The sequence below is a fragment of the Rhodococcus sp. MurmanLake-1 genome (assembly GCF_056945715.1).
Window position 1 is genome coordinate 230687 of the sequence record NZ_JBWZNF010000008.1, and the last position, 57671, is coordinate 288357.

Sequence of the window (57671 nt, forward strand, 5' to 3'; positions counted from 1 at the left end):
TGGCGTCGCCTGCCTTACTGGCCACTGTGAGCCGCACGGAATCCTGCGAAGACGACTCGGAGTTGTCGAGACAGCCACTGTACGAGGCTAATCCGGTATAGAGCTTCGGGTGATGTGTGATGAGGTTGGCCGCGCCGAGCGCACCCATGGACACCCCGCCGACCACATTCATCCCATTTCCGGAAAACGCAGAATCGATCAACGCCGGAAGCTCTTCAGCGAGAAACGATTCCCACTTGTTCACACCGAGGTTCGGATCGTCGTTCTTCCAGTTGGTGTAGAAACTGCCGGTACCGCCAACAGGGAGAACGACGTTGACGTTCTTGTCGGCGAAAAACGCTTCGATGTCGGTCTTTTGAGTCCAGGTGCTTTCGGAGTATCCGGATTCCGAACCGGCACTGACGCCGTCGAGTAGGTAGAAGGACGGACGCGAACCGGCACTCGACGCTGGATGCAGAACCTGCACTTGCACCTCGCGCCGCATAGCCGGCGAATCGACGAACACGGCGCTACGAGTGGGCGACAATTGCTCGATGCGATTGATGTGAGCCCCGGTCTGACCTGTCAGATCTCCTGGTGGATTTTCGGGCGCCGGTTCGGCATATGCCACTCCGCCCACAACAAGCGCGAGCACGACCAACACAATCCCGACAAACCCAAATCTCCGCATCCGTCAAGCGCCCCCTGAGCATCGCACGACTATCGCTAACCCTCGATTGGACAGGACGAACGTCCCGAGGTCAACCCACTGGTTGGGATTTATTACTCGCGGGTATCCGATGGAGTTGGACAGTTTTCCACCGATGCACACACAGGTGTGGATAACTTCATTCACATCCACTTCCCAGTTGTGCATAACCTGTGGACTAAAGAATGAATTACACCGAAGTCATTCCTTCTACCTGCATCTTTTCGTTTCCCCACAGTGTGCATAACTTTGACGAACATGCCGGGCACGACAGCGGTTTCCGGGCGTGTCCATGCAGTTCACTCCACCGCGCCACTCTTTGTTCACAGGGACGACACCACCGACCGAGAACGCTCCCCACCCCGGCTTCATACTTGGTGCATGCTGACCGCTCTCCTCGCCGCCACAGCTGTGCTCGCCCTACTGACCCTGGTCCCGGGGCCCGACATGGCCGTCGTGACACAGGCTGCTCTCGGCGCCGGCAGATCCGCCGGATTCCGGGTAGCGGCCGGCATCGTCTCGGGCCTTCTGGTGTGGGGCCTGCTGACCGTCCTCGGACTGTCGGCGATCCTGGCCGCGTCGGCGGAGGCGTACACCGTCGTCAAGCTCGCCGGTGCTGCATATCTGATCTATCTCGGTGTGCGAACACTGTGGGAGAGCCGGACGTCGCGGATGCAACACAATGCCGACGCTCCACGGTCGCAGAAGGCCGGAACGTGGAAGACGGGCTTCACCACCAACCTGCTCAACCCCAAGATCGCCGTCTTCTACACCGGACTGCTGCCGCAGCTGGTTCCGGCCGGGTGGCCGACGGGACCATCGCTTGCGCTGCTGGTGCTCATCCACGCAGCGATCACCATCGTGTGGCTCAGTGGCTACGTGGTCCTTCTCTCGCGAGCGCGTAGCACCTTCGAGAAGCCCCGAGTGCGACAGGCACTCGAGCGCATAACCGGAACAGTTCTTCTAGGATTCGGAGCGAAGATCGCGCTCGAAGCGCGCTGACACGGCAATCGGAAAAGAGTAGACAGTGGGCGCGTGGGGATCGGGACCGTTCGATAACGACGGTGCAGGGGATTTGATCGCGTCCATCGGACACGGTGACTTCACCTTCGAATCGGTGGAGTGGGCATTCGAGGACGACTACCTCGAGGTGGACGGCGGCCAAATCGCCGTCGCCTTGCTCGAATTGGTGTTGATCGTGCGCGCCGATCGCAAACGCGACCCCGCCGCCCAGGACCTCGATCTCGATTCCTTCACCTCGGCCCTGACCAGCGAACGGCTCACCTGGCTGATCGAGATGGTGGAGCGCACCATCTCCTCGACCGATTCGGAACTGTTCGAACTGTGGGACGAGCAGGGACCGGAAGAGCTTGCCTCGTGGCGCGTTCCCGTCGTGGACGGTCTCGAGGATCTGCGTGTTCTGTCGGTTCAGTAGCCCGCCGACGGATCGATTACCGCAGCAAGGTCCTCACCCGCAGCGAATCGAGCGACGTTGGCGGCCACGTGATCTGCCAGCACACGCGTGAGCGTCGTAGCCGGGTTGGCGACGTGCGGAGTGATGATCGCGTTGGGCAGCTTCCACAACCGGTGCCCGTCCGGCAGCGGCTCGGGGTCGGTGACGTCCAGTGCCGCCCCGCCGATCGAACCAGCTTCGAGAGCATCGACCAGCGCGTCCGTGTCGACCAGGTTGCCGCGTGCAATGTTCACGATCCAGCTCGACTCCGACATCTGGTCCAATTCAGCCTTGCCGACCAGATGCCGCGTCGCGGACGTCGACGGTGCTGCGATCACGAAGTGATCCGCCTGGGACCAGATTTCACCGGTTCGATCGGCCGAGAGCGTTTCGGAGGCACCTTCGACGGGGGTTCCCGAGCGGGTGACGGCGATGACTCTGACCTTGGACGCGGCGAGGTACGGGATCAACGCACGGCCGATTCCGCCGCAACCGATGATCGCCACTGTCGAGCCCTGCAAGGTGCCCACCCGTGGATCGAACTCTTCTTTTCGCCACGACTGCGTCGCCAATTGTTCGGGGAGAGAACGCACTCCGGCGAGGAGGAGCATCATCGTATGTTCGGCAACATTGCCCGCGTAGGCCCCGGCAGCGGACGTCCAGACCCGCTTGTCGTCGATCACGTCGGCGTCGAACCAGGGCTCGATCCCGGCGAAGGGCAACTGCACCCAACGAACCGAGTCAGGTAGCGACGACGGGAACGTGTCCGGACCATGTACCCAGACCACGCCCTCTGCCTCGGCGAGTGGAACGAGAACCCCACCGACTCCGCGAATTCCGTCGGCAATGTGCGGATCCTCGACGGGGCCGAGATGGATGCGAGGGGCGCTGGAGTCTGTCATGTAGGTGCGTTCCTTCGAGAGTGGCGGGGCGATCGGATCAACTCATCGGTGTGCCCCAGCGTACGGGCGCCTCGCCAATTCGGCCCGTCTAGCCGTTCGCCTTTGCGATCGAATCCTTGCCTTCGGCCGCTCCGCCCTCGATGGTGTCGTGCTGGATGGGAACGAACTTCTTCTTCGGCAGCAGGAACAGCCACGTCGCGAAGACGAACGGGCCCGTTCCGGCCGGCAGGCTGATCGGAGCGAACGCAGACACCAGCGTGCCGTGGATGACAACAGTCACCAGTACTCCGAAGACGGTGTAGACGAACACACGCCACGACGGGTTGTAGAACACCGATCCGAGAGCAATTGCCGTCAGCACCGAACTGAGCCCGTAGAGACCATTGCCGATGTCGACGGTGTTTGCGCCCAGCGCCAGTACCGAACCCATCGCTATCGCGGAACCGATGAGCGCGAACAACGCCGCCCAACGCGACGCGACCAGCAGCGCGATCACGAAGATAATGCCGGTGACGGTGTTGTTGATCAGAAAGATCTGGGAGACGTTGCGGAACAGCGTGTCCCACAGGAAGCTGAAAGTGATGTCGGCATGAACTGACGCGTCCCCGATGTGCTGGGGAAACTGGCCCGCGCTGAGGTCTGACGTTTCGATCCGCAGGAACTGGAACGCCGCGAGGAGGAAAAACCAGTTGACGAGGTTGAACGGAAAGGTCAGCGCCGGTACGCCCCAGGTCTTGAAGACATTGGCGACAGCCAGGAACGCGATGGTCGACGCGGCAGCTCCCACCACGAGGTAGATCCACAGCATCACGCCACCGGCAAGGAACGTCGGAAATGCAGCTCCCACAAGAATTCCGTTGTATCCGTACAGGCCGATACGCATCGAATCGTCGTCGGAGTGCAGCATCATGCCGGTGACGGTGGATACCACCAGACCCACCACGGCACCGATCGCGACGGTGATCGTGTCCGCGGCTATCGCTCCCCAGAAGATACCGACCAGAAACAGCAGGCCCGTCAGCGCATTGCCCTGGAACATCACCTGCCCGGAGCCTTTGAGATTGGTGTCGATGAATCTGAGCACGACGTTCTTGTCCGCGACGTCGTCCCACGGTTTGGTGATGGTGGTCATCGCGCGTTCCTCGATCCCTATCAGGCGATCCGCGTCATCCCCAGAGCGGGACGGGCGGAATGGTGGTGTCCAGAACTGCCTTTCGCACCAGAGACCAGAAATCACGAACCTTCGCCTTGACGGGTTCGCTCTCCGGACCGAGGACTTTGAAGATGAGACCGGCGTCGTTCGGTAGCCGACTCGCTCCGGAAACGACCTTGCCGTCACGGCCCGGAACTACCTCTTCGAGAATCGCGTCGGCATGCTCCTTCGGTGTCAGCAAGATGACATTGCCGAACACGTCGTGGTCGCCCATGATTCCGCCGTATCGCACAGGGAAGCGTGCCGGTTCGATCACCAACTTCTCGGTGAAGAGGTTCTTCCCGTCCGGACGCTCCGCCTTGATCATTGTGGAGTACAGGTCGTAGACGAACATCTCTCCGCCGTCGTGGTACTTGCGACCCGACATCACGATCTCCGAGAACAACAGCGTTGCAGTCGGATCCACCGTGATGTCGGTGCGCGCGTAGTACCTCGCGTTGCGGTGTGGGATCGTCACCCCCGGCATCAGTTCGAGATACGAATTCTCCGCGAGCACCACTTTCTGGAGTTGCGACGCGTGATTGGCATCCATCCGGTGAACCTTGGTGGCCGACTGAGTGGTCACGTGCGCGAGAGAACCCGGCTCCATCTCGATGGTCAGGAACAGTCGATCACCTTGCAACACACTGCCGGACGTCGAGATCATGTAGACGCACGGCATGGTCGGCAACGCTTCGTCCCAGTACAGCGCCTGCTGAACGAGCAACGGTGTCTTGCGGTACATGTCCCGCAGAATCGTCTTGTCGCCACGGTCGACAAATCGCATCTCGAGAACGCCGGTCTTCCCGACCTTGCCGGCCGGAGCCTGCTTCGGCTGGTCCTGGTACTGGTCGAGTTCCGGGATGGTCGGGATCGGACCCGGGAGCGCCCGCGATGCTCCCGGGGCGGGCGGTGCGCTCACGGTGCGCTCGCTCCCACTTCCTCTTCGTCGAAGAGGACTCCGTGCACGATGAGGTCCACCACTTCCTTGATGCCTTCCCCGGTCATGCAATTGGTGAAGACGAACGGCTTGTCGCCGCGCATCCCCTTGGAGTCGCGATCCATGACTCCGAGATCGGCGTTGACGTACGGTGCGAGATCGGTCTTGTTGATGACCAGGATGTCGGACTGCGAGATTCCCGGACCGTTCTTGCGCGGAATCTTGTCGCCTGCGGCCACATCGATGACATAGATGAAGAAGTCGACGAGAGCCGGACTGAACGTCAGTGTGAGGTTGTCGCCGCCACTTTCGATGAACACCACGTCGGTGTCGGGGAACGTCTTCTCCATGTCCTCGACCGCCGCGAGATTCATACTCGGGTCTTCGCGGACGGCGGTGTGGGGGCAGGCTCCCGTCTCCACGCCGACGATACGTTCCTCCACGAGAACACCTTTGAGAGCCTTGCGCACATGCTTGGCATCTTCGGTGGTGACCACGTCGTTGGTGATGATCAGAACGCTGGTGCCCCGCTTGATGAACTCCGGCGTGATCGCCTCGATGAGTGCGGTCTTACCCGAACCCACGGGTCCGCCGATTCCGATGCGCGTTGTCTTCTTCATCGTTCTCCTTCTAGTTCATGAACATTCGGACGTGCGCCTTGACGTGCACCGCAGCCAGAATGTCGATCATCGGGGCGAAATTGGACATGTCGTCGAGTCCGTAATCACGCACTGCGGCGTACTCACGGCCGGCGCTCTGATTGACCTCGAACAGAATCTCCTGTGTCGCAAGGTGATCTACTCGGACGATGCGAAGGGCAGCGCCGAGCAACGTCATCGCGACACCGTACTGATTGACCGTGAAAGCGTCCTCCTCCGGAGAACCCATCTCCGCGAAAGCAATTCCGAGGCCGACGGGGTAGGTACCCGGCGTCTCCCCCGATGCGATCGCGGCCAACCACTTATTGAACAAGGTCTCACCGGCCAAGCGCCCGCCGAGTTCGGCCAACTTCTTACCCATCCGGGTACTCATCGTGCGTGCTTCTTCGTTGAGCTTGCGTTCGATCACTGCATGATCAGCGGCGAGGATCGCCGAGAAGTCACCGGCGGTCGCGCCCCGGTGCGCCGCGAGTACGGCGATACCGTCGCACGTCGCACCCTGATGGGTGGCCGAGAGCACAAACTCCCGCAGCGACGGACCGCCCGTGACAATTCCCTGCGCCACGGCCGATTCCAAACCGTTGGAGAACGAGAAGGAACCGACCGGGAACATGGAATCGGAAAACTGCATCATCCGCATCGCACGGTTGATGCTGAGCCCGGATCCCTCAGACGAGAGGGTCATGGGTATGCCCCTCGCCCTCACGCGCGGCCGCACCGAACAAACGGCGCGCCTCGTGTGGAGCGATGTAGGGAATGACCTCGGCGCCCGGGATGAAGGTGTACTCGATGCCCTCGAAAGCATGTGTCCGCATCACCGAGCCCATGACCGCCTTGTCGACCGTCAACGGAACGTAGACCTTCATTCCCTTCACCACCGCAGGCCAGTGCTGGTTACCCACGGCATGTCCCAACTCCAGGCACGTCTGAATCATCTTCTCGGGCGTGACGTCGACCAGCGCGCTCAGGTCGATCTCCAACACGTCCTTGAGGTTGATCCTGGCCACGACCACGGTGTTCGCCGGCTCGTCCCACAGCAGAATGTCGCCGTCCTGCAACTGAATACCACGATCGAGCGAGACGGCCAATTCACGGCCACCGATCGTGGTGCGTCGTAACCGACTCTTCTGCGCTTCCCACTGATCGAGCGACAAGACGTCGACTACCGCATTGTCGAGTCGACCGGCCCACTCCTCGTCGGTCTCCTTCCCGAGAAGCGCGTCGACTCGCGTCGGCTTTCCGCTCGGCGCGGTCATCTCGCCGTGCGTGTGTGGCGTCGCATCGGCGCCGTGCGTGTGTGTGATTGTTCCCGACACAGGAGACCCCTAACTGAAGAAGTAAAGTTGGTTCAAGCGAATGGATTCGGCAGGTTCGACGTATGCGTGGACGCCGTCCGCAGTCACCGCGAAGGTCTCCGGGTCCACCTTGATTTCCGGAGTGGCCGAGTTGCGAACCAGATCACGCTTGGTGACTGTTCTGGTCCCCTCGACAGCAACAACCTGACGTTCGAGACCGAGCCGGTCCTTGATGCCGTCGTCGAGTGCCGCTCGCGAGACGAACGAGACCGAACTCTGCGGCAACGCCTTGCCGAATCCACCGAACATCGGCCGGTAGATCACCGGTTGTGGTGTCGGGAGCGACGCATTCGGATCTCCCATGGCATGCCAACTGATCAGACCGTTCTTGATGATCGTCTTCGGCTTCGCACCGAAAAATGCGGGCTCCCAGAGAACAAGATCCGCCATCTTCCCGACACCGATCGACCCGACCACATGCGAAAGACCGAACGTCAACGCGGGATTGATCGTGACCTTCGCGACGTAGCGCAACACGCGGAAGTTGTCGTGCGTCGGTGAATCCTCTGGCAGCTTTCCGCGGGACCGCTTCATACAGTCCGCTGTTTGGATCGCGCGTAGCCAGTTTTCTCCAACGCGGCCCATCGCCTGTGAGTCACTCGAGAACATCGAGATGACGCCCATGTCCTGCAGTACGTTCTCCGCACCGATCGTCTCGGCGCGAACGCGGGACTCGGCAAACGAAACATCGGAGGGCACTTTGGGATTGAGGTTGTGACAGACCATGATCATGTCGAAGAGCTCGGCCTGAGTATTGATGCCGTACGGCAACGTCGGATTGGTCGACGCCGGAAGTACGTTGTCCTCTCCCGTCACCCGCAGAATGTCGGGTGCGTGACCGCCGCCCGCGCCCTCGCTGTGATAGGTGTGAATGGTACGGCCTTCGAAGGCCGCGATGGTGTCCTCGACGTATCCGGCCTCGTTGAGTGTGTCCGTGTGAATGGCGACCTGAACGTCCATTTCGTCTGCCACCCGCAGAGACTCACGAATTGTGGCCGGGGTTGCGCCCCAGTCCTCGTGGACCTTCAGTCCGGCCGCACCGGCCTTGATCTGTTCGACCAACGACTGATGCCCGGACGAGTTGCCCTTGCCCAGCATGCATACGTTGACCGGCAAACCCTCATTGGCCTTGAGCATCATCTCCATGTTCCAGATACCGGAAGTGATGGTGGTGCCGTTGGTTCCGTCGGTCGGGCCGATACCACCACCGATCAGCGTCGTCACTCCCCCACTGAGTGCGTGGTACGCCTGTTGTGGTGACACGAGGTGCACGTGCGGATCGATGCCGGCGGCAGTGAGAATCATCTGCTCACCGGAGATCGCGTCGGTCGCCGGACCGGTGGTCAGCCCCGGAGTGACGCCTTCCATCGTGCTGGAGTTTCCCGCCTTGCCCCAGCCGACGATCTTGCCGTCCTTGATTCCCACGTCCGCTTTGACGACCCCGATGGTCGCATCGACGATGACCACGTTGGTGATCACGAGGTCGAGCGCACCGTCGATGCTGCACGACTCCGGATCCTGGCCCATGCCGTCGCGCAGCGTCTTGCCGCCGCCGTAGATCGACTCGTCGCCGATGGTTCGAAGATCTTCCTCGACCTCGATGTACAGGTCGGTGTTGCCGAGCCTGATCTGGTCACCCGTGGTGACCCCGAAAAGGCCCGAATACTCTTGTCTCGAAATGCTTGTCATGGGTGTCGCTCTCCTTCGTCCGCCGTGAACGAGAATCAGTCGGTTTGAGGTTCGGACAGGAAGCCGAGTTCTTCGGCACGCTGGACGGCTCCGGGAAGCCGAGGGCGGTAGGCGGCGTGGGTCGGCGCCCAACCGTCGACAAGTCCGTTGAAGCCTTGAACCCGTTGCTTGCCGCCGAACGGCACCAACGTCACTTCCTTTTCGTCGCCCGGCTCGAATCTGACCGCCGTGCCCGCTGGAATGTCGAGGCGCCAGCCGAAGGACTGTTCACGATCGAAGGACAACGCGCGATTGACTTCCATGAAGTGATAGTGCGAACCCACCTGGATGGGACGGTCACCGGTGTTTCGGACTCGCAACTTCAAACGGGGACGGCCCTCGTTCAGTTCGATCGGCTCGTCCCGCAACACGTATCCGCCGACCGGCACTTTCTTCTCGCCGCCGGAATCCTTCTTCGTCGATTTGCTTGCCATCTTGGAGTGCTCCTGACATCTCGGTCGGGCTACTGGATCGGAGAGTGCACGGTGACGAGCCGGCTACCGTCGAGGAACACCGCCTCGACCTGCACACGCGGAATCATCTCCGCGACACCTTCCATCACGTCGTCGACCGTCAAGGCGTGCGATGCGTCGGCCATGACCTCCTCGAGAGTCTTGCCCTCCCGAGCTCCCTCCAGAGCGGCTGCAGTGATGACTGCGACGGACTCCGGATGATTGAGTTTGAGCCCCTTTGCCTTTCGCCTCAGTGCGACATCCGCCAACATGAGAATTGTCAGCTTGTCGAGTTCTCGCGGTGTCAGATGCATTCCGAACGCTCCTTGTCGATCATGCGGTAACTCCCTGTCGTCGAATACATGTCAGCTCCCCTGTTCCGTCGCTTCGGTGAGTGGTTCGGCCGCTTGCTGGACAAAACCGCTCCGCCTGCCGCCCGAGTACTCGTTGATCGCGTCCAGAACCGCCTGGGCATGTTCCGAGGCGACCAACACCTCGACACGCAACCGCTCGGTGAACACGACGTCGTTGCGTTGTCCGCGGAACTTGAGCGAGGCCGAGTCACTCGCGGAGACATGCGCTTCCGATACGACTATCGACTCCGCTCCGGCAGCCAGCAGCGCCTCCCGAAGCTTCTCGGACTCGATGGTCTGCAATACCGCGGTGATGAGTTCGTGCTTCGGGGCGGCGAGGTTCGGAACAAGTTTTGTCCCCTCGACCAGGACCCCCGAGTCGAACCCGCTGGTCTGCGGCGCACCACCGGCGTCGACGAACGCGGCGTTGTAGCGGTATGCGTCCATGCCTTGCTGACGACGGTCGATGTCCACCTGGTCTTTCGGGGCCAGCTTGAGACCGATGGTCTTCTCGATGCCCGTGGCGATCAGCCAGGTCACCACGAACGAGAAAGCGATGACGACGATCAACGCCAGCGCCTGCTCGCCGAGTAGTCCGGCGCCGCCGCCGAAGAAGAGTCCGTCGCGGCCGATCGAATTGATGGCTTTTTCGCCGAACAAACCGAGAAGGAGTGAACCGAGGATGCCGCCGATGAAGTGGACCGCGATGACGTCGAGCGCGTCGTCGAACTTGAAGATCGACTTGAGCGCGAGCGCGAAGTGGCAGACCAGTCCGGCAAGCGCGCCGATCGCCAACGCGGAGAAGGTGCTGACGAAGCCGGCGCAGGGGGTGACGGTCGCGAGACCGGCTACCGCGCCGGTGATCCCACCGATCGCCGTGGCCTTGCCCTCGGTATACCTTTCGATGACGAGCCAGACGACCATGCCGCCCGCTGCGGCTATGTGAGTGTTCATCAAGGCTTGTGCCGCAACACCATCGGCGGCCAATCCGTCGCCTGCGTTGAATCCGAACCAGCCGAACCACAGGATGCCTGCGCCGATCAACGCCAGGGGCACCGAGTGCGGGACTGCCTCGGCGTTGGGCCATCCCGGGCGTTTACCGACCACCAGCAAGATTGCCAGGGCGGCGGCACCGGCGGATGCGTGGACGACAATTCCGCCGGCCCAGTCCTGAGCTCCTCGGAGCGCCAGCCAGCCTTCGGGATTGAAGAGCCAGTGCGCAATCGGGGGGTAGACGATGATCGACCACAGCACGAGCAGAACGGCCCAGCCCAAGGGCTTGAGCCGGTTTGCGGTCGCACCGGTGATCAGCGCGGGCGTGATGATCGCGAACATCATCTGATAGACCACGAACGCCAGAGTCGGTACCGCGACTGCACCTTCGATCAGGTGGAAGCCCGGGGCGGCGGCTGTGTGTATGTCCTGCAAGCCGAACAATTTCAAGTCACCGAGGAAGCCGGAACCCCAGTCTCCGCTGAACGCGAAGCTGTATCCGAACACGACCCAGGTAATCGAGACGAGTCCGAGTGGGACGAGGTTCTGCTGCAACATGACGAGCGCACTGCTACCGCGCACCAGACCGGCGTAGAAGAAGGCGAGTCCGGGAACCATGAAGAGAACCAGGCCGGCGGAGATCAGCACCCACGCCGTGTCCCCACTGTCTATCACTGCTTCGGCTAACACCATTTCCATCGACATCGACGACCTCCGAGCATTATTCGGACCTGAACAAAGTCATTGGTTAGAGCAGCAATTCGCGATGTTCCGGTTCGCTGCGACAGTTACGCTACGCCCCATAGTTGCACCTTCTCAGCAAAATCGGGGGAACATCCGGTTTTCACGTTTAGTAGAGCATTGTTCTGGGAAAAGATGGGACTTTGCCTAAACATTGCGGACGCTCCACAACCTACAATTGCGGGACCAATTCTCACCGAAAGTGGTTTAAGTCTTGCAAAATGGGGAACGTAGCCGCAGGTGAGCGACACTTTCGAAGCAGAAATGCCGTTTCCAGCTCGGGACTTAGCTCCCTAACCAAGACAGCCGCGAGCGCCCTGTTTGATTACCAACGTCGGTGACCCGCCTATCCAATCGGGTAGGTAATTTCACCGAACATCTTCTCACCTGTTCAGATGACTAACCTTCACTGCACTGAGGGCAATCCTGTCGTTAATATGTTCTTCATCCGTACTGGATATTTCGACCGGAAAGTCGAAGATCACCTTTCGATAACCTTTGAAGGTGAAAAAACTCTCGCTGTAACTCTTTTGTTATGCAGAACCTAGAAGGGAGGATTGATCCCACCAGGCGAGCACTCGGATGCCGGACACAGTCAGCCACTTCGACGGCTCTCCCGCCTTTGTGTCGACCTCGAACCACACCCGCCCCGGTTGGCGACCGGCCTGGAGCCACGTCCCATCCGAGGCTCGAGCGACCCGGATCATCTCGATCGCGTCCGCCATTCGCGGATCAGGCTCATTTCCATACGACAACGACGCTTCGCGGAAGTAGTCGGCTGCGTTGAGCACGTTGTAACGCCACCGGAACGGGTACGCAAACCGGCCGACCCAGGGCCCCACCGGTTCGCAGGTCGAGAGTCGCCGGAACAGACCGCGCTGCAACAAGTACTCCTCACCGGATCGCCGAGCCGCGCGCGTCTCATCCGTTCCCCCGGTCGCGATCTCGTACGCGAGAAGCCCTTTGAGTGAATTGAGCGTCGAATGAAACGACGATCGCGTCGAACCTTCGGTCCACTCGCAGTTCCACCCACCATCCGGAAGTTGATGCCGCACAAACCAATTAGCGAGTTCATCAACGCAAACATCGAGCCACACACCGTTTGCCACCGTCCAGGCGTTGATGCAGCAATCGACCTCACCGTCCCAGTACGGCCGGCCCTCGTACTCCCAGCGACAGTTTTCCGCGAGCAGTTCTGCGGTTCGACGCTCCCGCAGAACACCGGCGTCGAGGCCCCACTCACGCAAGGAGTTGAGCGTCCAGGTTGTTGCCGTCCAGGGTTGCGAACTTTGTTCTGCTGCTTCGGGTCCCGCGAAGTCGAATTCTGCCGGGAAGAACGCCCCACCCGCCCATTGGCCGTCTCGGTCCTGCAATGAAAGCAGGCGTGCACCAAATCCTTTGGTAGCGATCGACGCGCGCGTCGCCGCCCACACAGTGGGCGCTTCGTTCAACAGATCGCGCTCCACCTGCCACCGAATCGCTGGATCCGAGTCGAGGAGCCACGCGAGCAAGTCGGTTCGGGGTGCCATCTGGCAATACTATCGAAAGGCGAAGCAGGCCATCCGGTTAACGCATTTCTCGACGTCTGATGCAATGGTGAACTCCGGACCCATTGCGTGGCCTACACCGGGTAATCCAACGCCGCCCGCACCGCCACGATGTCGGCGGCAGCGACCTCCATTGGCTTGTCCCCCAACCGAATCAACGTGCCAGTGGACAACTCCTCTACCACCGCAGATTGGGGCAGCGCGCTGCGATCGAACCTAACTCCGGAATGGAAGTATGTTTCCCATCCCACCTCGACCTCACCTTTCGACCGATTCTGAAGATCTATGTAGTCGCCGATGCTCCACCGAGCTCGATCCGGTTTCCAATGCTTGACGATAACTTTCATGATCGCGTCTCCGATGTCAGGGCCGAGCAGCTGCCGGGTGCTGTCGGTGAGCTGCGTCTCCGTCGGCAACGACACCCGGACACTGTTGGGGGCGCTGGTTTCTAAGCCGCCGACCCTGGAGATGATCCGCCGCGCGGTCCCGTCCTCGGGCGACAAACCGATGCTGTACCCCGGTCCGGGGGTGTCCGAGTATCCCACCTCCTTCGAGCGGGAATGCTCGAAGATTTTCACCAACCCGTCCACACTGAGATCCGCGGGGCCTTTGTCCAGTTTTTTTGGTGTACACCCACGGCAACGCCAACTCCGGGTCGATCGTTTCCAGGTCGTCGAGGAAAGCGCGCATCGTCTGCGCCACCTCCTGACTCGACTGCACCCGCGTGCCCCAATATCCGGCTACCGTCGGCCATCGCCCGAAAAAGCTCATCGCCCCGTCCTTTCCAACCACTGCGTAATAGTCTCCGTCCGACTACGTGTCGCGACATGAGCAAGGGTCGGCGGTCACGCGGCGTCTTAGACCGGGTAACCCAGTGCTTCCCGCACCGCCAGGATGTCGTCGAAGTTGACGTCTAACGGTTTCTCGCCCAACCGAATCAGCGTTCCGTTGGGGAGTTCCTCCAGTACGGCGACGACGGGCAGTTTGCTGTGATCGAGATCGATCCCGGACTGGATGTATGTCTCCCACCCGACTTCGATTTCGCTGACCTCATTTCCCTGCGCATTGCGGTACTCCCGCGTCCCCCACCGCGCAGACTCCGGCGACCAATGCTCGATGATCGCTTTCATGATCGCGTCCCCGACGCGTGCAGTCAGCAACTGCGACGCCTCCCCGATTGCTTGTTTCTCCGGGGGGAGGGTGACGTTGACGAGATTCGGAACCCTCGGAACATTCCGGCCGAGAGAGAATTGGATTCTCAAGAACTGATATCTGTCCGGGTGCAACAAACTCACGATGTAGCCAAGGTCGAAGGCAGCAACGGATTGCCCTTCGATATCCTTCGCTGCCCGGAAGATTTTCGCTAGGACTTCCACGCTTAGATCGGTCGACTCGAAGGCAGTCTCGGGCGAAAACACCCAAGCTTCTCCAAGTGCTCGATCAATGTTCCTCAGACTATGAAGAAACGAGAACACCTCCGCTGCAATGCCTTCTACCGGTTGCGTCCGAGGGCCCCAATACCCGATCACTGTCGCGCCACGATCCGAATTCATCGACCTTTCCTTTCCGGCCACTCTGCGATCGTCATAGTCGTTCTCGGCAAATCATTGTCATTGAACAGTTGTGGTCCGGGTTGCTGCGGAGCGCCGGGGGCATCCGGATTCACCGGCACCTGACCGACATCAGGCAGAGTCGGCACACTTGGTTCCTCGGTGCGACCTGGCGAGGGAGCCTCCAGGGTGGAGTTCTCGGGTCTCGGGTTCGACCCCGGATCGCCAATCCCACCGGGCGAGAGTGATTCCCACTCGCCACGATCGGGATCGCCGGGAAAGTGGGTTGCGAGGGTTCCGGAATCGCGGGATCCGGGCGTGCAGGTTCATTCACGGACGGAACAGAGGGTTGATCATGCTCGGCAGGTGGAACTGTGCCGTCGATGGCGGGTATGCCGCGCGGTGGCACTCCACCCGGAGCGTCGATCAGCTGGTGCGTAGCCGGATCGGGACCGCGGCGCGGTAATTGCGGGCAGGCTGGTCGGTCCGCGCCATCCCTACCTGCAGGCAGCCCCGAGTGCGCCCAACGTAGGGCTCACAGCCGTCTGAAACCTTTGGGTAGAGGAATCTCCGGTCGTTCGGTCGGCAGTCCTGCTGCTGCGCGGATGCTTCGGATGTCCTCGACTGTTAACGGCGTGGACAGATTCTTCTGGATGACGATTGTGCCGTCCTGGTAGGGAAATGCCTCCACGCTGGGCGGGAGCTGCGTTTCCTCGATCGGCAACTCAGGACCGAAGTAGGTGCAACTGCCCACGATCGCGTCACCCGGTACGTTGAACTGAGGCGATGATTCGGTTCGGCGGTAGAGCACGGTGACACGCGAGTCCCAGATATCGGCTAGCCCCTGAACGAGCTTCAATGCCAGCGAAATCAGTGATTCGTCGGCAAAGGCACATGCGAATGCGCCGGACCCTGAGGTGCCCCCGAAACTAACAACGACTTTGACGTCTCCAGCGGGTGAATACAGGGTCATATGTCGTCCCAATGAGAGGGGATACATACCGCCGGTGGCATCAGGGGATCGTCTGCGCTCGATCAATGCGGCTTCGATCGATTTTTCCGTCGGAGGTACAAGGATCTGACGGATATTCGACGCCAAGGCTTGCTCGAGTCCGGCACCGTCGGGGAGGGCATCGCCTACTGTTTGGTACAAGTCGACGTCGAAGACAGGATCGATGTCGCGAAGCAATCGTAGCGAACGTGCAACGAGCGCGGCCGTGACGGCCTCGCTTTCAGGCGCACCCTTTCGTGGAATGACCTTCACTGTCAAGCCCACCGTAGGATTGCGGCGCAGTGATGACGTAGGCACTTTCACTCCCCTCCAAATACGATGATGTTGATGTTCTCCATCCCGATGACCTCGTCGAACGCATCCTCCATTATCTGAGCAGCTTGTTCTTAAGAACACCATCACCTGCGGACGTGAGCTTGGCCGTAACTTCTGGTGTCACAGCCGGCGCGAGCCTTTCGGTAGGCGAACCTCCGGTCGTTCGGTCAGCAGGCCGACTGCTGCACGGATGCTTCGGATATCGTCGGCAACCAACGGGGCGCGTGGATCACGCTGGATGACGATCGCTCCTTCTCTTGTACGGAAAAGCTTCGACAGTGGGTGGGATCTGCGTTTCGTTGATCGGCATCTCAGGGCCGAAGTAGGTGCAACTGCCCACCGTTGCGTCGCCGGGCACGTTGTACTGAGGTGTGAGCTCCGCATCCCGGTAGAGCACGGCCGTGGGAGCGTCCCAGATATCGGCCATACCCTGGACGAGTTTCAATGACAGTGAGATCAGAGATTCATCGGCGAAGCCCCCTGGGTACGGCCAGATGAAGGTGCAAAGTAAGGAACCTGCTCCTGCCGTACTCCCGAATCCGATGAGAATTTCGATGTTTCCGTTGTCGGTGAACAACCTGAGTTGATGCCCGAATGAGAGTGGGTAAATCCCGCCTGCGGCATCAGGAGACTTTCTGCTCTCGATCATTGCGGCCTCGAGGAGGCCTTCTGCCTGAGGCGTGAGGATCCGCCCACCATTCAATGCCAGAGCCTGCTCGACCGTAACGCCGTCGGGAAGGTCATTCCTCACGGAGCGATACATGTCGACGTCAAAGACTGGGTCAAGCTTTCGAAGGAACTGCAGTGACCGCGCTGCCAGCACTGCGGTGACCGATTCGGCTTCCGGCGGCCCCTTCCGCGCCATGACTTTCACGGTCAACCCGGACGCCGGATCGCGACGTAAAGATGAAGCAGACAACGTCACTCCTGCTCGAAGACGATCGACCAATCGGAACAGTCTCTGGCGCTACACCGGGTAACCCAACGCCGCCCGCACCGCCACGATGTCGGCGGCATCGACCTCCATTGGCTTGTCCCCCAACCGAATCAACGTGCCAGTGGGCAGCTCCTCTACCGCCGCAGATTGGGGCAGCGCGCTGCGATCGAACGTAACTCCGGAATGGAAGTACGTTTCCCATCCCACCTGGATCTGACCTCTAACTCGCGGTTGCAGATCGAGGTAGTCGCCGATGCTCCACCGAGCCCGATCCGGTTCCCAATGCTTGACGATCACTTTCATGATCGCGTCCCCGACATCCGGTTCGAGCAACCGTCGCAATTCGGGGGGAACATCCTTCTCCGTCGGCAACGACACCCGGACACTGTTGGGGGCACTGGTTTCCAGCCCGCCGACCCTGGCGATGATCCGCCGCGCGGTCCCGTCTTCGGGTGACAAGTCGACGTCGTAGCCCGGTCCCGGGGTGTCCGAATACCCCATCTCCTTCGAGCGGGAATGCTCGAAGATTCGCACCAACCCGTCCACGCTGAGATCTGCTGGCACTTTGTCGAACTCGGCAGTCGAGACCCACGGCAACGCCAACCCCGGGTCGATCGCTTCCAGATCGTCGAGGAAGGCCCGCATCGTCTGCGCCACCTCCTGACTCGACTGCACCCGCGTGCCCCAATACCCGCCCACTGTCGGCCGCCGCCCGAAAAAGCTCATCGCCCCGTCCTTTCCAACCATTGCGCAATAGTTTCCACCGTGACACCGACGACGTTCTCGTCGTCGAAGCCTCTCAAGGCGAGTTCAGCATATTGTTCGTTGAGCATCACCCACACGAGCTCAGCGTCCATCCCGGCTTGTGCGAGGGCATCGAGCTGCGCCTGAGCGGTCTTGGGCCAATCTTTTTGCCAAACACGGCCCCGGAAGTCCGTTACGTAAGGTTCACCGTTCCGGTCGAAGATGAAGTCGTAGATGTGTTTCGCATCGACGATGACGTTCATGTCCGGGAACCAACCGTCGAACTTGAGCTCACCGTTCTTCCCGGCATCGAATGGCAAGATGAACGCGAACTGCCCGTCCACCAGCGTGACGAGTTCCTGAAATACCCGAGAAGGCCTCAACCTCCGAGCGGCGTCGTACCGGAGACCTTCGCCTGCATCACCCCATACCCCGACATCGGTGCCATCCCGATCACCGATGATCCGGGACTGCAACGTACGCAGATCCAACGGGCCGACTCCTTCGACCTCCACGATGTCCGGCGGTGTTTCGCCGGGTGCGAGTTGCGGTGGTTTTTCTCGTGCGAACGGCATCCACCACAACGGATCCTGTTCAACCCCTGGTCCCTCCGGGCTGTCAGGCTGTGTGGGAGGCATCGTGACCGCGGGTCGCTGCGTCGGATCCTCGATGACGCCAGGGCTGGGAATGGTGCTCGGATCGGTGGCGAAGGGGTCGAATTCCGGTAGTCCGGGTTGCTGCGGAGCGCCGGGAGCGTCCGGATTCACCGGCACCTGCCCGACATCGGGCAGAGTCGGCGCACTCGGTTCCTCGACCTGACCTGGCGAGGGAACATTCGGGGTAGAAATTCCTGGTGTCAGGTTCGGCCCTGGATCACCGATCTCCCCCGGCGTGGATGGCTCCCACTGGCCGCGGTCGGGATCGCCGGGCGAAGTGGGTTGCGAGGGTTCCGGAATCGTGGGATCCGGGCGTGCAGGTTCATTCACGGAAGGGATCGTGGGGTGGTCATGTTCGGCAGGTGGAACTGTGCCGTCGATGACGGGTATGCCGCGCGGTGGCAGTGTGCCCGGCCGGGGAATGTTTTGAGCAGGGGTCGATGGTGAAGTAACCGGGGGCCGGGTGGGTGTTGTCCGGTTCGAGACGATCAGGTCTTCAGCCCGGATCGCGCCGACGGCCAGACGGGCCCCGCGCAGCGGTGGGACGACGAAGCTCATGATCTCGTCGGTGTAGGGCTGATCGAAAGCGACACCGGGGTCCAGATGCTGCGCGTCGGCTATCCGAACTGGTTCGCCGGTGCTCCAATCGTACAAGGACAGTTCCGAGTTGGAATGGTCGAAAACCTGGTAGGGGCGTCCCTGCTCGTCGTAGGTGACCTGCAGGTCGTGCTCTTCTCCCTGCGCGTCGGTGTACGTCCAGCTCCACACGTTCGGCACCTTCGAAGGTGTGCCGGACCAGTTGGTTCCGTTTTCGTCCGTGAACGAGACGTCGCTGACAGCGGGTTCGGTGGTGTAGTCCTGCCCGCCGATGTTCGAAGTGATCGGCTCCTGGGTTTGATCGGCGAGTATCGCGTCGCCGACAGGGTTTCCGGTTCCTGTTTCGGTGATCGGCGGTTCGGAGGCCTCGGAGTTAGGGTCACCGAGCATGAGCTGCTCGAGGCCTGAATCTGCCGGCTCCGGGGGGTTGGCGGCGAGGACGTTTTGTGCGTCCCTGCGTGCTTGTTCGCCCTCCGGGGTCATCGGGCCGATGAAGTTCGCCTGCGCTTCGAGCGCAGCACGTTCTTCCGGTGTCAGCTCCGGGTCGGCGAGGATCGGGTAGAGCAGGTTCTCGATACCGGCGGTGTCGACGACCTGAACGAGTTGCCCGTCCCGGATCTCGTAATGCGTCGGAACAGGAGTGCCGTTGGCGTCGTACGCCCACGGGGCATCGATTGTCGAGACCGGATTCCCGTCGGCGTCGAAGACGGTGACCGTGCCATCGGGGTTGACACTCATGTGACCGCCGGGCGGCACCGTCACCGGAATCACGGATTCGTGCGACGACGTTTCGTCGTGGATCAGGAAGAAGAACCGGCTTCCGCCGGTGATCGGATCGAACACCCGCAACGAGGACTGCCCGCCAGGTGCGTACGCAGTCAACGGCGACGCGACAGTCCCGACCGCCTGGGAGAGTACTGATTCGGGCGTGCGGGGGCTGAAAGGTCCCGGCCGCCCGCGCACTCCGATACCCGCAGCGGTGAACGCCGCGGCCCCGACGAGGACCAGTTCGAGATACCTGTCACGGCCCGAGTCCTCCCCGGTTGTGGAAACATCTGCTGCCGGATCCGGAACCGTTTGGGCCGGTGCGATATTCGAATCCGAATCCGAATCCGCGGGGATCGGTCCTGGACCGCGATCGGTGGTGGTTCCCTCACCCGGGGTGGGTGTGGGTGAGGGAACCGCTGATGCCGATGCATTGGGGAATGCACCGACACCAGTTTCCGAGGCCGGGGACTCGGAAGTAATGGGCGGAACCTCGATCGTCGGCACAGGGACGATGGGGGTGCCGTTGTAGGTGGGAAAGTTCGTCGGAGCATTGGCCCCGACATTTGGGCCACCGCCTGGAGCCTGCGCACCGGGGAGCCCGACAGTGGTCGTCGGCGCAGCTGTCGACGTCGTGGACGGCGCACTCAGGCACGGGTTGATGATCTCTGGCGGGATGGGCGCACCAGGTGGCAGCGACGCAATGAGATTCAGGTAGATCTGATGATCACGTGCCCGCACCGCCGCGCAGTCTTCTTCCGGCGTCGCGTTCGCCGGAGCGGCGGAGAGTGCGATTCCCGCACCGATCACTCCGGCCGCTCCGGTCAACAGCGCCCCGGCGGCAAGCACTCCCGCGAGAGTCCGGCGAAGTCGTCTACCGGACTTCACCGGTGCGCACCACGATTGTCACTCTTCTTCGTTCGGAGTAGCGCGATGAGTTTGTCTGCGCCCCACCAGAACAACCGTCCGGAGATCGACATCCACAAGAAGAATGCCAGGTAAACCAGGATCGTCCCGTAGTCGTTCGCCCAGCCGGCGAGCTTCCCGATCACCGCGAATGCCGCGATCAGCAACCCCAGTCCGACTGCGGTGGCGATCACAGCCTTGGAAAGTGGACTGAGTTCGCTGTCCGGATCCCAGTCATCAACGTCTGCAACGTCTTTGCTGTCGACGGCAGCGGGTTCCGTTTGCACACTGCGACGTTCGGCGTTGTTGACGGTCATGGCTGGAACTCCAAACAGGAAGGGAGAGCGGGGACAACGAGTCGCCGGTACTGGGCGCGGTATCAGTTCCAGTACTGGTAGGCCAGGGTGACGTACCCGGCGTTGGCCGGGTTGTTCGGATCAGCCAGGTAGACATCGACGTAGCCACCAGCATGTGCAGCGGCTTCGCCGATCACTACGCGGTCGGGGGCGCTGAGCTTGCCATCGGGGCCGACGGTGAGCGCCGAGCCCGGTGCGAGCTCAATCCACCGCTGCGAGCCTGGAACGATGTCGGAGATGGCGTCCGGGATCGGGCTCGCCGCCAACGCCGCGGTTTCCGCATTCGAGAGCGACAGACCGATCCGACCCTGCTCAGGTTCGACGATCGGAGTTGCAGCAGATGCCACGCCGGCGCCGAGAACACCGATCAGGGCGATACCTGCGCTGAGGGTTCCGGCAGTGGCCAAGGTACGAATCTTCATGATTTCTCCTTTGTGAGCGTGATGAGTAACCACCCCGGGACGGGACGGATCAGGAATTACTCGCCAGCAGCGCCGGCGAAGTCTGCGAGGGTCAGAGCCAGGCGGGATCGGAGTACACGAACAACGTGTTGTCGGACGTCGCCGTCGACACCGACAGTTGTGCGTACGAGCGGATCGTCACCGGCCCCATGCACGCATCAACCTTCACGTGCACGTTCTCTGCCGTGATCGACGCCTTCGACGACTCGAGATCCTTCTTCCCCAACGGAATCGTCGTGATCGTGCCCGGCGCAATCGTCGACTGAATACTCGGATTCACCGACGCATTCACACCCACGTTCGCCGACGGGACACCCGAAATACTCACACCGACAGACGGGCCGAGCGAAAAACCAAGCCCCAAGCCAAGTCCGGAGGAAACATCGATCTGGCAGCCGATCTGCAATCCCTGCTCGACATAACCGGTCTTCACTGCCGAATCGCCCTGACCACCGATCGTGCCGGTCACCTTCGCCGACACGAACCCCTCACGGGTGAACGCCGTCGTCGCCAGATTCGGCACCGGGTTCGCCGACAGTTTCGTGGCGGCAAGATCCAACGACCAACCGTCATCGGTGACAGTGCTCGCGAATTTGTCCGCCAACGCCGTCGGCGTTGCCGATGCACTCCCTGCGAAGACCACACCAGACGACAGCGCGGCAACCGCACACGTCGCGAGCCCCACTGCGACCCTCGATCGACGATGGGATAGGCCGTTTTGCGATTCGAGCGACATGAACTGCTCCTCCACGTGACACAGCAACCAGAGCGGTAGCCGACAACTAACTGAATTGGTTACCGGACGGTACCAATCGTCCTGTTTGCCCGCCAGCGCGCCGACTCCGCCATCTTGGATTTAGGGTGAACTTTCGGTAACAGATATATATCGACAGGCTTATCATCAGCAAAAAGGACCTAGGTCCCACTATGAGCAAGGTCACGGTTTGAAGGTAAGAAGAACCCTCAGAAACGGTGTGGCAAACCGAACTGAACCCACGTTTCGTGGGCCTCAGGGCATTTGAAGGCCGAAAGTGCGGACATCCAGCCAGTGCACGTACTTGAATGTGCAACCAACAGGCACTACTTGGCAATCGATCGCAATCAAGACACCTGAGCGGGGCCTAGGAGCGCAACTCTGCATGGTTCACGCGGAGATGTTCACTTCGTGGTCGGCGCGAACTCGCAAGACCCACTTGCGTCGCACCGTTAGCTTGTCAATCACTGATACGTGCAGACGACGCGCAGAAGTAGTACGCATGTACGAGAAAGGGCTCTGACCAAGACCGCAGTCCTTGATCAGAGCCCTACCAACTCGGAGTCGAAAGTTATGCCGGTTCTCTCATGATGCCGAGATGCCGTGCAGTCCCGGACACCCCAGGAACCTCTTGCACAGGCGACCAGGTATTCAGCCCGTCCGTGCTGTCGGAGTAGAGATACTTACCTTCGGTATAGGCGTCGAGATAGATCCGCCAGTCGCCGCTCGGCAACTGAACTACGGCCGGACCTTCGACAAGCGAACCCCAATTCCCTGGCGGGACAAACGAATAAGGTCCCGTCACCGAAGGAGCGACCGCATGCTCGACGACCTTCTTCGTCTCGTTCTTGGTGAACGCATGATAGGTCGATCCGACTTTGACCACGGTGGTGTCGATGTGGTCCGCACCGATCCCGGCGAGCGGAACAGGCGGGCTCCACAACCGGAGCGACGGTTCCAACGCCGTCATCAGATACGGCACAAATCCTCCACCGGTCGACATCGACAGGATGACGTTGACACGATCGCCGTCCACAAACCATTCAGGCGCCCAGGCCTTGGTAACGAATGGTGACAGCGACGGTCCGTCGCTGAAACCGGCCGAACCCGAGAAGCCCGGCGGGCTCGCAGAACCGGTGCCATCTCCCGTTCCAGGCATCAACGCGCAGCAAAACGGAACCGGATAGTTCCCCAGCGGTGTCCAATTGATGCGGTCGCTGCTGCGTGCGAAACCGATGTTCGCCCCACCACCCGTCGTGTAGGTGAGGTAGTACAGCCCGTCCGTGTTCCGGAAGATGCTCGGATCACGCACGAGCCCAGACGGCGGCCTGTACGCCGACTGCTGGACGAGCTGAAAGCCGGTGCCGTCGGCCGACTCGTAGACATCCATGTCACGGTCGCTGGCGTTGCTGAACGCCACCATTGTGTATTTCCAGTCAGGCGGCGGCGCGGCGCTGCTGGCAGGGGCTGCGACCAGCAACCCCGCGACGACGAGGATCACCAGCGATACAGCAGAAAGGCCGGTCCGTTTTGTCGGAATCACCGATGCAGTATGTATGACAGCTAGCGCACGATGGGTAACTTCGGTCGGAGGCAGAGCAGGATCGTTACCTAAGGCGATTCGTCTTGTAGTGACGGCGGGACGCCGGCAAGGTCGGCCGTTAGCATCACGCCATGGAACTTGGGGTGCATTTCGCGCTGTCAGACAGCGTGGCAGCGGAACTTCTGGACGCGCGCGGCGACGACGACAAACTCGGCGCTGTGGTCGAGGACATCGAGGAGACGGGCCGATCCGAGTTCTCGTGCGACACGGACAAGGCGTGGGATCCGATCCTGTGCGCCCTCTCCAGCACGGGGTACGAGCGCGTGTCCGAGAACTGGCCGGCCTACGGCGTGATCTTGGGGGACGAAGACCTCAACACCGACACCGACGACCAACTCGTCACCTACCTGGCACCCGATCGGGTCGCCGAAGTCTCCTCGTACCTGGCGGAAGTCACCGAATCCGAGTTCGGCGTGCGCTACGACGCGATGCCACTCGACGACCGCAACCCGGAGTACGGCTCCGACGAGCGCGGGTACGCCTGGGGCTGGCTTCAGGAAGTGGCGGACTTTTTCCAGCGCGCGGCCCGAGAGCGTCGCCACGTGGTATTCACCGTGCGGTTCTGACGCCCACTACCCAAGCAGTGTGACTCTGAAAACAGTAAAGGCTCTGACCTGGACCGAAGTCCGAGGTCAGAGCCTTTGCTTTGGCGGAAGCGGAGGGATTTGAACCCCCGGTGGGTTTAACGCCACGCTCGCTTTCAAGGCGAGTGCATTCGGCCGCTCTGCCACGCTTCCGTGGGCGATCCTATCGGGTGTTCCCGCGGACCGCGAAAACGGCTCCGACGTCAGCGCTCGCCGATGGCTTTGTCGACCTTCTCGAAGACGTCTGCCAGCACGTCCAGTTCCTGGGGAGTCAGCAGATCGACCAGATTGTTCCGCACTCCGGCCACGTGAGTAGGTGCCGCCTCGGCGAGGCGACGCCTACCCTCTTCCGTGATCCGCGCAAGTACGCCGCGACCATCTTCGACGCAAGTGTCGCGCACGACGATGCCCTGAGATTCCATCCGCCGGATCTGGTGCGTGAGGCGGCTGCGCGAAGACAGCACGCCGTCTGCCAGGTCACTCATCCGCAACGACCCGTCAGCTGACTCCGAGAGCATGACCAGAATGCGGTAATCGGCCAACGACAGGTCGTGTGAATCCTGCAGTTCGCGGTTGAGAACCTCCATGAGGCGCTGATTACCGTCCATGTAGCCGCGCCATGCACGCATCTCGCATGGCGTCAGCCACGGTGTCTCACCGTGCGCCGCCTGCGAGGTCTCCTCGGTTGTCGCTTCAGCTGTCACAGGTTCCAAGTTTAGACCTGTGTCCGCCCGTCACAGTAAGACTCACCCTAAAGTCACGAATTGGACATGAGGATCGAGGAATCGATTTCGGCGACCGATGCCAGCCCCGCCAGCCCCATGGTGAGATCCAGGTCGGCCAGGAGACTGCGCAATGCATGACGCACTCCGTCCGCTCCGGCCAATCCCAACCCGTACACCCACGGCCGTCCGTACAGCACTGCGTCCGCACCCAAGGCGAGAGCCTTGATTACGTCTGCGCCACAACGAATTCCGGAGTCCATCAGAATGTCCACCTCATGCCCCACCGCATCAGCGACAGGACCGAGAGCGTCGAGTGCCGAAATCGACCCGTCGACCTGACGCCCACCATGGTTGCTCACCACAATGCCGTTGGCGCCGGCCGCGACGGCCTCACGTGCGTCGTCGGGATGGACAATTCCCTTCACCGCGATCGGAAGTGTCGTCCACTGGCGAAGTTTCGCGATATCCGCGATCCGCACCGCGTGATTGCCGAACAGCGACACCCACGTCAGAACCGCGATCTGCAGGGCTTCTGCACTCTCCTCGGGAGGCGTGGCCAGTTTTGCGCGGAACACCGGATCCGACAGATAGTTGGCAATACCCTTCGCCTGCAGGAACGGGAGGTGACCGAGTTCGAGATCCCTTGGACGCCAACCCATACCGGGAGTGTCGGCAGTCAGGACGATTGCCTTCGCACCCGCCGTCTCCGCCCGACGGACAAACGACTCGGCAAGCTCGTCGTCGGCCGGCCAGTACAGCTGGTACCACCAGTTCTCGCCGGAGGCCGCCGCTACGTCTTCGATGGTCGAGGATGCCGCCGTCGAGAGAATCGATCCGATCCCCAACTCGGCAGTGACCGAACCGACCGCAACCTCGGCGTCGTCGTGGACCAAGCCGAGCACGCCCACCGGAGCCGTCAGGATCGGTGCAGCCAACCGCGTCCCCAACACCTCGACGCTCAGATCACGCGCGTCGGGCGCCGCAGTCCCCCGCAACATCCGCGGCACGATCGCATGCTTGTCGAACGCCCGCAGATTCGACACCGCGGTTCGTTCGGTCGACGCGCTACCGGCGATGTACCCGAAAGCCTCTGGTGAGAGTTGCTCGCGCGCGGCATCTTCCAAGCCTGCCGCAGTCATCGGCAAAGCCGGCTTCGCGCCGCTCAGTCCCGTCAGATAGATCTCGTTCTGCATGTTCCCGAAGTAAGTCACGTCCGCGACGGTAGCGGCAAAACACCCGTCAGCGGGGAGATTCGCTAGCGTCGTATCCATGTACGCCATAACGATCGATCAGCCCGGCGGTCCCGAGGTCATGAAATGGGCGCAGCAGCCCGATCCTGAACTACCTCGCGGGCACGTACTCGTCGAGGTCGCCGCGACCGCAGTCAACCGCGCCGACCTGCTCCAACGTCAAGGCTTCTACCCGCCGCCGCCCGGCGCGAGTGACATTCTCGGCCTCGAATGCTCGGGTGTGATCACCGAACTCGGCGAAGACGTCACCGGTTGGTCCGTCGGCGACGAAGTCTGCGCATTGCTGGCCGGCGGTGGCTATGCCGAGAAGGTTGCGGTCCCGGCAACACAACTTCTCCCCGTTCCCGCGGGCGTCGATCTCCGTGTCGCAGCGTCTCTGCCGGAAGTTGCGTGCACGGTGTGGTCGAACGTCGTGATGCGCGGCGGCCTACGACGCGGACAGGTACTACTCGTCCATGGCGGTGGCGGCGGAATCGGCACCCACGCCATCCAGGTCGGCAAAGCCCTCGGCGCCCGCGTCGCAGTTACCGCGGGTTCGGAGGACAAATTGAACCGCTGCCGCGAATTGGGCGCGGATATTCTCATCAACTATCGCGACAGCGACTTCGTAGCATCACTCGCCGAAGCCACCGACAACCACGGCGCCGATGTGGTTCTGGACAACATGGGAGCGTCGTACCTCGGGCGCAACGTCGACGCACTCGCCATGGATGGCCACGTCGTGATCATCGGAATGCAGGGTGGCCGCACGGGCGAGGTCGACATCGCCAAGCTGATGGGAAAGCGCGGAAACATCACGTCGACGGGCCTGCGCGGGCGTCCGCTCACCGGCCCCGGCGGTAAAGCGGACATCGTCGCCGACGTCCGTGCGAAGTTGTGGCCGTTGATCGCCGACGGATCGGTTCAACCGATCGTGTCGACCGAACTTCCGATCACCGAGGCGCCATTAGCCCATCAGTTGCTGGATTCGCCGGAAACCGTAGGCAAGGTCATCCTCACCGTGAAGTGAGCCGAGCGGGATCGATCAGCCCAGGGCGCCGAGTTCGGCGACCAGCTGATTGATCTCGTACCGCGTCGTGTACGGCGCAAGGCCGACGGTGACCGCGCCGCCTTCGTCGTTGACGCCGAGTGCGTCGAGCAGCCTGGAACCACCATGCGTACCGCTGACCGTTGCGATGCGCTTGTCGGCCAGGTGCGCGGCGACCTTGTCTGCCGCCATCCCCTCGAGCGTGAAGCTGAGCGTAGGCACCCGCGTGGGTGCGCCGCCGATCACCATCACGTTGGGCAGGGCTGCGAGAGAACGCATGAGGTGATCGAACAGACCGTCCTGGTAGTCCTGCAGCGAGCTGATCGAGGTTTCGAGGCGCTCACGCCTGGTTCCCGTTGCCGATTCGTCCAAGCCCGCCAGGAAATCGATCGACGACGTGAGACCGGACAGCAGCGCGAACTGATGACCGCCCACCTCGAGTCGCTCGGCACCACGCGCGTACGGGTTGAGCGACACGGCCGGAATTCGGTCGAGCAGTCCGGGATCGCGGAAGACGAGTGCGCCCACCTGTGGACCGCCCCACGACGGCGCGCTGACGGCAACGATGTCCGCCCCGAGATCAGCCATGTCCACATGCGCATATGGCGCTGCGCCGACGGCGTCGACCACCATCAGTCCGCCGAATTCGTGCAGACGATCAGCTGCGGCGCGAACGTTCGGAGCCGAACCGACGACCGGTGATGCGGCTGTCAAGGCCACCAAGCGAGTCGTCGAGGTGATGAGATCGTTGAACTGCCAACTCGGGAGCTCGCACGTTTCGATTTCGACCTCGGCCCATCGCACCTGGGCGCCGTAGCGACTGGCCACGCGGAGCCAGGGTGCGACGTTCGCCTCTTCGTCGAGGCGCGAGAGCACGAGACCGGTTCCCAGGCCCAACCGCGAACTCAGCGACTCGGCGAGCCAAGCCAGCAGTACCGCTCGGTCTGATCCGAGAACGACTCCCGCAGGATCTCCGCCGACCAGATCGGCGACCGCGGTGCGCGCACTCTCGAGAATGGCAGCACTACGACGGTTCGAGACGTGGCGACCGGAGGAAGAAGATGCAGAGGCACGGAACGCCGTGGAGACCGTCCGCGAGACGGCGTCCGGGATCTGCATTCCGGCCTGCGGATCGAGGTGGATCCAGCCGTCACCGAGTGAGGGAATCAACCCCCGTACGCGGGCAACGTCGTAAGCCATGCTCGACACTCTAGGTGCAGACGCCCGCTTAGTCGAAGGCAGTCACCCAATTACCCGTCAGTACAGTTATTCGATAGCTAACTTTTTGGGGGTTACGCGGCGTTTGTCGCCCACACACGACAAGATGGAAGCATGACGAACCCCGACAAAGAGCAGGTACTCGTTATCGGACCCGACGGTCGACCCGTCGCGATGCCGGCGGCCGAGGCAGAGGCCTCCACCTCCGGCACCACCGAAGGCGCGGAATCCGAAGCCGAGTCCGTCGCCGAGATGGTCGAGCAGCCGGCCAAGGTCATGCGAATCGGCACGATGATCAAACAACTCTTGGAAGAAGTGCGCGCCGCACCGCTCGACGACGCCAGCCGCAAGCGCCTCAAGGACATCCACACCTCGTCCATCCGAGAACTGGAACAAGGCCTGGCACCCGAACTCCGTGAAGAACTCGAGCGACTGAGCCTCCCGTTCACCGACGACTCCATTCCCTCCGACGCCGAACTGCGAATCGCGCAGGCCCAACTCGTCGGCTGGCTCGAAGGACTGTTCCACGGAATTCAAACCGCACTGTTCGCCCAGCAGATGGCAGCGCGCGCTCAGCTCGAACAAATGCGTCAAGGCGCACTGCCTCCCGGCATGAGCATCGGGGCTCCGCATTCGCCTGCACATCCGGACCAACAGAGCCCAGGAACCGGCCAGTATCTGTAACCCGGACCACCACTAGGTCCGAGGGAAATCCGGCGCCGACGCCAGGCCGGTAGGCTCGACCTCCGTGTCAGCATCCGCAATCGAATCCGAGACGCCGGACGCACCTGCGCCCGTGTCCGACTCCCAGACGTTCCGTCGTGCGTTCAAAGACCTTCGCGACGGTCTGAATCAGCGTGAGTTGTGGCTCAGCCTCGGCTGGCAGGACATCAAACAGCGCTACCGCCGGTCGGTGATCGGTCCGTTCTGGATCACGATCTCCACCGGCGTCCAGGCCGCCGCGATGGGTCTTCTGTACTCTGCGCTGCTGAACATTCCGCTCAAGGAGTTCCTGCCGTACGTCACGGTCGGGCTGATCGTGTGGAACCTGATCAGTGCAGGCATCCTCGAAGGCTCCGAGGTCTTCATCGCCAACGAGGGCCTGATCAAGCAGTTGCCGTCGGCGTTGAGCGTGCACGTATATCGCCTGGTTTGGCGTCAGGTGCTGTTCTTCGCGCACAACTTCGCGATCTACATAGTTCTGCTGTTCGCGTTCAGCATCTGGCAGAACATGAGCTGGACGGCGCTCGCGGCAATACCGGCATTCGTGCTGATCGTGGCGAACACACTGTGGGTCTCGATCGTCTTCGGCATCTTCTCCACCCGATACCGCGACATCGCCCCCATCCTGGGCAGCATGACGCTCCTGCTGTTCGTGCTGACGCCGATCATGTGGACAACTCAGGCCCTCAAGGACCAGGGCGGGCAAGCCAGCGAGCGAGTCCGGCTTGCCGAACTCAACCCGCTGTACCACTACCTCGAGATCATCCGAGCACCACTCATCGGAGCCGACCAGCAGGCGTACCACTGGTACATCGTCATCGCCTTCACCATCGTCGGCTGGGCCGTCGCGATCCTGGCACTCCGCAAGTACCGGGCACGCGTGCCCTACTGGGTTTAGAGGAAACACATGAGTCAGCCAGTCAGCATCCACACGCAGAACGCGTGCGTCGACTTCCCGATCTTCGACGCGAAATCCCGCTCGCTCAAGAAGGCCTTTCTCGGCAAAGCCGGAGGATCCATCGGCCGCAACGACTCCGACGTCGTTGTCGTCGAAGCGCTCCGCGACATCACGATGACGCTCAAGGAAGGCGACCGCATCGGGCTCGTCGGCCACAACGGCGCCGGCAAATCCACCCTGCTGCGCCTGCTCTCCGGAATCTACGAACCCACCCGGGGCTCCGCCAGCATTCGCGGACGCGTCGCACCCGTCTTCGACCTCGGTGTCGGCATGGACCCGGAAATTTCCGGGTACGAGAACATCATCATCCGCGGCCTGTTCCTCGGTCAGACCCGCAAGCAGATGCTCGCGAAGATGGACGAGATCGCCGAATTCACCGAACTTGGTGATTACCTCTCGATGCCGCTACGCACTTACTCCACCGGCATGCGCGTGCGCGTTGCCATGGGCGTCGTGACCAGTATCGATCCTGAGATCTTGCTTCTCGACGAGGGCATCGGTGCCGTCGACGCCGAATTCATGAAGAAGGCCCGCATCCGGCTGCAGAAGCTGGTGGAACGCTCCGGCATCCTGGTGTTCGCCAGCCACTCCAACGAATTCCTCGCTCAGCTGTGCAACAGCGCGATGTGGATCGACCACGGCCAGATCCGCATGCAAGGCGACATCGAAGACGTCGTGCGCGCCTACGAAGGTGACGACGCCGCCGAACACGTGCGTCACGTGATCAAGGAGATGGAACGGGAGAACACCCCGTGAGCGCACCCGAGAAAATCATCGGGGTTGTCGTCACGCACAAGCGTCGTGAACTGCTGGCCGAATCCTTGAAGGTCCTCAGCACCCAGTCGCGGCCGCTCGATCACCTGGTTGTCGTCGACAACGCCGACGAAGCCGATGTGAAAGAGCTCGTCGACAACGCTCCACTGCCGACCAGTTACATCGGTTCTCAGCACAACCTCGGCGGTGCCGGAGGATTTGCTCTGGGCATTCTCTACGCACTTTCGCTCGGTGCCGACCGCGTCTGGCTCGCCGACGACGACGGCCGCCCGGAGGGACCCGAAGTCCTGGAAACACTGCTCGACTGTGCAATTCGGAACGACCTGGCCGAGGTCTCCCCCGTCGTCTGCGACATCGACAACCCCGACCGCCTCGCGTTCCCACTGCGCCGCGGCACGTCGTGGCGCCGGTTGCGTTCCGAGCTCGGCGACGAGGATCTCCTGCCAGGCATCGCGTCTCTCTTCAACGGCGCACTGTTCACAGCCGACGCGATCGATGCCGTCGGAGTTCCGGATCTACGCCTGTTCGTCCGCGGCGACGAGGTCGAGGTACACCGTCGCCTCGTCCGCTCCGGCCTGAAGTTCGGTACCTGCCTGCAAACTGCTTACGTCCACCCCAACGGCGCGGACGAGTTCAAGCCGATCCTCGGCGGTCGCATGCACACGCAGTACCCCGACAACGACACGAAGCGCTACTTCACGTACCGCAACCGTGGATACATCCTCTCCCAGCCGGGAATGCGGAAACTGCTTCCGCAGGAATGGGTTCGGTTCGGCTGGTACTTCCTGATCACCCGCCGCGATCCGGCAGGACTGCGCGAGTGGATGCGACTGCGCAAACTCGGCCGGGAAGAGAAGTTCGCACGCCCGAGTTGAGTCAGTCGTCCTGAGTTGAATCAGTTGGCCGATCTCTTTTAAATCAGTTGCACAGTCGCGACCGCGACTGAGACGATTCTGATCCGACGCATGGTGCGTCCCGAGATGTACGAGGAGTGAGTATTGATGACTGTCGCGTTCCGCAGTTTCAGCGCCGTCAACATTCACACTTCTTCGTACTCGAGGACACAATCACCATGTCGGAAAACAACACGCGCCTGACCGAATACGGTTGGAACGCAACACTCTCGAACACATTCACTACCCTCGCCCCACCGGACTCCGCACCCGGGCGCGTTCTTCGTGTCGACCGCGGCCGGTGCGACGTGGCCGTCGCCGGAGGCACAGTTCGCGCGCTCAGCGGCGGCGATCCGCTCTGCACGGGTGACTGGGTGACCGTCGCTGAGATACCGGACTCCCGCGAACCCGAGATGCACACGGTCACTTCGATACTCCCCCGAACGAGCAGCATCGTCCGCTCCTCGTCATCCGGAAAATCAGAAGGCCAGATTCTGGCTGCGAACGTAGACACAGTCGTCATCGCCACGGCTTCGGACGGCGACGTAGACCTCGGCCGCATCGAGCGGCTACTCGCACTCACCTGGGAGAGCGGCGCAACACCTGTCATCGCACTCACCAAATCCGATGCAGCTCAATATATCTCCGACACTCTCACCCAAGTCTGCGCCATCGCGCCCGGCGCAACAGTGCTGGCCGTCAGTGCCGAGACCAACGAAGGAATGGATGTACTCGATGCAGTTCTGGACGGCACCGTGGCGATACTCGGTCCATCCGGCGCCGGTAAGTCGACGCTCGCGAACGCACTCCTCGCGGACACCACAGGTGCCGATCGACTCGAGACCGGCCGCGTTCGAACCGGCGACGGAAAGGGACGCCACACCACCGTCACACGAGAACTGATCCCCTTCTCCGGCGGCCGGACGTTGATCGACACACCTGGCCTGCGAGGGGTTGGCATGTGGAACGCGGCGGAGGGAATCGACAAGACGTTCCCCGAGATCGAGGAGCTGATTGCAGAGTGCCGGTTCTCCGACTGTGCACACAACTCCGAGCCGGGATGCGCGGTCCTGAGCGCACTCGGGCGCGGTGATATCGACGAGCGGAGACTCGCGAGTTACCGGAAACTACAGCGAGAGAACGCGTGGAACGCCGCGCGAAGCGATGCTCGTCTGCAGGCAGAGAGGACGCGGGAGATCAAGGTGATCTCCCGACAGCTCAAGAGTCACTACCGCGGTCGGGACCGGTAGCGTAGAAAGCCTGGCAGCATGGGAGTGATCCCGACGAGAGGTTGCCATGTTCGAGCAGTTCCGTTCCAGCGCCAGGACCAAGCTTCAGCGTGCGGTATCCGAGGTGGTCGAGGCCGCCGACCGGCGCAACGCAGACCGCACGCAACAGATCCTCGACGCGCTGGCTCTCTCACGTGACGAACTGGCCGAGGCCCGCGGTGACATCGCGGGCCTCCGGTCCAGGATCGACGAGCTGGAATTTCGTCAGCGTCGGGATCTGGCCTACGCCGTGGACCTGGAAGCGACGGCGTCGACGGCCGAGTTCATCCTCGAGCACCTTCGAGTCGCGGAGACATTCGGCCACCCGCACGACACGCTGCGCCATGCACTGGGCTTGATCGAAATCCCCGGCATGGCACTCGAATTCGGCGTTGCCAGCGGAACCACACTCAGGATCGTCGCGGAAGCATTCACCGAACGTGAAGGGACCGTCGCAGGTTTCGACGTGTTCTCCGGCCTTCCGGAAACGTGGCGCACCGGGTTCCCGGTCGGCGAGTTCGCTCAGGAATCCATCCCCGAAGTGCCTGGAGCGCAACTTGTTCCGGGCCTCTTCGAGGACACCTTGCCCTCGTTCCTGAACGACGAATCCGGCCCCGTTGCGTTCCTGCACCTCGACGCCGACCTTTACTCGTCCACCAAGACCGTGCTCGATCTCCTCGGCGACCGACTGGTCCCCGGGTCGATCGTCGTCTTCGACGAGTTCTTCAACTATCCCGGGTGGCAGCAGCACGAGTACCGGGCGTGGACGGAGTTCGTCACACGCACCGGCATCTCGTTCGAATACCTCGGGTACACCGTCGACAACGAGCAGGTGATCGTCGAGATCACCAGCTGAGGATCACTTCTCGTAAAGACGTGCCCAGTTCTCGCGGCTGGTGAGCTGCGGGAACTCGCGAGCGAATGCTTCAGCCACACTTGGTGCTTCGGCGAGGAACCGCTTCATGACGCCGGCGAGGCGACCGCTCATCTCGGCGGCCTTCTCGCTGTCGAAGCGGCGTTCACGCACGCCTCCCTGCGAAGCATCGGTGACGAAGACGTGATCGAAACGTCCGACGTGCCACCACTGCGCGTCTTCGTACGAGATCGCCACCGGACCCCGCTCGAGGTGATTGCGTGCCTGCATCACAGCGCGTTTCGCCAAAACGAGGTCTGTCCACAAACCGGGTTTCGGGCTCGGCGCAACGCGACGGATCGGCAGCCTCCCCGGCAGCTCGGAGGCCGGGCGAGTTACCGTCTCGGGGAAGCGCTTACGTTCCTGGTTGATCGCGGCAAGCGCCTTCTGCCCACCGTCCGCCAAACCTGCCGGCCCCTCGAGAAATCCCTCGATCGCCCGGAGTTGCGTATGTGCAAGGCCGTACTGCAAACCCACGATCGAATGCGAAATGTCGCGGGAGAGCTGCTTCGCGAGGGTTTTGGGTGCAAACCCTGGGTCAAGCGCAGCGGTGATCAGTCCGTTGCGCGTACTGAAGTAGTGCGCAAAACCGTCGACGTCCTTCCAATAGAAGTCCGCGTGCCAGACAGCAGCCGACGGCAACGTGATGGTGGGAATCCCGGCCCGCCCAGCCCGCAAGCTGTACTCGACGTCGTCCCACTGGAAGAAGACCGGCAGTGGCAAGCCGATCCGCTCGATGGCTTCAGCAGGGATCAGGCAAGACCACCAGCCGTTGTATTCGGCGTCCACGCGACGTTCCGGCAGCTTCTCGAGCACACTCCGGTTGCGAACACCGTGCTCATCGGTCGGTACACCACGCTGAAGCGTGCCCAGATCGACGCGTTCACCTGAAGCCAGCAGGTAGTCGGGGTTGAACAGGAAGAGCATCTGGGCACCGATCAACGCCGGCTCCGTCGTCATGTTCGCGAACGCACTCAGTCGAAGAACCGATTCGGGTTCGCACAGAATGTCGTCGTCCATCAAGATCACGTCGGCGTGCGGCCCGGCCGCCGAAGCCTCGTACAGGCCCCGGGTGAATCCGCCGGCACCACCCAGATTCGCCTGCCGCAGATATTGCAACCGCGAACCGAACTTCTTCGACACTTCCTGGAACAGCTCACGGCTCTCTACCGGATCCGTTCCCTGATCGACGACGTACAGAGCGTCGAGCAACGCGAGTACACGCTCGTCGGACGCGAGGGCCTCGACCGTGCGCGCACAGTCGTCCGCACGATTGAACGTGCAGATCGCCACGGCTACCGGGCGAATCGACTCCGGCGAGACGACGGTCCATTCCACATCGTCGACCACTGCGCCGCCACCCTGCGCTTCGAACTGCAGCCACAGTGCCCCGCCGTCGACGAAAGTATCGAGCGGGGCGGTCATGGACACTCGCTCGTCGCCGGTCACGACGACGTTCGTCACGATACGACGGTGGCCACCGATGTCCGAGGCCTGGATTTGGATGCGGCAAGCGGTATCGGCCACGACATGTGCAGTGACGGTGACCTCGGTGACATTGGTCCAGCGCTGCCAGTAGCTGGCCGGAAAACGACCGAAGAAGGTATTGGTGTGCGCGACCGCGCCCGGCTGAAGCCGCAACTCGAACCGCGATCGCGTCGACATACCGACCTTGGTCACCGCATACAGTTCGTCACTGGCGACGGGCGAAGTTCCGGTGAACAACGTCCGCTGCGCCAGCAGTCGATCCGACGTCGCGCTGCGTTCGATCAACTCGACTCCGGAATCGGACTGGTCATCGGTCGTGTTCACGGTATCCACGCCCCGCAGGGTATCGCGAATCCGCACCTCGGCGCCCCGGGCACCGAGACACACCAGGTCTACCCGCGATTACCCGCGATTACTCCTAGCGATCACTCACTGCAGCGGCCGCCCGCAGCTCGGTCTTTCGCCGACGAAGCGACAACAAACCCTTCGCCATCTGGATCACGTCCTTGGGCGAGATACGGCTTGCATGCGCCAGATGATCGTCGCTGAGTCGGATCGGGACCTCGACCGGGCGTACTCCGGCCAATTCGAGGGCGTAGTCCAGTTCGGTCGTGAAAAGGAAGCCACGCTCGGTCAACGAGGGTGCGATTCGACGCAGCAAGACACCGTCGACGATGAAAGTTCCCTGCGGGTCGCCCGTGCGGGTACCCAGCACCAACCGTCGCAGCGTCGCGAATCCACCCGTCATCACCGAACGCAGCAAGCCACGTTCCACCTCTGATTCCGAATGAGCCTTCGAACCGATGACCACCGGCGGGACGGACCCTCGATCCGCCATCACGCGGTCGGCGCCTTCGATGTCACCGAAACCGAACGGAAGGTCGTCCGCGGTGAGCAACACGCGTCGTCCACGAGAAGCAAGCGTCCCGGCGCGAAGCGCTGCGCCCATCCCTTTGTCGCTGCTCATCGGCAGGAAGGTCACTCCAGGCCAAGACCAGGAAGCTGCCAGAGCAGCACACACGTCGGCAGTGTTGTCCGTCGAACCGTTCTCCACGACGATGATCTCGACCTGACCGGCGCTCTCGGCCGGGCGGCTGGTGAAGTAGTCGGCGAATTGACGCACCGTCGACTCCAGCACCTCGCCTGAGTTGTATGCGGGGATGATCACCGAGAGTTCCGGCGTAGCTGGTTCCCCACGAACGGGTTCCGTTCGCGATGTCGCCACGTCCCGATCTCCTTACTTCCCCGACTGCAGTTCGAACTCGTCGGAATACTACGCTCCGAGAAACAAGGCGCAGCCCAGGCTCCGAGAAAAAGAGCACGACCCAGGCTCCGAACAACAGCCATCGACTCGAAGACGAAAGCACATCGTGAAATCTGACTTACCGCTCGCACAACGCGTGGTGCCGCCAATTCTTCTCGCCGCTCTGGTGTCGATCGTCGCCGCCATCCCACTGATCTCCAATCGGTGGTTCTACTACTGGGACGACAGCGCAGCAGCTTTCACGCCTGGTTGGCACACGATCGGCGAGCGAATCCTGTCCGGGTCATGGCCGACGCTCATTCCCGAATTGTGGGCCGGCGGCAATGTCACAGCCGAAGCCCTTTACGGGACATACAATCCCGTAATCCTTCTGGATTCGGTTGCCATTGCACTCATTCCGAACCTGGGAATCGGAATCACCCTGGTCAAGATGCAATTCATGGCGATTCTCGCGGTAGGCGTTTATCTGGTGGCCCGCCAGTACGGCGCCAATCGGTCGATGGCTTTCATCGCCGGATTTGCCATGCCGTTCGCCGGATACACGCTCTATTTCGACGCCTCCAGTTGGGCGTCCGGGCTGATCGCCTTCGCCTGGATCCCCCACGTCTGGTGGTCTACCCGCGCCAGCGCCCTCGGCCGAGTGAACCCCCTGGTACCGATCGTTTTCGGCTATCTTGCGATGACCACCGGAAACCCGTACGGCGCTGTCGGTGTCGCGGTCGTCTACCTCGCTGTCATAGCGGAATGCATCGCAATCAAACGCGCAGGCAGCATCAAATCACTGATGATCAGCGCGGCAGCGATCATCATGATGTCGCTGATCGTGTATCTACCATTGCTCTTCACCACCGGCGTGTCGGTGCGTACTCAGTCCGGAATCGCGAACGACGGTTCGCTTCGACCCGATCTCGGTGACCTGCTCAACCTCTCCGGCCCGTCGAACCAGCCGTACGTCACCGCTTTCGCTTCGCCTGCCATGACGATTCCACTGGTGTACCTGGCCTGGTTCCTCATACCGCTCGCACCGTGGATTCAATGGAAGTCACTGAAGAAGTTGGGCCGCCACAGCGTCTCGCTGTTCGTATTCGGCGGAATCTACGTCGTACTACTTCTCGGACCGTCGAATCTCTGGCTGTTCCGTTGGCCAGCGCGACTGCTCGAGTACGGTCAACTGCCCGCAATCGTGGTCACGGCGGTCGCGCTCTCTGCCGGACTGCATCGTGACCGTATCCAGGCGAGAGCAATCATCACCGCGGGATTGTTGGCACTGCAGTTCTACCTTGCCTGGTCGAATGTCCCGGAAGACATCGGTATTCACTCGGCATCGCTGCTCATCACCGTGGTTCTCACCGTTTTCGCGTTGGTCGTGGCCTACCGAAAGCCCCGCTACCTCGCCGGTGCACTCGCTGTCGGCATCGTCGTCGTGCTCAGTGCTCAGACCAATTTCTGGTTCACCGGAAACTACAACGTGACACCGTGGAAGTTCCCCAGGCAGGTGGCATTCCTGGAGTCCAAGTTCGAGGACCGTTACCAGGGAACCACTTTCGCGATTGCCGACCCCGTCAACATCCCGCCGGACAACGAAACCGGGCAGTGGGGTGACCTCCTGTTCGGCAACGCCTGGCAGCCCGCCGGAGTCAATGCCGTCAACAGCTACGCCGGAATCAGCTACAACGATTTCGTTCAAGCACTGTGCTTGAACTACTACGGCGGCGTCCAGTGTCCGGACGGCGTCGACCGACTGCTCGCCGAATCGCCGGGAACGGGTGTGTCCTGGCTCGACGCGATGCGAGTCGACACGGTCGTCGTTCAGAATTCCGGACCGTACGGCGGAAAACGCGCCCTCGACGCCCTACCCGAGGGCGAGTGGACCGTATCGCCGGATCGGGTGGTCACGGTCGGCCATCGCACCACCGAGCATCAGTGGCCCGACGGTCGCGTATCGGCAACGACGCCTGGTCTCGACGTGCGTGGCGATGCCGCCGCTACGGACACCAGGGAAACCGTCGAATACACCGGATCAGGCACGGTCACATTCGCCCTGCTGGCCTGGCCGGGTTGGAGCGCGACCGTAGATGGTCAGACGGTCGAGACGAAGGCCAGCCCCGGCGGGTTGTTGCAGGTCGATCTACCGCCGAGCGCCGAATCCGGATCTACCCTCACCATCGAATTCAGTCCACCCGGAAGTACTTTCGGTTGGACTGTCGCCGGCGTCGGACTGCTCCTGGCACTGTCTCAAGGAGCGTGGGCCTTCCGACGCCGACGCAGCGGTCAGGACGACAACGCTGCAGCCAACGCAGATTCCGTCACCTCGTGAACCGCGCGGTGAGCGGGCAGAATCGACGCTCGCTCACCGTCTGCGTCACCGGTGCCCTGCACCAATCCGAGGAAATGCGTCAGCTGCGCGGCAAGCGGTTCCTCGCTGTAGCGGATCGTCGGAATTTCGATGACCGTCTGCTGCTGGTAGCCGTCCCGATCGGTAGGCATGTTGTCGTCGATGTGCCGGTAGATCGTGATGTCGCGACGCAAGAGATCGATCTCGATGAGTCGATCGGCCTCGAGCAACGACAGCTGGCGAATCTTGCGCTGACTGATCCGGCTCGCGGAAATCGTTGCAACAGCACCTGATCCGAAGCGCAATACGGCGTCGGCGCAATCTTCCGACCGGTTCTGCACGGAGGTCGGGTGGAAGTAGCCGAACTCCCCTTTTGCCAAACTGGGTTCCGAGCCGGCGAATCCGATGGCAAGGTCGATATCGTGAATCAGCAGGTCCGTCGCGACACCCGTCGGAATGCGGGAAACGAACGGCGAGTGGCGGATACCGTTCACCTGCCATACATCGCCGGAGAACTCGCGGGCGGTGCGAACAGCAGGATTGAAGCGTTCGAGCAGTCCACACATCAGTGGAACACCGGACGCGCGCGAACGATCGACCAGGTCGACGCTCTGCTCGTACGTCGCAGCCAACGGCTTCTCTACCAGGACAGGCTTACCCAGATCGAGAACCCGCCCGGCCAACTCGTAGTGCGCCGGCGTAGCAGCGGCGATCACGACGGCGTCGATACCGTCGAGCGAGTCGAAATCGGCGGCCCAACGCGTATCGAACCGCGCAGCAACAGCTTTGCCCTGCTCCTCGCGCGGCTCGATCAGCAGATCCAACTCGCACAGCGGCGACTGCGCGATGACCCGCGCATGCAGCGAGCCCATCTGACCGGATCCGACAAGAGCGATACGTGGCTTGCTAGCAGTCATTTTTCAGGCCTCCATGGCGCCGCGTACCGCGGCAACGATCTGATCGACGTCGCCGGCGGACAACGCAGCGTGGACGGGGATGCTCAGGCACCGCGACGCCACCGAAGTGGCCACCGGCGTCTCGTCGATGACGACGCGCGGATGCTCGCGGTAGCACTCGTAGTCGTAGACGGCCTTCGGGTAGTAGATGCCGCTACCGATGTCTTTCGCGGCCAGACGCTCACTCAACTGGTCGCGAGTGATCGGTGCGTCTTCGGCCAGCAGCAAGGTGAACTGATGCCAGACATGTCCACGACCGGACAGTTCGCTCGGCAGGATCAGTCCCTCGACGTCCTTCAGGCCGACACGCAAGGCCTCCGCATTCCGGCGGCGCGCCTCGACCTGCTGCATGTACGTCGCCATCTGGGGCAGAGCCAAGCTCGCCTGGAGGTCAGTCATCCGGTAGTTCTGGCCGACCATCTCGTACTGGTAGCGCGCCCGCATGCCCTGGTTGCGCAGGACCCGAAGTCGATCGGCGATCGCGTCGTCGTCGGTCGTGATCATTCCGCCCTCGGCGGTCGTGAGGTTCTTCGTTGCATAGAACGAGAAGCAACCCACACCGAAACTGCCGGCGCCTCGCCCGTCGTACGTCGCTCCGTGGGCCTGAGCGGCGTCCTCGACGACAGTCAGACCGTTTTTCGATGCCAGCGGCATCAATGCGCCCATATCCGCCGACTGTCCGTACAGATGAACCGGCATCAGAACCTTCGTGCGGTCACCGATTCGATCGGCAGCGACTGCCGGGTCGATGTTGAAATCGGACTCGGAGATATCGGCGAACCGCGCCGTCGCGCCTGCCTCGAGAATCGCATTGAGCGTGGCCACGAACGTGAACGGCGTCGTCAGAACCTCGTCACCTGGCTGAAGATCCTGGACCTGGAGAGCCGCGATCAACGCCGTAGTGCCGTTGTTCACCGCCACCGCGTGTCGCGTGCCCACCAGCGCCGCGAACTCGTCCTCGAGCCGCTTCACCTTGGGTCCCTGCGCGACGATTCCCGATCGCAGAGTGTCCAGCACCTCGCGCTCGACTTCTTCCCCGAACGAGATACTGGATATCGCGATCACTGAGTTACCTCCGATAGATTCATCCGACCGTCGTCGGAACGAAATACCCCGACAACCCAGGAAGCGTATCGAAACACGATTCGATACTTCGAGAGGATTCCGGAACCCGCATGTCTGAACGAGCCGACTGCCACATCCATCCGACCGCCGTCATCGGCGCCGACGTACTGATCGGGGCAGGGGTCACGGTCGGACCGAACGCCGTGCTGACCGGCCCACTCGAGATCGGCGACGATTGCTGGATCGGCGCGGGAGCGGTCTTGGGAGCTCCCCCCGAGATCCTCGGCGCGCTACACCCGACATCCTGGTCGGTCAGCGCCGGTCTGGGAATTCGAATCGGTGCTCGAACGACGATTCGCGAATTGAGCACCGTCCATCAGGGCAGCGAACGCCGCACCGAGATCGGCGAAGACTGCTTCGTGATGAACAGAGTGGGAATCGAGCACGACGTGCAGATCGGTGACCGATGCGTCGTGTCATCCGGCACGACGCTTGCCGGGCACGTCAGCGTCGGAAACAGCGTCAACCTAGGCATGCACACTGTCGCGCACCAACGCCGCATCATCGGCTCCGGATCCATGATCGGGATGGGAACCGTCGTGGTCAAGGACGTTCCACCCTTCTCGAAGGCATTCGGCAATCCGGTGTCGTTGAACGGTGTCAACCGGATCGGAATGAGCCGATCAGGTATCTCGGACGCGGATATTTCCGCAATCGAAGACCTCTACGCCGCCGGCAGCTTCGGCACGTCACCGGCCATTCCGGACTCACTCTCGGAAGCCTTCACCTGGTGGCGGGAACGCGCCGACAAACCGCTCGTGGTTTAGCGAGACAAATCCTGGTTGGTATCGTCTGCGAAATGACGAACGGGCGGGATGCAGGCGCGTGAGTACCTCTCCCGAATCTGAACAACCGGTCGAAGACGTCGAACCGGCCGCACAGCCGAACGCTCTGCGCGGCCTTCTCGTCAACGGGTTCAAGGTGCTCGTCACCCTCGCGATCGTCGTCGCGATCATCTACGCGGTGAAGTCCCAATGGTCCGAGGTCAAGAACACGATCACCGAGCTGAACTGGTGGACGCTTGCCGCCTCGTCGGTGTTCATCTTCCTCGGTATGGGTGCCGCAGTGCGGGCCTGGCAGCACGCACTCGGCGCCCTCGAACAACCGATCCCGGCCTTCGACGCCGCTCGCGCTTATCTGGTCGGCCAACTCGGCAAGTACCTTCCCGGCAGTGTCTGGGCCTTCGTTCTGCAAACGGAACTCGTCCGGCGCGCCGGTGTGTCCCGTGCCGCAGGCTTTGTCGCAGTGCTGGTCACGGTGGGGTTGAGCACAACTTCGGCGCTGGTCGTCGGCCTCTTCGGTCTACCTGCCCTGTTCGAGGTCAGCACGGCGGCAGCGGTCGGCGTGATCATCCTCGTACCGATCGCATTGGTCTGCGCCTACCCGCCGGTGCTCACACGCCTGGTGAACCTCGCGCTGAAACTGCTCCGCCGCACGCCGCTGCACAAGCCGCTCACGATGCACAAGATTGCGCTCGCTTTGGGCTGGTGCGCAGCAAGCTGGGTGCTCTACGGCATCCAGTTGTGGCTGCTCGCGTCCAGTTCGGCGGGCTTCGAAATCCGTGGGCTCGTCCAGTGCATCGGCGCTCTCGCCCTCGGTATGTGCGCGGGAGTCCTCGTCTTTGTCGTCCCGTCCGGAATCGGTGTCCGCGAAGCCGTCATCGTCGCAGCGCTTTCACCGTTCATGGATGCCGGCGTCGCGCTCGGCCTCGCACTGGCGTCGAGGCTGCTGTTCACCCTCTGTGAGGTCTTTGCCGGCGTCGTGGCTGCGTTGTCGGGATCACGGGGCCTGCGCAATGCACTCGTGCACGAGCGCTCGCGGGTGCCGGACCCCACCAAAGCCTGACGTTCGGTCAGACCACTTTCTCGGACGCGGAATACTGCGTCTCGACGCCGGCCTTCTGCGGACGCCACCACTGCTCGTTGTCGCGATACCACTCGACGGTGGCTTCCAGTCCGCTTCGGAAATCGCGGTACTGCGGCTTCCACCCAAGCTCCTGCTGCAGTCGCGTCGAGTCGATCGCATACCGCAGATCGTGACCAGGGCGGTCGGTGACGAAGTCGAAATCGTCCGGCTTGCGTCCGAAAATTTCGAGCAGAGCCGCAATCACCGTCCGGTTGTCGGTTTCACCGTCGGCGCCGATCAGATAAGTCTCACCGGACTTTCCGCGGTCCAGGATGTCCCAGACGGCGCGGTTGTGGTCTTCGACGTGAATCCAGTCGCGGACGTTGCGACCTTCCCCGTACAACCGCGGACGCACCCCGTCGAGCAGATTGGTGATCTGGCGTGGGATGAACTTCTCCACATGCTGGTACGGGCCGTAATTGTTGGAGCAGTTGGAGATGGTGGCCGCGATCCCGAACGAGCGCACCCAGGCACGCACGAACAGATCACTCGACGCCTTGGACGCCGAGTACGGACTCGACGGGTTGTACGGTGTCGTCTCCGTGAACTTCGCCGGATCATCCAGTTCGAGGTCGCCGTACACCTCGTCGGTGGAAATGTGGTGATAACGGACCCCGTGTGAACGCACTGCCTGCAGGAGCGAGAAAGTGCCCATGACGTTGGTGCGCAGAAACGGTTCGGGGTCGGCGAGGGAATTGTCGTTGTGGCTTTCGGCGGCGAAGTGCACGACTGCGTCGGAGCGCGAGACAAGATCGTCGACCAGCGGCTCGTCGGCCACGTTGCCGTGAACAAACGTGATCCGGTCCTCGACGGACGCCAGGGACTCGCGATTTCCGGCGTAGGTCAGAGCGTCGAGAACCGTGACTTCCGCGTCGGGACGCGTCGACACCGTCTGATGAACGAAATTGGCACCGATGAAGCCGGCACCCCCGGTGACCAGTAGTCGCACTTCATCTCCTCAGGTTCATCGAACGAACTCCCACTTTAGCGGCAGAATTCGCCATGTCCCGTTTGCATCGGCGGGCAGGAGTGCAGGACACTGCACGCATGCGCGGAATCATTCTGGCCGGTGGCACCGGGTCGCGGTTGCACCCGATCACCCTCGGAGTGAGCAAGCAACTCTTGCCTGTCTACGACAAGCCGATGATCTATTACCCGCTCTCCACTCTCATGCTCGCGGACATTCGCGACATCTTGATCATCACGACTCCACACGACGCCGAGCAATTCCGACGAGTTCTCGGCGACGGCTCACAATTCGGTGTGAATCTCACGTACGCGATCCAGCACGAACCCAACGGCCTCGCAACGGCATTCACACTCGGCGCGGATCACATCGGATCGGAATCCGTGGCTCTTGTCCTCGGCGACAACATCTTCTACGGCCCCGGTCTCGGAACTCAACTCAGGCGTTTCTCCGATATCGACGGTGGCGCCGTGTTCGCTTACTGGGTATCGAATCCGACCGCCTATGGCGTTGTCGAATTCGACGACTCGGGTCGAGCAGTGTCCATCGAGGAAAAACCGACGTCACCGAAATCCAATTACGCAGTCCCTGGCCTCTACTTCTACGACAGCGACGTCGTCGACATCGCACGCACGCTGAAGCCCTCTGCGCGTGGCGAATACGAAATCAGCGACATCAATCAGCGCTATCTCGAAGCAGGCAAACTCACCGTCGACGTCCTCCCCCGCGGAACGGCGTGGCTCGACACCGGAACACCCGATTCCCTGCTCGAGGCTGCAAACTACGTGCGGACCATCGAACACCGCCAGGGTCTCAAGATCGGTTCACCCGAAGAGGTCGCGTGGCGTCAGGGATTCATCGACTCCGACCAATTGCGCACTCAGGCAGAAGCATTGGGCAAATCCGGGTACGGCGACTACCTACTTGAACTGATCGAGCACGGCAAGGAATGGTGACGTGGAAATTCGTCCACTGAAGATCGCTGGAGCGTGGGAGATTACGCCGAAGCAGTTCGGCGACCACCGCGGCGTCTTTCTCGAATGGTTCAAAAGCTCTACCTTCACCGCCGCGACCGGCCGCACACTCGACCTGGCCCAGGCCAACTGCTCCGTTTCCGAAGCCGGCAGCCTCCGCGGGATCCACTTCACGGACAATCCGCCCGGACAAGCGAAATACATCACCTGCGTGAAAGGTGCCTTCCTCGACGTCGTCGTAGACCTACGGATCGGATCACCGACCTTCGGCGAGTGGGATGCGGTGGTGATCGACGACGTCGATCGACGAGCAGTCTTCCTGGCGGAAGGCCTCGGCCACGCGATCCTTTCACTCGAAGACGGATCGACAGTGATGTACCTGTGCAGCATCGAATACTCCCCCAACCTGGACCGCGACCTCGATCCCTTCGATCCTGAACTCGCGATCGAATGGCCGACCACGGATCGTGAAGGCAACCCCCTGACCTACGAGCTCTCCGCAAAGGACGACGCCGCACCGTCCCTGGCGACGCTCCGGACGAACGGCCTGTTGCCCGGTTTTGTGGCCGAAGATTCGCCGAATCGGTAATCTTCACCTTTCACACTCGATGGGATGACGACCGGCGGGACGGACGGCTGGATGACCACACGTGCGGGCAGACGCGGTCTGTGGACGGCCGCCGTTCTCGCAGCCGGACTCGGCGCCCTCGCACTGGTCGCACCGCCTCTGACTCCGGGCACGATCGAGTCCGCCCCCGTCACAGTCATCACCACCACCCCACCGGCGCCGGTTGTTCCGCTCAGCCCGGAGGAACTCTCGGCCCAGGTGGTCCCCACCATCGTCACCATCACCGCGCCGGCCGGATTCACCACCACCGCCGGAACCGGGATCGTGCTCTCCCCTGACGGAGTGGTGCTCACGAATCACCACGTCATCAGCGGAGCCTCGGACGTCACTGCCGTCAGCATGTCCAACGGACTGATCTACGACGCCGAGATCCTCGGGTACGACAGCGTCAGCGACCTTGCCGTCCTTCGACTCGCGGGCGCCACGGATCTGCCGGTGGCTGTGGTCGGCAAATCAGCAGAAGCCACTCGTGGGGATGCCGTCACCGCAATCGGAAATGCGGAAGGCGGCGGAGTGCCCGTCCCAGCTCCCGGCGTCATCACCAATCTCGGTGTCACCGTCAACACCCGCAACGTGTCCGACGGATCGCGAAACCAGTTGAAGGGCCTCATCGAGGTCGACGCGGACATCCGGCCGGGCGATTCCGGTGGCCCCCTGGTCAACGCCGTTGGCGAGCTGATCGGCGTCAGCAGCGCGGGCAACGCCGTCACCGACCGCACCGAAACCTCGCCGGCGCCTCAGTCCTACGCGATACCGATCGACACCGCGCTACCGATCGTCGAGCAGGTACTCGGTGGCCGCTCCTCCGAAACCGTGCGTGTGGGACCGACGCCCGTGCTCGGTGTCGCAGTCAAGGATCACGCGGAGATGCCGGCCGGCGCGGAAGTTGTTGCCGTGAGCTTCGATTCGCCGGCCGAGCGGGTGGGGCTGACCAAAGGTGCGGTCATCACCGAGTTCGGTGGCAGCCGGATCGCGTCGTCCGCTGATCTCAACGCGGCGATGAGCTCGCGCCGCCCCGGCGACACCGTCGCGGTGACGTGGGTGGACGCAACCGGGCAACCCGGGACCGGTTCGCTGGTCCTCGACGAGGGGCCACCTCGCTAGTCGTACAAGGCGCCAGCCGTGAAAGCATCGTGGCATGACCACGGTTCTCCTGCTCACCTGTGACGGCGCCGCCCGCGAGGCGGATGTCGAAAGCAAACTCGTCATGGAAGCTCTCACCTCCTACGGCATTGCGTCGACAATGGCGCCGTGGTCGAGCCCGTCCCTCCTCGATATCGACGCCGACCTGGTTCTGATCCGGTCGACCTGGGACTACACCCAGCGCCTCGACGAATTTCTTGCCGTTCTCGATCAGCTGACCGCCCCGATCGCCAACCCGCTCCCGATCGTCGAGTGGAACGCCCACAAGGGATACCTCACCGAACTTGCCGCGGCCGGCGTACCTATCGTTCCAACCGCTGTGATCGCTGCCGGAAAGCGCGAAACACTCACCCTCCCTTCGTTCAAGGGTGCCGAGGTCATCGTCAAGCCTGCAGTGTCCGCCGGCGCTGTCGGAGTGGGAAAGTTTGCCGCCGGGTCCGAACAGGCCCACGCTCACCTCAGCTCAATCCTCGAGAGTGGCAACGACGCGTTGGTCCAGCCCTTCATCTCGGACGTCGTCGACGGCGAGCGCTCGATCATCCACCTCGGCGGATGCTACTCCCATGCCGTCCGGAAGATCCCAGCCACCAACGACTTCCGTGTGCAGGAGTTCCACGGCGGAACCAACTACCTCCACGAGCCTTCCGCCTCCGAACTCGCGGTGGCCGACGCGGCACTGGCCGCGACCCCATGCGGCCCCGGCGAATTGCTTTACGCGCGTGTGGACGTCGTGGGTCCGGTGGATCAACCACTGCTCATGGAAGTGGAATTGATCGAGCCCGAACTCTTTCTGCCATTCGCCCCTGGATCTGCCGACGCCCTCGCACGGGCAGTTGTCGCGTCTCTAGGTCTGTGAAGCGCCTCGGAGTGCCTTCTTGTCGACCTTCCCCAAAGCAGTGAGCGGCAACGCTTCCACAATTGAAATCTCCTTGGGCGCCCAGATCGGGCCCTTGTGTGATCTCACGTGTGCGACGAGCTGCTCGGGCGTGACCGACCATCCCGTCTTCAGTACGACTGCCGCGGTAACCGCTTCTCCCCATTGAGGATCGGGGACACCGAATACTGCACAGGCGGCCACTGCGGGATGATGTCCGAGTGAGTCCTCGACTTCGCGCGGGTAGACGTTGAATCCACCACTGATGATCGTGTCCTTGATGCGGTCGACGATCGAGATGAGCCCAGTTTCGTCGATCCGAGCAACGTCGCCGGTGTGCAACCACCCATTCGCGAGCGCTGCAGCGGTTTGTTCAGGTTTGTTCCAATAGCCGTCCATCACGAGCGGACCTCGCACACAAAGCTCGCCGGGTACGCCCGTCGCGGTCTCGTTTCCCTGCTCGTCGAACAACACCACTTCGACACCTGGCATCGCGCGCCCACAACTCCCCAGAACTGCGGGATCGTCCGTGTGCTCACGTGTATCGAGCACCGTCAACGCATTCGGGGCTTCGGCCTGACCGTAGTGCTGGCTCAGGATCGGCCCGAACACCGCCCCTGCCTGCGCGAGCCTGGTGGGGTCGATGGGTGCAGCACCGTAAAGCATCCAGTTCAGCCCGGACAGATTCGCATCCGACAGGCGTGGATGGTCGAGCAAGGCGTAGAGCATCGTAGGAACGACGAATGTAGCTGTGACTCCGTCATTTTCGATTGCGTCGACAACCCTGTCCGGGTCGAACGACCTGTGCAACTCGAAGCTTGCACCTCGCTGCAGACCGGGTGCGACGAGCAGACCGGCAGCATGAGACATCGGCGTGGTGAGCAGCATGGTGGTATCAGCCGGCCACTCCCACGTGGTGCAGGCCCAGGCATTGGCGACCAAAGATCGGTCCCTGAGCATGACGCCCTTCGGCTCACCGGTAGTTCCACCGGTGTAGAAGAGATACAAAGCTCGACCCTGACCGCCGAAGCCTGAACCTGTTCCCGCCGTAGCAAATTCACACGCTGATTCGAGGGCTGACAGTGACATCACTCGAGTCTGCGCCGCTTCGGCGCGCGCCTGGAACTGTCCGTCGGCAACCAACAGGAGATCGGTACCACTGTCTTTCAGCACCATCCTGTCGTTCTCTTCGGTCGCGAGCGGATGGAGGGCCGTGTAGCGCACGCCTGCCAGACACGCCGCGGCCATGACCGTGAATGCTTCAGGACACGGACCCGCAAGCAGGGCTACCCCGCCTCCGTCCGGCAGAGCGAGGCTACTGAGGACACCTGCAATCCGCTCTATCTGTTCAGCGGTCTGCCGATACGTCAGCTCGGCCCGATCACCGTTCCGATCCGTGAATCGAAACGCGATGTGGTCTGGTCGGCGTCGCAGCGCCGACAGAATCAGATCCGCATATCCCGCTTGCTCGTGCAAGCCTGGCGCCATCGGTTCATCGTTCATCATGTCCGCGTTCATCGTGGCCCTCCCAAGATCGTGACCGCGGCGACGGCTTCCTCGATGCCGTAGAGACCTCCGCCGTTCTCTGCGACCGCGATTCGAGCCCCGGGAACCTGTCGCCGCGCTGCTTGTCCACGCAACTGCGTGACAAGTTCGAAGACCTGCGCTAGTCCCGTTGCCGAGACCGGATGACCACGGGATTCGAGCCCACCTGACGGATTGACCGGACGCACGCCTCCCAATGAACTCGCACCGGACGCAGACCACGCGCCGCCCTCACCGATCGGGCAGAACCCCAAATTCTCGACCTGCTGTACTTCACCGAAGGCCGTGGCGTCGTGGACCTCTGCCACATCCACATCGCCTGGCCCGACTCCGGCTTCCTCGTATGCGCTCATTGCCGCTCGGCGACCGATGTGACTCTCGACGTCACCTGCGGCCCGATCCGTGCCTGACACCAAGCTGCAACCGAGTACCCGCGCCGCCCGCCGAGAGGAATCATGCCTTCGCGCAAAGTCTGCAGTGGTCACAACAATTGCCGCCGCACCGTCACTGACGGGCGAACACATCGGAACGGTCAGAGGCCACGCGACTCGCCTCGCGGCAAGCACCTCGTCGACAGTGAAGGGTTTGCGAAAGTGCGACCACGGATTGTCTACGGAATGCGCATGATTTTTGGCTGCTACGAACGCGAGTTCGAACTCGGTCGTTCCGAATCTCTCCATGTGCGCCCGAGCAAGAGAAGCGTAGATCTCCATGAACACCGACCGCTCACCCTGCGATCCGAGTTCACCCGGCACCGGAGCGGAGAGTGAGGCAAGGCCGGCGAGCGTCTCGTCGCGATGCGCAACGTCGAGTGCACCGTCGAACACCTCCAGACTTCGAGCGGGATCCGAGCACACCAGCTTGTCCACCCCGACCGCCAATGCGACCTCGGACAGACCGGCGCGAACGTGGGCGATCGCCAGCCAGAGTGCCGTTGCCCCGCCGGCGCAGGCATTTTCGACATTGACGACCGGGACTCCACCGAAACCGTAAGGCCTCAAGGCAATCTGGCCTGGGATCATGTGCTGCCGGTCGATCGCCTTCTGACTGACGGTCGCGTAGAAGACCGCACCGACGTCACCGCGGGTCAGGCCCGCGTCTTCGACGGCGTCGATCGCTGCACGCCCCGCCAATTCCGAGGCCGAGGTATCCGCGTGCCGCCCGAAGAGAGTCGCGCCGACACCGAGAACCATGACTTCGCCGACCACGCCACCACTCGATTCCTCAATACACCGAGGCCGGCGACCTCGAGTTCGACTACGTCTCCCGGTTCCAGGAACCGCCCGTGCTCCAAGCCGCATCCACTCGGCACGGTGCCGGAACAGAAGACTTCACCCGGGTACAACCGCGTGGAAGTCGAGGCGAACGAAATCACGTCCTCGAAACGATGGTCCATATCGGCGCTGGTTCCTCGACTCACCTCGTCGCCGTTGATTCTCGCGGTCATCTCGAGCTGGTAGGGGTCACCGACTTCGTCGGCCGTCACGATCCAGGGCCCGAGGACATTTGCGTTCGAAAAGTCCTTGCTCTTACTGAGACCGAGTCCGGTGGAGATCTCCTCGAGCTGAGTATCGCGGGCGCTGAAATCGTTGAAGATGGTGTAACCGAAGATGTGCGCAGGGGCATCCGCGCGTGAGATGTCGGTTCCACCGCGCCCCAGCACACAGGCGAATTCGAGCTCGTAGTCGCGCAAGCTCGAGTACTCAGGCCACACGACGTCAGATTCGTGTCCGGTCACAGCCAATCGATTCGCGATGTAGTAAAGCGGGCGTTCCAACTGGATCTTCGGCAGTTCGACTTCCTCGAGTGCGACCCCTTGAATTCGGGCGCGAGCGTTGCGGAAGTGATCCATGAAGCAGCCGAAGTCTCGGATCTGGACCGGCTGAGGAAGCGGCGACATCCAGCGCACATCACCTGCGTCGACGATTGCACTTGCCGGCGGCTCGTCTGCGAGCCGATCCAGGATCTCCCGCGCCGCCGGACCACCTTCGATGATGGTTTGCATGGTTTCCAGTTCTGGAGCCGGTTTTCCCGTCACATCATGATGAGCTCGCTCGAGTAACAACAGTTGCTCGCCGCTGCCCGTCACCAGAGCCGTCTGCTGGGTCTTTTCGTATTCGACGGTCGCAAGTTTCACTGTGAGTCAATACCTTTCACTGAATTGTTCGTTAGGTGAGGCAGGAATTTTGCTCAGACGAACGCGACCACACGAGCCGGGGCAGCGCTGGCTCGCGCAAGCTTGATCGGGAAAAACGCCACATGAAATCCCGAGGGCGGAAGCGCGGCGAGGTTCGCCAGTTGCTGAACGATGAATACTTCACGTTCGCGTCCGGCCCGGTGCCCGTCCCAGAGAACCGAGTTGTCGCCGGTGTCACGAAATTTCTGTGCCATGACTGCAAAGCTCAAGTCCCAGCCGGCAGCGTCGGTGCCCAGCACCTTCGCGCCTTGCTCGGCGAGAAACAGCGTGCCTTCGCGACTCATCCCTGGATACTGAAAGAACCCTGGATCAGCCAAGGTGAAGCTCTCTTGTCCGGTACGGAGCAACACGGCACCATCCTGGGGAACGGACGCACCGTTTTCCGCCAGGGCAGCTTTCAGCGCGTCCACCGAGATCGGCTGATTCGCCTCGCACCGGCCGCGCAGGTCGAGCACCACTGTCTCGCAGAACAATTCATCCAACGCGATGTCTGTGATCGTGCGAGAAGGCTTACCCTCCGAGGTTGATCCGTAGTGCAAGGGTGCGTCGACGTGCGTCCCCAGATGACTGTTGAACTCACTCAACATCTCCGACCCCCACCCCTCACCGTCCGGAAGATCATGAACTCCGCACTGCAGTGCTGCCGCGAACTCGTCGCGTCCGGCACCTGCGGGGTGCGAGTAGGTCACCGAGGGGGCAACGACGGAAGCCAGTGCCTTCAAACCCTCGGGGAGCAATTCCCGATCGGCCGGATCGAGAGTTCTAGTCAGATCGATGAGTTCCATGTCCGCCCATTCCGTTAAGCTATTGGACGCTCAGCATATAACTGGACGATCAACATAGGCAAGAGGGTGTCGCGAGAGGAATACGGCCGGCCGATGGCCGGCCTCGTAGCATGAGTGCGGTGCGCAGGTCTCGGCCCCGACGGGCACGTCGACGTCACCGCGTGCCGGAATTGGCTGCACTCGAGAACGAAAGAAGGCAGGAACACCGAATGGCGTCGACACGCAAGCAGGAGATTTCCGAGGAAACCAGACGGCGACTGGTGAAAGCCGCGGCCGAACTGGCTGCCGAAGGCGGGTCGACCGCGATGTCCGTACAAGCCGTGGCAGAAAGATCCGGTATCAGCAGAGGGTCCGTGGCCTGGCACTTCGGATCGAAGGACGGGCTTCTACGAGCCGTCGTCGAGGACGCATTCCGGTGGGGCATGGAAAAGCTACGCGCAGAGTTGGCATCATCCTCGGCGGCCGGAATCGAAGCATTGATCGAAGCCAACTTCGTACTGATGTCATACCCCGAGGCACGAATTTTCTCGACCATCTTGATCGAAGCCGTGATTCCCGGGTCCACCATCCGCGAGACCTACGCAGAGCAGTACGTCGCAATGCGAACGCTGTACGCGGACTACCTGCGTTCGATCGACACCCCGGTCGCCAATCCGGAGTTGGTTGCCGTCACCCTTCTGGCCGGCACTCTCGGGATCAACCTCCAACATCGCCTCGATCCCGACAACGTCGATCGACGTTCAGCAGTAACCGAGCTCGAATCGATCTATGCCCGCGCGATGGCACCTACCGCAACGTCAGGACACGAGAATCCCTAACCGGACCGGAAGTTCAACTTCCCGAACAACTTTCGCCCGCGACCTGGGGCGAGACCGCATCTAGCCTGGCGCATATAAACCTGGCAACGTCACGTAGCGCGGCCCGGCTCTCCGGCAAGCCAGGCCAGACGGCGGGAAACGCGTGAACCTGGCCGTTCCAGATCTGCAGCGAGCACGGCACCCCCGCGGCGGCGAGCCGTTGCGCCATCACCTCCGAATCGACTCTGAGCACCTCGGATTCGGCGGCGATCAGCAACGACGGCGGCAACGCGGCAAGATCGCCGTCGACGGGCGAGTTCGTCTGTCCGCCAAGCTTTCCGATCGCCATCAATGCCGACACCGGGGCGATCACGTCGCGTCGAGCGTTGGCATGGACCGATTTGGTGGTGCAATCGAGATCGAGGAGCGGTGAGAGCCCGACAAGACCGGCCGGAACCTCGAGCCCCGCGGAAACTGCTGCAAGCGCCGTCGCGAAGACCAGGAAACCTCCGGCCGAATCACCAACGAACACAACCTTTTCCGGCAAGGCTCCCTGTTCGAGAAGCCACCGGTATGCATCGAGGCAGTCGTCGACGGACCCGCTGATGCTCGTACTCGGCAACTGCCGATACGCGATGTGCAGGACCGGAAGGCCGGTTCGCTTGGCGATGCCGGCAACGACCGGCCGATGCGTGTTGAGCCCGCAGCACATGAACCCGCCGCCGTGCAGGTATAGAACTACACCGTCGCGCAGATCGGCCGTCGAGCCTGCCGTCCGGACGAGTTCACCGTCGAATCCTGGAAAACGAATCGCTTCCCGATCGATCCCGGACGGAATGCGTACACCCGCGGCCGAGTCCAGAACTGCGGCGCGGCGCATGGCGCCAGGCGTCAGCGGCGCGATCCCAACTACGGGCCGAAGCATCCATCGACACGCGTTGTAGAGGACCTGCGATTCGATACTCGGCCTGCCGTATCGAGTTCCGGTCCTACGACTGACTGTCGGCAACAGAGACATCTGTCCAGATTAGAAGCGATCAGGCACCGAAGAGGTCGACTTCGTCGAGATCGTCGACGATCGTGACCTTTCGTTTCCGCCCGCCGATGACCTTGCCCAGACCACGCAGTCCACCGGACTGAGCTTTCGGGGCGGGCTCGATGCGCTGCGGGGCAACTCTCGTCCGCGCTGCACGCTGTACGGGCTTGGGTGCGGGAGCTGATGCCGGTGCCTCCGGAACGACGGGCGCCGCCGGAACCGCGGGTTCGGGAATCTCTGCTGGAACGACCGCTTCCGGCTCCACGAAGCCCTGAGCAACCGGCGCCTCGGGCGCGACCTCAGCGACCTCAGCCACCTGCTCCACCTGCACCGGTCCGTCGATCACCGGGATGTCCGACGCCCAGCGGACCCGATACTCGAGGCCGCGCGATGCCAGTTCACGCGCGAGATCCGCGTGCCAGACCCCGTCTTCGCCTTCGCCGTATGCCCGTGCGTCGGAACTGACCCAGATGACGTCGACCTCCGGGTTGCGGTCGGCGAGATCGAGCACGGTCAGCCAGTTCAGCGTCGCCGGGTAGCCGTCTCGCTTCTTCTTGTCGGTATAGGGCCGACGCAGCGAGATCGCCCTCTCGGCCACCTCGAGATGCGACACGTCGACTGGATCGACCACTTCGACGCCGATCGCCACGAGGTCTTCGATCACGTCGTCGACGTAGCCGTCGGCCTTGTCGTGAGCCGCGTCGACGAACCTCGTGAGGTCGCGCCGCAACCCCAGTCGGTCGTACATGCGCGCCTGGACGCTCAGGGCCGCGATCATCTCCGCCGATTCCTCGCGGTAGCGGCTCGCAACTTCGAGCACGACCAATCGAGGCACGACGACGCGGTGTCCGAGTGCGCGAGCGTCGGCGATGGCGGCGTCGAACCGTGCGCCCCTGGTCAGGGCCGAAGAATCGAGAACGATGATCATGGGCTCGATTCTCTCTCGAGAAACCGGACGAATGCGCTAATCCACCCCGAACCGTTACTTGATCTTGAAGATCACTGCCCGCTGAACGATGAAGTTGATGACCGTCGCGGTGCCCTGCGCGATGACGAAGGCCAGCGGCATGCGCCACCACTCGTCGGCGAGCACATGCACCATCAGCGCGTTGAGCCCGACCTGAACCGCAAAAGTGACCGCGTACAGCACGACAACAGCGATGAAGCGGGCGCGAGAAGGCTCGGCCTTGAACGTCCACCGCCGGTTGATCAGATACGCCGTCGTAGTGCCGGCGATAAAGCTGATCGACTTGGCCACGCTCAGATCGAGGCCGACGACCTTGAACAGGAATGCGTACAGCCCGTAGTCCACGACCGCCGACAGCCCACCCGTCGCGACGAACCGGACGATCTGCGTTTTCAGGTCCATCGCGTCGTCGGCGATGTCCGTCGTGACAGGAATCTCGACGGGCAGCGGGACATGGGGTTCGTGCTGGTGACTTGCAGGTGTTTCGGGCACGACGACGAGAGTAACCACTCGAGTCGGAGCCGTCGGCACTACTCCCAGGTAACCTCTACCTTGATGTCCACGACAGCAGAAGAGACGCCGCAGCCGGCTCTCCACACCCAAGCCCGCACCCTCACCGGTTGGGGACGCACCGCCGCCACCACCGCACAGGTGCTGTCCACCCCCGACGTGGAAGTGATCGCCAACGCGGTCGCCCAGGTTGCGGAACAGAACGATTCCAAGCCATCGCATCTGCGACGCGGTGTCATCGCGCGCGGCCTCGGCCGCTCGTACGGCGACCCGGCGCAGAATGCCGGTGGGCTGGTCATCGACATGAATGCACTCAGCCGCATTCATCGCATCGATCGCGACACCGCCCTGGTGGACGTCGACGCCGGTGTGAATCTGGATCAGCTGATGAAGGCTGCTCTGCCGTTCGGCCTGTGGGTTCCGGTCCTGCCGGGTACTCGCCAGGTCACGATCGGCGGCGCCATCGGCTCGGACATCCACGGCAAGAACCACCACAGCGCAGGTAGCTTCGGCAACCACGTCGTGTCGTTGGATCTACTGACGGCCGACGGCAAGGTTCGCACGCTCACCCCCAAGGGCGGGCGCAACGACCCGAAGGCCGCACTGTTCTGGGCCACAATCGGCGGCATGGGCCTGACGGGCATCATCTTGCGGGCAACCATCAAGATGACACCGACCGAGACGGCGTACTTCATCGCCGACGGCGACGTCACCAACAGCCTCGACGAGACCATCGCGCTGCACAGCGACGGCAGCGAGGCCAACTACGAGTACTCGAGCGCCTGGTTCGACGCGATTTCCGCGCCCCCGAAGCTCGGCCGTGCGGCAGTCTCGCGCGGATCTCTGGCGAAGCTCGACCAGCTTCCGGCCAAGCTGCAGAAGAACCCGCTCGCCTTCGATGCGCCGCAGTTGCTGACGTTCCCCGACGTCTTCCCCAACGGGCTGGCCAACAAGTTCAACTTCACCGCGATCGGTGAGGTCTGGTTCCGCAAGTCCGGCAAGTACCGCGGCAAGGTCCAAAATCTGACGCAGTTCTACCACCCGCTCGACATGTTCGGTGAGTGGAACCGGGCGTACGGATCCAACGGATTCCTGCAGTACCAGTTCGTGGTTCCGCCGGAGGCCGTCGACGAATTCAAGAAGATCATCGTCGACATCCAGCGCAGCGGGCACTACTCGTTCCTCAACGTGTTCAAGCTGTTCGGCGAGGGCAACCAGGCGCCGCTGAGCTTCCCGATCCCGGGCTGGAACATCTGCGTCGACTTCCGCATCAAGCCGGGCCTGAACGAGTTCGTCACCGAACTCGACAAGCGTGTCCTCGAATTCGGTGGACGCCTGTACACGGCCAAGGATTCGCGGACGTCCGCGGAAACTTTCCACGCCATGTACCCGCGCATCGACGAGTGGATCGCGACGCGCCGCAAGTACGACCCCACAGGCGTTTTCGCCTCCGATATGTCCAGAAGGCTGGAACTGTGATCAACGCTGTAGGTAACCCGCAAACCGTTTTGCTTCTCGGTGGAACCTCCGAGATCGGCCTCGCCATCTGTGAGGAATACCTGAAGAAGGCGCCGCTCCGCGTCATTCTGGCGGCTCTTCCCGGCGATCCGGGACGCGAAGCTGCGGTCAAGCAGCTCGAAGCGAAGGGTGCCACCTCGGTGGAGCTCATCGACTTCGACGCCGTTGATTTCGAATCGCACCCGAAGGTGATCGACCAGGCGTTCTCGAACGGGGACGTCGACGTCGCGATCGTCGCCTTCGCACTGGACGGTGACTCCGAAGAGCTGTGGCAGAACCAGCGCAAGGCGGTTCTGGTCGCAAACGTGAACTACACAGCGTCCGTCTCGGTCGGTGTTCTTCTCGGCGAGAAGATGAAGGCTCAGGGCTTCGGCAAGATCATCGCGATGTCGTCGGTTGCCGGCGAGCGCGTCAAGCGTGCCAACTTCGTCTACGGCTCCACCAAGGCAGGCCTCGACGGTTTCTACCTCGGACTCGGCGAGGCTCTCGCGGAATTCGGACCGCAGGTCACCGTCGTTCGCCCCGGCATGGTGCGCACGCAGTTCAGTGCCCACGTCAAGGAAGCTCCGCTGACGGTCAACAAGGACATCGTCGCGAAGCTCGCTGTTGCCGCCTCGGACAAGGGCAAGGAAATCGTCTGGACTCCCGGCCCGTGGCGTTTCGTC

57 protein-coding genes and 1 tRNA gene (2 of these 58 running past the window's edge) are annotated in these 57671 nt (G+C 62.1%); 20 read left to right on the forward strand and 38 right to left on the reverse strand.

The window, feature by feature from the left end:
* A protein-coding gene (locus AC2ETI_RS22675) for an alpha/beta hydrolase (protein WP_042950377.1) crosses the window boundary here: on the reverse strand, window positions 1–670 show its 5' portion. It extends 341 nt beyond the left edge of the window; the window shows 670 of its 1011 coding nt (coding positions 1–670); the start codon lies at window positions 668–670; its stop codon lies off the left edge, out of view.
* A gap of 399 nt (window positions 671–1069) precedes the next feature.
* Here AC2ETI_RS22675 and AC2ETI_RS22680 point away from each other — a divergent pair, with 399 nt between their 5' ends.
* Complete coding sequence (locus AC2ETI_RS22680) at window positions 1070–1690, forward strand: LysE family translocator (protein WP_046377763.1); 621 nt, start codon at window positions 1070–1072, stop codon at window positions 1688–1690.
* Window positions 1691–1715: 25 nt separating this feature from the next.
* The gene (locus AC2ETI_RS22685; RefSeq protein WP_020968164.1) at window positions 1716–2123 is read left to right on the forward strand and encodes a DUF4259 domain-containing protein; all 408 of its coding nucleotides are present in this window, start codon (window positions 1716–1718) and stop codon (window positions 2121–2123) included.
* On the opposite strand, the gene AC2ETI_RS22690 is transcribed toward AC2ETI_RS22685, so the two are convergent.
* The 21 genes from AC2ETI_RS22690 to AC2ETI_RS22790 form a co-directional block, all read right to left on the reverse strand.
* On the reverse strand, window positions 2117–3043 hold the full coding sequence (locus AC2ETI_RS22690) for a D-isomer specific 2-hydroxyacid dehydrogenase family protein (RefSeq protein ID WP_483634417.1): 927 nt from the start codon (window positions 3041–3043) through the stop codon (window positions 2117–2119). The two genes, AC2ETI_RS22685 and AC2ETI_RS22690, sit on opposite strands and share 7 nt — an antisense overlap.
* Window positions 3044–3131: 88 nt before the next feature.
* Complete coding sequence (yut, locus tag AC2ETI_RS22695) at window positions 3132–4175, reverse strand: urea transporter (RefSeq protein ID WP_134998575.1); 1044 nt, start codon at window positions 4173–4175, stop codon at window positions 3132–3134.
* 34 nt (window positions 4176–4209) lie between these two features.
* A complete protein-coding gene (locus tag AC2ETI_RS22700; protein WP_037119126.1) occupies window positions 4210–5157 on the reverse strand; it encodes an urease accessory protein UreD in 948 nt (315 codons plus the stop codon).
* Window positions 5154–5795 carry an urease accessory protein UreG gene (gene ureG / locus AC2ETI_RS22705; protein ID WP_007731713.1) on the reverse strand — a complete coding sequence of 214 codons (642 nt, stop codon included), beginning with the start codon at window positions 5793–5795 and terminating at the stop codon, window positions 5154–5156. Before ureG ends, AC2ETI_RS22700 begins: the two co-directional genes overlap by 4 nt.
* 10 nt (window positions 5796–5805) lie before the next feature.
* The gene (locus AC2ETI_RS22710) at window positions 5806–6519 is read right to left on the reverse strand and encodes an urease accessory protein UreF (protein WP_060939555.1); all 714 of its coding nucleotides are present in this window, start codon (window positions 6517–6519) and stop codon (window positions 5806–5808) included.
* A complete protein-coding gene (locus tag AC2ETI_RS22715; RefSeq protein ID WP_007731715.1) occupies window positions 6503–7150 on the reverse strand; it encodes an urease accessory protein UreE in 648 nt (215 codons plus the stop codon). Before AC2ETI_RS22715 ends, AC2ETI_RS22710 begins: the two co-directional genes overlap by 17 nt.
* A 9-nt stretch (window positions 7151–7159) precedes the next feature.
* Window positions 7160–8878: an urease subunit alpha gene (locus AC2ETI_RS22720; RefSeq protein WP_003943847.1), complete on the reverse strand. Its 1719-nt coding sequence runs from the start codon at window positions 8876–8878 to the stop codon at window positions 7160–7162.
* A gap of 35 nt (window positions 8879–8913) precedes the next feature.
* Window positions 8914–9351, reverse strand: coding sequence for an urease subunit beta (locus AC2ETI_RS22725; RefSeq protein WP_003943812.1), 438 nt, complete (start codon window positions 9349–9351; stop codon window positions 8914–8916).
* Between the two features lie 29 nt (window positions 9352–9380).
* Window positions 9381–9683, reverse strand: a complete 303-nt coding sequence (locus AC2ETI_RS22730; RefSeq protein ID WP_003943837.1) for an urease subunit gamma — start codon at window positions 9681–9683, stop codon at window positions 9381–9383.
* A gap of 51 nt (window positions 9684–9734) precedes the next feature.
* A complete protein-coding gene (amt, locus tag AC2ETI_RS22735) occupies window positions 9735–11414 on the reverse strand; it encodes an ammonium transporter (protein ID WP_230091063.1) in 1680 nt (559 codons plus the stop codon).
* 575 nt (window positions 11415–11989) lie between these two features.
* Window positions 11990–12985 (reverse strand): prenyltransferase/squalene oxidase repeat-containing protein, encoded by a 996-nt coding sequence (locus AC2ETI_RS22740; protein ID WP_047888768.1) that lies wholly within the window; start codon window positions 12983–12985, stop codon window positions 11990–11992.
* 92 nt (window positions 12986–13077) lie between these two features.
* Window positions 13078–13581, reverse strand: a complete 504-nt coding sequence (locus AC2ETI_RS22745) for a hypothetical protein (RefSeq protein ID WP_223257877.1) — start codon at window positions 13579–13581, stop codon at window positions 13078–13080.
* A gap of 279 nt (window positions 13582–13860) precedes the next feature.
* Window positions 13861–14556 carry an Imm52 family immunity protein gene (locus AC2ETI_RS22750; RefSeq protein WP_326839284.1) on the reverse strand — a complete coding sequence of 232 codons (696 nt, stop codon included), beginning with the start codon at window positions 14554–14556 and terminating at the stop codon, window positions 13861–13863.
* 532 nt (window positions 14557–15088) lie between these two features.
* The gene (locus AC2ETI_RS22755; protein WP_225989407.1) at window positions 15089–15862 is read right to left on the reverse strand and encodes a hypothetical protein; all 774 of its coding nucleotides are present in this window, start codon (window positions 15860–15862) and stop codon (window positions 15089–15091) included.
* Between the two features lie 247 nt (window positions 15863–16109).
* Window positions 16110–16805, reverse strand: a complete 696-nt coding sequence (locus tag AC2ETI_RS22760) for a hypothetical protein (protein ID WP_223257881.1) — start codon at window positions 16803–16805, stop codon at window positions 16110–16112.
* A 42-nt stretch (window positions 16806–16847) separates the two neighbouring features.
* Entirely contained in the window at window positions 16848–17543 is a 696-nt protein-coding gene (locus AC2ETI_RS22765) for an Imm52 family immunity protein (protein WP_003943963.1), read from the reverse strand.
* A complete protein-coding gene (locus AC2ETI_RS22770) occupies window positions 17540–20467 on the reverse strand; it encodes a hypothetical protein (RefSeq protein WP_483634418.1) in 2928 nt (975 codons plus the stop codon). Before AC2ETI_RS22770 ends, AC2ETI_RS22765 begins: the two co-directional genes overlap by 4 nt.
* Window positions 20464–20802 (reverse strand): hypothetical protein, encoded by a 339-nt coding sequence (locus AC2ETI_RS22775; RefSeq protein ID WP_019746453.1) that lies wholly within the window; start codon window positions 20800–20802, stop codon window positions 20464–20466. Before AC2ETI_RS22775 ends, AC2ETI_RS22770 begins: the two co-directional genes overlap by 4 nt.
* Window positions 20803–20864: 62 nt before the next feature.
* Window positions 20865–21263 (reverse strand): hypothetical protein, encoded by a 399-nt coding sequence (locus AC2ETI_RS22780; protein WP_019746452.1) that lies wholly within the window; start codon window positions 21261–21263, stop codon window positions 20865–20867.
* Window positions 21264–21354: 91 nt separating this feature from the next.
* Window positions 21355–22038 (reverse strand): MspA family porin, encoded by a 684-nt coding sequence (locus tag AC2ETI_RS22785; protein WP_029537404.1) that lies wholly within the window; start codon window positions 22036–22038, stop codon window positions 21355–21357.
* Between the two features lie 589 nt (window positions 22039–22627).
* Complete coding sequence (locus tag AC2ETI_RS22790; RefSeq protein ID WP_223257880.1) at window positions 22628–23479, reverse strand: glycoside hydrolase family 43 protein; 852 nt, start codon at window positions 23477–23479, stop codon at window positions 22628–22630.
* A 251-nt stretch (window positions 23480–23730) separates the two neighbouring features.
* Here AC2ETI_RS22790 and AC2ETI_RS22795 point away from each other — a divergent pair, with 251 nt between their 5' ends.
* Entirely contained in the window at window positions 23731–24225 is a 495-nt protein-coding gene (locus AC2ETI_RS22795) for a DUF1877 family protein (RefSeq protein WP_030535796.1), read from the forward strand.
* Between the two features lie 81 nt (window positions 24226–24306).
* Here AC2ETI_RS22795 and AC2ETI_RS22800 read toward each other — a convergent pair.
* From AC2ETI_RS22800 to AC2ETI_RS22810, 3 genes are all read right to left on the reverse strand, one after another.
* Window positions 24307–24396: transfer RNA gene (locus AC2ETI_RS22800), tRNA-Ser, on the reverse strand.
* Between the two features lie 50 nt (window positions 24397–24446).
* On the reverse strand, window positions 24447–24872 hold the full coding sequence (locus AC2ETI_RS22805; protein WP_020968140.1) for a MarR family winged helix-turn-helix transcriptional regulator: 426 nt from the start codon (window positions 24870–24872) through the stop codon (window positions 24447–24449).
* A 128-nt stretch (window positions 24873–25000) separates the two neighbouring features.
* Window positions 25001–26239 (reverse strand): alpha-hydroxy-acid oxidizing protein, encoded by a 1239-nt coding sequence (locus tag AC2ETI_RS22810; protein ID WP_054825478.1) that lies wholly within the window; start codon window positions 26237–26239, stop codon window positions 25001–25003.
* Between AC2ETI_RS22810 and AC2ETI_RS22815 the strand changes: the two genes are divergently transcribed.
* On the forward strand, window positions 26238–27227 hold the full coding sequence (locus AC2ETI_RS22815) for an NAD(P)H-quinone oxidoreductase (RefSeq protein ID WP_021342496.1): 990 nt from the start codon (window positions 26238–26240) through the stop codon (window positions 27225–27227). The two genes, AC2ETI_RS22810 and AC2ETI_RS22815, sit on opposite strands and share 2 nt — an antisense overlap.
* A gap of 15 nt (window positions 27228–27242) precedes the next feature.
* Here AC2ETI_RS22815 and AC2ETI_RS22820 read toward each other — a convergent pair whose 3' ends face one another.
* Window positions 27243–28445 carry a cysteine desulfurase-like protein gene (locus AC2ETI_RS22820; RefSeq protein WP_007731767.1) on the reverse strand — a complete coding sequence of 401 codons (1203 nt, stop codon included), beginning with the start codon at window positions 28443–28445 and terminating at the stop codon, window positions 27243–27245.
* A 132-nt stretch (window positions 28446–28577) separates the two neighbouring features.
* Here AC2ETI_RS22820 and AC2ETI_RS22825 point away from each other — a divergent pair, with 132 nt between their 5' ends.
* The 6 genes from AC2ETI_RS22825 to AC2ETI_RS22850 all read left to right on the forward strand — a co-directional run bounded on the left by AC2ETI_RS22825 (window position 28578) and on the right by AC2ETI_RS22850 (window position 33935).
* The gene (locus AC2ETI_RS22825) at window positions 28578–29147 is read left to right on the forward strand and encodes a bacterial proteasome activator family protein (protein WP_003943894.1); all 570 of its coding nucleotides are present in this window, start codon (window positions 28578–28580) and stop codon (window positions 29145–29147) included.
* A gap of 64 nt (window positions 29148–29211) precedes the next feature.
* The gene (gene wzm / locus AC2ETI_RS22830; RefSeq protein ID WP_021332841.1) at window positions 29212–30084 is read left to right on the forward strand and encodes a galactan export ABC transporter permease subunit Wzm/RfbD; all 873 of its coding nucleotides are present in this window, start codon (window positions 29212–29214) and stop codon (window positions 30082–30084) included.
* A gap of 9 nt (window positions 30085–30093) precedes the next feature.
* Window positions 30094–30900 carry a galactan export ABC transporter ATP-binding subunit Wzt/RfbE gene (gene wzt, locus AC2ETI_RS22835; protein ID WP_021332840.1) on the forward strand — a complete coding sequence of 269 codons (807 nt, stop codon included), beginning with the start codon at window positions 30094–30096 and terminating at the stop codon, window positions 30898–30900.
* Window positions 30897–31793 (forward strand): galactofuranosyltransferase GlfT1, encoded by an 897-nt coding sequence (gene glfT1, locus AC2ETI_RS22840; protein WP_065455074.1) that lies wholly within the window; start codon window positions 30897–30899, stop codon window positions 31791–31793. Before wzt ends, glfT1 begins: the two co-directional genes overlap by 4 nt.
* Before the next feature lie 197 nt (window positions 31794–31990).
* Window positions 31991–33061, forward strand: a complete 1071-nt coding sequence (gene rsgA / locus AC2ETI_RS22845; protein ID WP_483634419.1) for a ribosome small subunit-dependent GTPase A — start codon at window positions 31991–31993, stop codon at window positions 33059–33061.
* A gap of 46 nt (window positions 33062–33107) precedes the next feature.
* A complete protein-coding gene (locus tag AC2ETI_RS22850; protein WP_050655611.1) occupies window positions 33108–33935 on the forward strand; it encodes a TylF/MycF/NovP-related O-methyltransferase in 828 nt (275 codons plus the stop codon).
* A 3-nt stretch (window positions 33936–33938) separates the two neighbouring features.
* On the opposite strand, the gene AC2ETI_RS22855 is transcribed toward AC2ETI_RS22850, so the two are convergent.
* On the reverse strand, window positions 33939–35813 hold the full coding sequence (locus AC2ETI_RS22855; RefSeq protein ID WP_037249282.1) for a glycosyltransferase: 1875 nt from the start codon (window positions 35811–35813) through the stop codon (window positions 33939–33941).
* 85 nt (window positions 35814–35898) lie between these two features.
* Entirely contained in the window at window positions 35899–36705 is an 807-nt protein-coding gene (locus AC2ETI_RS22860; RefSeq protein ID WP_483634420.1) for a glycosyltransferase, read from the reverse strand.
* Window positions 36706–36850: 145 nt separating this feature from the next.
* Here AC2ETI_RS22860 and AC2ETI_RS22865 point away from each other — a divergent pair, with 145 nt between their 5' ends.
* Window positions 36851–39061, forward strand: coding sequence for a hypothetical protein (locus tag AC2ETI_RS22865; protein ID WP_483634421.1), 2211 nt, complete (start codon window positions 36851–36853; stop codon window positions 39059–39061).
* Here AC2ETI_RS22865 and AC2ETI_RS22870 read toward each other — a convergent pair.
* Both AC2ETI_RS22870 and AC2ETI_RS22875 read right to left on the reverse strand, forming a co-directional pair.
* Complete coding sequence (locus AC2ETI_RS22870; RefSeq protein ID WP_007731789.1) at window positions 39016–39996, reverse strand: Gfo/Idh/MocA family protein; 981 nt, start codon at window positions 39994–39996, stop codon at window positions 39016–39018. The genes AC2ETI_RS22865 and AC2ETI_RS22870 overlap by 46 nt on opposite strands.
* Window positions 39997–39999: 3 nt before the next feature.
* Window positions 40000–41100, reverse strand: a complete 1101-nt coding sequence (locus AC2ETI_RS22875) for a DegT/DnrJ/EryC1/StrS family aminotransferase (RefSeq protein ID WP_042950324.1) — start codon at window positions 41098–41100, stop codon at window positions 40000–40002.
* Window positions 41101–41210: 110 nt separating this feature from the next.
* On the opposite strand from AC2ETI_RS22875, the gene AC2ETI_RS22880 reads away from it, so the two are divergent.
* Window positions 41211–41927: a DapH/DapD/GlmU-related protein gene (locus AC2ETI_RS22880; protein WP_029254227.1), complete on the forward strand. Its 717-nt coding sequence runs from the start codon at window positions 41211–41213 to the stop codon at window positions 41925–41927.
* Window positions 41928–42051: 124 nt separating this feature from the next.
* Window positions 42052–43005: a lysylphosphatidylglycerol synthase transmembrane domain-containing protein gene (locus tag AC2ETI_RS22885; RefSeq protein ID WP_400821732.1), complete on the forward strand. Its 954-nt coding sequence runs from the start codon at window positions 42052–42054 to the stop codon at window positions 43003–43005.
* Between the two features lie 7 nt (window positions 43006–43012).
* Here the strand turns inward: AC2ETI_RS22885 and rfbB are convergent, their stop codons facing one another.
* The gene (rfbB, locus tag AC2ETI_RS22890; RefSeq protein ID WP_151531479.1) at window positions 43013–44014 is read right to left on the reverse strand and encodes a dTDP-glucose 4,6-dehydratase; all 1002 of its coding nucleotides are present in this window, start codon (window positions 44012–44014) and stop codon (window positions 43013–43015) included.
* A gap of 98 nt (window positions 44015–44112) precedes the next feature.
* On the opposite strand from rfbB, the gene rfbA reads away from it, so the two are divergent.
* Genes rfbA through AC2ETI_RS22910 form a run of 4 tightly spaced genes read left to right on the forward strand, consistent with a single transcriptional unit; the run spans window position 44113 to window position 47633 of the window.
* Window positions 44113–44988, forward strand: a complete 876-nt coding sequence (gene rfbA, locus AC2ETI_RS22895; protein ID WP_029537391.1) for a glucose-1-phosphate thymidylyltransferase RfbA — start codon at window positions 44113–44115, stop codon at window positions 44986–44988.
* A 1-nt stretch (window position 44989) separates the two neighbouring features.
* Window positions 44990–45595, forward strand: a complete 606-nt coding sequence (locus AC2ETI_RS22900) for a dTDP-4-dehydrorhamnose 3,5-epimerase family protein (RefSeq protein WP_042950318.1) — start codon at window positions 44990–44992, stop codon at window positions 45593–45595.
* Between the two features lie 51 nt (window positions 45596–45646).
* Entirely contained in the window at window positions 45647–46738 is a 1092-nt protein-coding gene (locus AC2ETI_RS22905; RefSeq protein ID WP_483634434.1) for a S1C family serine protease, read from the forward strand.
* A 34-nt stretch (window positions 46739–46772) separates the two neighbouring features.
* The gene (locus tag AC2ETI_RS22910) at window positions 46773–47633 is read left to right on the forward strand and encodes an ATP-grasp domain-containing protein (protein ID WP_483634422.1); all 861 of its coding nucleotides are present in this window, start codon (window positions 46773–46775) and stop codon (window positions 47631–47633) included.
* Here AC2ETI_RS22910 and AC2ETI_RS22915 read toward each other — a convergent pair.
* The 4 genes from AC2ETI_RS22915 to AC2ETI_RS22930 are packed head-to-tail and all read right to left on the reverse strand — an operon-like array spanning window position 47622 to window position 52178.
* A complete protein-coding gene (locus AC2ETI_RS22915) occupies window positions 47622–49169 on the reverse strand; it encodes an AMP-binding protein (protein WP_483634423.1) in 1548 nt (515 codons plus the stop codon). The two genes, AC2ETI_RS22910 and AC2ETI_RS22915, sit on opposite strands and share 12 nt — an antisense overlap.
* On the reverse strand, window positions 49166–50389 hold the full coding sequence (locus AC2ETI_RS22920; protein WP_483634435.1) for a thiolase family protein: 1224 nt from the start codon (window positions 50387–50389) through the stop codon (window positions 49166–49168). Before AC2ETI_RS22920 ends, AC2ETI_RS22915 begins: the two co-directional genes overlap by 4 nt.
* Window positions 50284–51333 carry a fumarylacetoacetate hydrolase family protein gene (locus AC2ETI_RS22925; RefSeq protein ID WP_483634424.1) on the reverse strand — a complete coding sequence of 350 codons (1050 nt, stop codon included), beginning with the start codon at window positions 51331–51333 and terminating at the stop codon, window positions 50284–50286. The genes AC2ETI_RS22920 and AC2ETI_RS22925 overlap by 106 nt, the downstream gene beginning before the upstream one ends.
* A gap of 53 nt (window positions 51334–51386) precedes the next feature.
* Window positions 51387–52178, reverse strand: a complete 792-nt coding sequence (locus AC2ETI_RS22930; protein WP_070385939.1) for a cyclase family protein — start codon at window positions 52176–52178, stop codon at window positions 51387–51389.
* 209 nt (window positions 52179–52387) lie between these two features.
* Between AC2ETI_RS22930 and AC2ETI_RS22935 the strand changes: the two genes are divergently transcribed.
* Window positions 52388–52996 carry a TetR/AcrR family transcriptional regulator gene (locus AC2ETI_RS22935; protein ID WP_192804717.1) on the forward strand — a complete coding sequence of 203 codons (609 nt, stop codon included), beginning with the start codon at window positions 52388–52390 and terminating at the stop codon, window positions 52994–52996.
* Between the two features lie 13 nt (window positions 52997–53009).
* Here the strand turns inward: AC2ETI_RS22935 and AC2ETI_RS22940 are convergent, their stop codons facing one another.
* The 3 genes from AC2ETI_RS22940 to AC2ETI_RS22950 are packed head-to-tail and all read right to left on the reverse strand — an operon-like array spanning window position 53010 to window position 55470.
* Entirely contained in the window at window positions 53010–53993 is a 984-nt protein-coding gene (locus AC2ETI_RS22940) for an alpha/beta hydrolase (protein WP_151531776.1), read from the reverse strand.
* Window positions 53994–54012: 19 nt separating this feature from the next.
* Window positions 54013–54939 carry a PIN domain-containing protein gene (locus tag AC2ETI_RS22945; protein WP_428690171.1) on the reverse strand — a complete coding sequence of 309 codons (927 nt, stop codon included), beginning with the start codon at window positions 54937–54939 and terminating at the stop codon, window positions 54013–54015.
* 54 nt (window positions 54940–54993) lie between these two features.
* Window positions 54994–55470, reverse strand: coding sequence for a GtrA family protein (locus AC2ETI_RS22950; protein ID WP_078377459.1), 477 nt, complete (start codon window positions 55468–55470; stop codon window positions 54994–54996).
* Between the two features lie 63 nt (window positions 55471–55533).
* Between AC2ETI_RS22950 and dprE1 the strand changes: the two genes are divergently transcribed.
* On the forward strand, window positions 55534–56967 hold the full coding sequence (dprE1, locus tag AC2ETI_RS22955; RefSeq protein ID WP_003943934.1) for a decaprenylphosphoryl-beta-D-ribose oxidase: 1434 nt from the start codon (window positions 55534–55536) through the stop codon (window positions 56965–56967).
* Window positions 56964–57671, forward strand: the 5' portion of a protein-coding gene (gene dprE2, locus AC2ETI_RS22960) for a decaprenylphospho-beta-D-erythro-pentofuranosid-2-ulose 2-reductase (protein ID WP_019746424.1). 54 nt of this gene lie beyond the right edge of the window; 708 of the gene's 762 nt are visible here — the first part of the coding sequence; the start codon lies at window positions 56964–56966; its stop codon lies off the right edge, out of view. The genes dprE1 and dprE2 overlap by 4 nt, the downstream gene beginning before the upstream one ends.

Coding starts and splice junctions, on each gene's coding strand:
- AC2ETI_RS22680 (WP_046377763.1), top strand. CDS start 1,070: ATGCTGACCGCTCTCCTCGCCGCCACAGCTGTGCTCGCCCTACTGACC.
- AC2ETI_RS22690 (WP_483634417.1), bottom strand. CDS start 3,043: ATGACAGACTCCAGCGCCCCTCGCATCCATCTCGGCCCCGTCGAGGAT.
- yut (WP_134998575.1), bottom strand. CDS start 4,175: ATGACCACCATCACCAAACCGTGGGACGACGTCGCGGACAAGAACGTC.
- ureG (WP_007731713.1), bottom strand. CDS start 5,795: ATGAAGAAGACAACGCGCATCGGAATCGGCGGACCCGTGGGTTCGGGT.
- AC2ETI_RS22710 (WP_060939555.1), bottom strand. CDS start 6,519: ATGACCCTCTCGTCTGAGGGATCCGGGCTCAGCATCAACCGTGCGATG.
- AC2ETI_RS22720 (WP_003943847.1), bottom strand. CDS start 8,878: ATGACAAGCATTTCGAGACAAGAGTATTCGGGCCTTTTCGGGGTCACC.
- AC2ETI_RS22725 (WP_003943812.1), bottom strand. CDS start 9,351: ATGGCAAGCAAATCGACGAAGAAGGATTCCGGCGGCGAGAAGAAAGTG.
- AC2ETI_RS22730 (WP_003943837.1), bottom strand. CDS start 9,683: ATGCATCTGACACCGCGAGAACTCGACAAGCTGACAATTCTCATGTTG.
- amt (WP_230091063.1), bottom strand. CDS start 11,414: ATGGAAATGGTGTTAGCCGAAGCAGTGATAGACAGTGGGGACACGGCG.
- AC2ETI_RS22740 (WP_047888768.1), bottom strand. CDS start 12,985: ATGGCACCCCGAACCGACTTGCTCGCGTGGCTCCTCGACTCGGATCCA.
- AC2ETI_RS22750 (WP_326839284.1), bottom strand. CDS start 14,556: ATGAATTCGGATCGTGGCGCGACAGTGATCGGGTATTGGGGCCCTCGG.
- AC2ETI_RS22765 (WP_003943963.1), bottom strand. CDS start 17,543: ATGAGCTTTTTCGGGCGGCGGCCGACAGTGGGCGGGTATTGGGGCACG.
- AC2ETI_RS22775 (WP_019746453.1), bottom strand. CDS start 20,802: ATGACCGTCAACAACGCCGAACGTCGCAGTGTGCAAACGGAACCCGCT.
- AC2ETI_RS22780 (WP_019746452.1), bottom strand. CDS start 21,263: ATGAAGATTCGTACCTTGGCCACTGCCGGAACCCTCAGCGCAGGTATC.
- AC2ETI_RS22785 (WP_029537404.1), bottom strand. CDS start 22,038: ATGTCGCTCGAATCGCAAAACGGCCTATCCCATCGTCGATCGAGGGTC.
- AC2ETI_RS22790 (WP_223257880.1), bottom strand. CDS start 23,479: ATGGTGGCGTTCAGCAACGCCAGCGACCGTGACATGGATGTCTACGAG.
- AC2ETI_RS22795 (WP_030535796.1), top strand. CDS start 23,731: ATGGAACTTGGGGTGCATTTCGCGCTGTCAGACAGCGTGGCAGCGGAA.
- AC2ETI_RS22805 (WP_020968140.1), bottom strand. CDS start 24,872: ATGCGTGCATGGCGCGGCTACATGGACGGTAATCAGCGCCTCATGGAG.
- AC2ETI_RS22815 (WP_021342496.1), top strand. CDS start 26,238: ATGTACGCCATAACGATCGATCAGCCCGGCGGTCCCGAGGTCATGAAA.
- AC2ETI_RS22810 (WP_054825478.1), bottom strand. CDS start 26,239: ATGGATACGACGCTAGCGAATCTCCCCGCTGACGGGTGTTTTGCCGCT.
- AC2ETI_RS22820 (WP_007731767.1), bottom strand. CDS start 28,445: ATGGCTTACGACGTTGCCCGCGTACGGGGGTTGATTCCCTCACTCGGT.
- AC2ETI_RS22825 (WP_003943894.1), top strand. CDS start 28,578: ATGACGAACCCCGACAAAGAGCAGGTACTCGTTATCGGACCCGACGGT.
- wzt (WP_021332840.1), top strand. CDS start 30,094: ATGAGTCAGCCAGTCAGCATCCACACGCAGAACGCGTGCGTCGACTTC.
- rsgA (WP_483634419.1), top strand. CDS start 31,991: ATGTCGGAAAACAACACGCGCCTGACCGAATACGGTTGGAACGCAACA.
- AC2ETI_RS22850 (WP_050655611.1), top strand. CDS start 33,108: ATGTTCGAGCAGTTCCGTTCCAGCGCCAGGACCAAGCTTCAGCGTGCG.
- AC2ETI_RS22870 (WP_007731789.1), bottom strand. CDS start 39,996: ATGACTGCTAGCAAGCCACGTATCGCTCTTGTCGGATCCGGTCAGATG.
- AC2ETI_RS22880 (WP_029254227.1), top strand. CDS start 41,211: ATGTCTGAACGAGCCGACTGCCACATCCATCCGACCGCCGTCATCGGC.
- rfbA (WP_029537391.1), top strand. CDS start 44,113: ATGCGCGGAATCATTCTGGCCGGTGGCACCGGGTCGCGGTTGCACCCG.
- AC2ETI_RS22905 (WP_483634434.1), top strand. CDS start 45,647: ATGACCACACGTGCGGGCAGACGCGGTCTGTGGACGGCCGCCGTTCTC.
- AC2ETI_RS22910 (WP_483634422.1), top strand. CDS start 46,773: ATGACCACGGTTCTCCTGCTCACCTGTGACGGCGCCGCCCGCGAGGCG.
- AC2ETI_RS22915 (WP_483634423.1), bottom strand. CDS start 49,169: ATGAACGCGGACATGATGAACGATGAACCGATGGCGCCAGGCTTGCAC.
- AC2ETI_RS22920 (WP_483634435.1), bottom strand. CDS start 50,389: ATGGTTCTCGGTGTCGGCGCGACTCTCTTCGGGCGGCACGCGGATACC.
- AC2ETI_RS22930 (WP_070385939.1), bottom strand. CDS start 52,178: ATGGAACTCATCGATCTGACTAGAACTCTCGATCCGGCCGATCGGGAA.
- AC2ETI_RS22935 (WP_192804717.1), top strand. CDS start 52,388: ATGGCGTCGACACGCAAGCAGGAGATTTCCGAGGAAACCAGACGGCGA.
- AC2ETI_RS22940 (WP_151531776.1), bottom strand. CDS start 53,993: ATGTCTCTGTTGCCGACAGTCAGTCGTAGGACCGGAACTCGATACGGC.
- AC2ETI_RS22945 (WP_428690171.1), bottom strand. CDS start 54,939: ATGATCATCGTTCTCGATTCTTCGGCCCTGACCAGGGGCGCACGGTTC.
- dprE1 (WP_003943934.1), top strand. CDS start 55,534: ATGTCCACGACAGCAGAAGAGACGCCGCAGCCGGCTCTCCACACCCAA.